Annotated in this window: 53 protein-coding genes and 1 tRNA gene (1 of these 54 cut by a window edge); 25 read left to right on the top strand and 29 right to left on the bottom strand. The window is 63.6% G+C overall.

Features of this window, described 5'->3' with window-relative positions; translation table 11 throughout:
- The 3 genes from KBB36_RS06570 to KBB36_RS06560 all read right to left on the bottom strand — a co-directional run.
- On the bottom strand, nt 1-835 hold an 835-nt coding region (locus KBB36_RS06570; protein WP_290978168.1), incomplete at its 3' end, for an NAD(P) transhydrogenase subunit alpha.
- A gap of 76 nt (nt 836-911) precedes the next feature.
- Entirely contained in the window at nt 912-1,061 is a 150-nt protein-coding gene (locus tag KBB36_RS06565) for an aa3-type cytochrome c oxidase subunit IV (protein ID WP_290978167.1), read from the bottom strand.
- A gap of 120 nt (nt 1,062-1,181) precedes the next feature.
- Nucleotides 1,182-1,775 carry a putative metalloprotease CJM1_0395 family protein gene (locus tag KBB36_RS06560; RefSeq protein WP_290978166.1) on the bottom strand — a complete coding sequence of 198 codons (594 nt, stop codon included), beginning with the start codon at nt 1,773-1,775 and terminating at the stop codon, nt 1,182-1,184.
- Between the two features lie 187 nt (nt 1,776-1,962).
- Between KBB36_RS06560 and KBB36_RS06555 the strand changes: the two genes are divergently transcribed.
- Nucleotides 1,963-2,817 (top strand): alpha/beta hydrolase, encoded by an 855-nt coding sequence (locus KBB36_RS06555; RefSeq protein ID WP_290978165.1) that lies wholly within the window; start codon nt 1,963-1,965, stop codon nt 2,815-2,817.
- Here the strand turns inward: KBB36_RS06555 and KBB36_RS06550 are convergent.
- Together KBB36_RS06550 and KBB36_RS06545 are read right to left on the bottom strand one after the other, a co-directional pair.
- Nucleotides 2,806-4,143, bottom strand: coding sequence for an AarF/ABC1/UbiB kinase family protein (locus KBB36_RS06550; protein ID WP_290978164.1), 1,338 nt, complete (start codon nt 4,141-4,143; stop codon nt 2,806-2,808). The genes KBB36_RS06555 and KBB36_RS06550 overlap by 12 nt on opposite strands.
- 5 nt (nt 4,144-4,148) lie before the next feature.
- The gene (locus tag KBB36_RS06545) at nt 4,149-5,936 is read right to left on the bottom strand and encodes a M3 family oligoendopeptidase (RefSeq protein WP_290978163.1); all 1,788 of its coding nucleotides are present in this window, start codon (nt 5,934-5,936) and stop codon (nt 4,149-4,151) included.
- Between the two features lie 124 nt (nt 5,937-6,060).
- Between KBB36_RS06545 and KBB36_RS06540 the strand changes: the two genes are divergently transcribed.
- Together KBB36_RS06540 and KBB36_RS06535 are read left to right on the top strand one after the other, a co-directional pair.
- Nucleotides 6,061-6,324: a type II toxin-antitoxin system RelE/ParE family toxin gene (locus KBB36_RS06540; protein WP_290978162.1), complete on the top strand. Its 264-nt coding sequence runs from the start codon at nt 6,061-6,063 to the stop codon at nt 6,322-6,324.
- Nucleotides 6,321-6,665, top strand: coding sequence for a helix-turn-helix transcriptional regulator (locus tag KBB36_RS06535; protein ID WP_290978161.1), 345 nt, complete (start codon nt 6,321-6,323; stop codon nt 6,663-6,665). Before KBB36_RS06540 ends, KBB36_RS06535 begins: the two co-directional genes overlap by 4 nt.
- Before the next feature lie 18 nt (nt 6,666-6,683).
- Here the strand turns inward: KBB36_RS06535 and KBB36_RS06530 are convergent, their stop codons facing one another.
- Genes KBB36_RS06530 through KBB36_RS06500 form a run of 7 tightly spaced genes read right to left on the bottom strand, consistent with a single transcriptional unit; the run spans nt 6,684 to nt 13,437 of the window.
- Nucleotides 6,684-7,538, bottom strand: coding sequence for an alpha/beta hydrolase (locus KBB36_RS06530; RefSeq protein WP_290978160.1), 855 nt, complete (start codon nt 7,536-7,538; stop codon nt 6,684-6,686).
- A 3-nt stretch (nt 7,539-7,541) separates the two neighbouring features.
- Entirely contained in the window at nt 7,542-8,534 is a 993-nt protein-coding gene (locus KBB36_RS06525) for a 2-dehydropantoate 2-reductase (protein WP_290978159.1), read from the bottom strand.
- Complete coding sequence (glpD, locus tag KBB36_RS06520; protein WP_290978158.1) at nt 8,531-10,057, bottom strand: glycerol-3-phosphate dehydrogenase; 1,527 nt, start codon at nt 10,055-10,057, stop codon at nt 8,531-8,533. The genes KBB36_RS06525 and glpD overlap by 4 nt, the downstream gene beginning before the upstream one ends.
- Nucleotides 10,058-10,099: 42 nt before the next feature.
- Nucleotides 10,100-10,582 (bottom strand): hypothetical protein, encoded by a 483-nt coding sequence (locus tag KBB36_RS06515; protein WP_290978157.1) that lies wholly within the window; start codon nt 10,580-10,582, stop codon nt 10,100-10,102.
- Between the two features lie 37 nt (nt 10,583-10,619).
- A complete protein-coding gene (locus KBB36_RS06510) occupies nt 10,620-12,497 on the bottom strand; it encodes an adenylate/guanylate cyclase domain-containing protein (RefSeq protein WP_290978156.1) in 1,878 nt (625 codons plus the stop codon).
- Nucleotides 12,498-12,511: 14 nt separating this feature from the next.
- A complete protein-coding gene (gene phaR / locus KBB36_RS06505) occupies nt 12,512-13,159 on the bottom strand; it encodes a polyhydroxyalkanoate synthesis repressor PhaR (RefSeq protein WP_290978155.1) in 648 nt (215 codons plus the stop codon).
- 17 nt (nt 13,160-13,176) lie between these two features.
- Nucleotides 13,177-13,437 (bottom strand): hypothetical protein, encoded by a 261-nt coding sequence (locus KBB36_RS06500; protein ID WP_290978154.1) that lies wholly within the window; start codon nt 13,435-13,437, stop codon nt 13,177-13,179.
- Between KBB36_RS06500 and KBB36_RS06495 the strand changes: the two genes are divergently transcribed.
- The 3 genes from KBB36_RS06495 to phbB all read left to right on the top strand — a co-directional run bounded on the left by KBB36_RS06495 (nt 13,436) and on the right by phbB (nt 16,819).
- Entirely contained in the window at nt 13,436-14,731 is a 1,296-nt protein-coding gene (locus KBB36_RS06495) for an alpha/beta fold hydrolase (RefSeq protein WP_290978153.1), read from the top strand. The genes KBB36_RS06500 and KBB36_RS06495 overlap by 2 nt on opposite strands.
- A 112-nt stretch (nt 14,732-14,843) precedes the next feature.
- Nucleotides 14,844-16,019, top strand: a complete 1,176-nt coding sequence (locus tag KBB36_RS06490; RefSeq protein ID WP_290978152.1) for an acetyl-CoA C-acetyltransferase — start codon at nt 14,844-14,846, stop codon at nt 16,017-16,019.
- A 77-nt stretch (nt 16,020-16,096) separates the two neighbouring features.
- Nucleotides 16,097-16,819: an acetoacetyl-CoA reductase gene (phbB, locus tag KBB36_RS06485; RefSeq protein WP_290978151.1), complete on the top strand. Its 723-nt coding sequence runs from the start codon at nt 16,097-16,099 to the stop codon at nt 16,817-16,819.
- Nucleotides 16,820-16,878: 59 nt separating this feature from the next.
- On the opposite strand, the gene KBB36_RS06480 is transcribed toward phbB, so the two are convergent.
- The 4 genes from KBB36_RS06480 to KBB36_RS06465 form a co-directional block, all read right to left on the bottom strand.
- A complete protein-coding gene (locus tag KBB36_RS06480) occupies nt 16,879-17,847 on the bottom strand; it encodes a PAS domain S-box protein (RefSeq protein WP_290978150.1) in 969 nt (322 codons plus the stop codon).
- A 42-nt stretch (nt 17,848-17,889) separates the two neighbouring features.
- Entirely contained in the window at nt 17,890-19,680 is a 1,791-nt protein-coding gene (locus KBB36_RS06475; protein WP_290978149.1) for a lytic transglycosylase domain-containing protein, read from the bottom strand.
- A 120-nt stretch (nt 19,681-19,800) separates the two neighbouring features.
- A complete protein-coding gene (locus KBB36_RS06470; protein ID WP_290978148.1) occupies nt 19,801-21,021 on the bottom strand; it encodes an MFS transporter in 1,221 nt (406 codons plus the stop codon).
- A complete protein-coding gene (locus KBB36_RS06465) occupies nt 21,018-21,902 on the bottom strand; it encodes a uracil-DNA glycosylase (RefSeq protein WP_290978147.1) in 885 nt (294 codons plus the stop codon). The genes KBB36_RS06470 and KBB36_RS06465 overlap by 4 nt, the downstream gene beginning before the upstream one ends.
- Before the next feature lie 118 nt (nt 21,903-22,020).
- Here KBB36_RS06465 and KBB36_RS06460 point away from each other — a divergent pair, with 118 nt between their 5' ends.
- The 3 genes from KBB36_RS06460 to KBB36_RS06450 all read left to right on the top strand — a co-directional run bounded on the left by KBB36_RS06460 (nt 22,021) and on the right by KBB36_RS06450 (nt 26,498).
- Nucleotides 22,021-23,682 carry an electron transfer flavoprotein-ubiquinone oxidoreductase gene (locus tag KBB36_RS06460; protein ID WP_290978146.1) on the top strand — a complete coding sequence of 554 codons (1,662 nt, stop codon included), beginning with the start codon at nt 22,021-22,023 and terminating at the stop codon, nt 23,680-23,682.
- A gap of 10 nt (nt 23,683-23,692) precedes the next feature.
- Nucleotides 23,693-25,492, top strand: a complete 1,800-nt coding sequence (locus KBB36_RS06455) for a tetratricopeptide repeat protein (RefSeq protein ID WP_290978145.1) — start codon at nt 23,693-23,695, stop codon at nt 25,490-25,492.
- A gap of 127 nt (nt 25,493-25,619) precedes the next feature.
- Complete coding sequence (locus KBB36_RS06450; RefSeq protein WP_290978144.1) at nt 25,620-26,498, top strand: 4-(cytidine 5'-diphospho)-2-C-methyl-D-erythritol kinase; 879 nt, start codon at nt 25,620-25,622, stop codon at nt 26,496-26,498.
- A gap of 16 nt (nt 26,499-26,514) precedes the next feature.
- Here KBB36_RS06450 and KBB36_RS06445 read toward each other — a convergent pair whose 3' ends face one another.
- Both KBB36_RS06445 and KBB36_RS06440 read right to left on the bottom strand, forming a co-directional pair.
- Nucleotides 26,515-26,814 carry a hypothetical protein gene (locus KBB36_RS06445; protein WP_290978143.1) on the bottom strand — a complete coding sequence of 100 codons (300 nt, stop codon included), beginning with the start codon at nt 26,812-26,814 and terminating at the stop codon, nt 26,515-26,517.
- Nucleotides 26,815-26,868: 54 nt separating this feature from the next.
- On the bottom strand, nt 26,869-27,069 hold the full coding sequence (locus tag KBB36_RS06440) for a PAS domain-containing protein (RefSeq protein ID WP_290978142.1): 201 nt from the start codon (nt 27,067-27,069) through the stop codon (nt 26,869-26,871).
- Between the two features lie 172 nt (nt 27,070-27,241).
- Between KBB36_RS06440 and KBB36_RS06435 the strand changes: the two genes are divergently transcribed.
- A tRNA-Gln gene (locus KBB36_RS06435) sits at nt 27,242-27,315 on the top strand.
- A 17-nt stretch (nt 27,316-27,332) separates the two neighbouring features.
- Here KBB36_RS06435 and KBB36_RS06430 read toward each other — a convergent pair.
- Nucleotides 27,333-27,800, bottom strand: coding sequence for a hypothetical protein (locus tag KBB36_RS06430; protein WP_290978141.1), 468 nt, complete (start codon nt 27,798-27,800; stop codon nt 27,333-27,335).
- A gap of 106 nt (nt 27,801-27,906) precedes the next feature.
- Between KBB36_RS06430 and moaB the strand changes: the two genes are divergently transcribed.
- From moaB to KBB36_RS06415, 3 genes are read left to right on the top strand one after another with little or no spacing between them, the layout of a single operon-like run.
- Nucleotides 27,907-28,473 (top strand): molybdenum cofactor biosynthesis protein B, encoded by a 567-nt coding sequence (moaB, locus tag KBB36_RS06425; protein ID WP_290978140.1) that lies wholly within the window; start codon nt 27,907-27,909, stop codon nt 28,471-28,473.
- 32 nt (nt 28,474-28,505) lie between these two features.
- Nucleotides 28,506-29,615, top strand: coding sequence for a PA0069 family radical SAM protein (locus KBB36_RS06420; protein ID WP_290978139.1), 1,110 nt, complete (start codon nt 28,506-28,508; stop codon nt 29,613-29,615).
- Nucleotides 29,615-29,971: an MmcQ/YjbR family DNA-binding protein gene (locus tag KBB36_RS06415; protein WP_290978138.1), complete on the top strand. Its 357-nt coding sequence runs from the start codon at nt 29,615-29,617 to the stop codon at nt 29,969-29,971. Before KBB36_RS06420 ends, KBB36_RS06415 begins: the two co-directional genes overlap by 1 nt.
- Here KBB36_RS06415 and KBB36_RS06410 read toward each other — a convergent pair.
- A complete protein-coding gene (locus KBB36_RS06410; RefSeq protein WP_290978137.1) occupies nt 29,962-31,164 on the bottom strand; it encodes an acetyl-CoA acetyltransferase in 1,203 nt (400 codons plus the stop codon). The two genes, KBB36_RS06415 and KBB36_RS06410, sit on opposite strands and share 10 nt — an antisense overlap.
- A gap of 2 nt (nt 31,165-31,166) precedes the next feature.
- On the bottom strand, nt 31,167-32,630 hold the full coding sequence (locus KBB36_RS06405; RefSeq protein ID WP_290978136.1) for an OB-fold domain-containing protein: 1,464 nt from the start codon (nt 32,628-32,630) through the stop codon (nt 31,167-31,169).
- A gap of 118 nt (nt 32,631-32,748) precedes the next feature.
- On the opposite strand from KBB36_RS06405, the gene KBB36_RS06400 reads away from it, so the two are divergent.
- Together KBB36_RS06400 and KBB36_RS06395 are read left to right on the top strand one after the other, a co-directional pair.
- Nucleotides 32,749-33,624: a MaoC/PaaZ C-terminal domain-containing protein gene (locus KBB36_RS06400; RefSeq protein ID WP_290978135.1), complete on the top strand. Its 876-nt coding sequence runs from the start codon at nt 32,749-32,751 to the stop codon at nt 33,622-33,624.
- A 55-nt stretch (nt 33,625-33,679) separates the two neighbouring features.
- Nucleotides 33,680-33,904, top strand: a complete 225-nt coding sequence (locus tag KBB36_RS06395) for a hypothetical protein (protein ID WP_290978134.1) — start codon at nt 33,680-33,682, stop codon at nt 33,902-33,904.
- A 271-nt stretch (nt 33,905-34,175) separates the two neighbouring features.
- On the opposite strand, the gene KBB36_RS06390 is transcribed toward KBB36_RS06395, so the two are convergent.
- Both KBB36_RS06390 and KBB36_RS06385 read right to left on the bottom strand, forming a co-directional pair.
- On the bottom strand, nt 34,176-35,378 hold the full coding sequence (locus KBB36_RS06390) for an acetyl-CoA C-acyltransferase (protein ID WP_290978133.1): 1,203 nt from the start codon (nt 35,376-35,378) through the stop codon (nt 34,176-34,178).
- Nucleotides 35,379-35,396: 18 nt separating this feature from the next.
- A complete protein-coding gene (locus tag KBB36_RS06385; protein ID WP_290978132.1) occupies nt 35,397-36,170 on the bottom strand; it encodes an SDR family NAD(P)-dependent oxidoreductase in 774 nt (257 codons plus the stop codon).
- 136 nt (nt 36,171-36,306) lie between these two features.
- Between KBB36_RS06385 and pimA the strand changes: the two genes are divergently transcribed.
- From pimA to KBB36_RS06360, 5 genes are read left to right on the top strand one after another with little or no spacing between them, the layout of a single operon-like run.
- Nucleotides 36,307-37,989 (top strand): dicarboxylate--CoA ligase PimA, encoded by a 1,683-nt coding sequence (pimA, locus tag KBB36_RS06380; protein WP_290978131.1) that lies wholly within the window; start codon nt 36,307-36,309, stop codon nt 37,987-37,989.
- An 11-nt stretch (nt 37,990-38,000) separates the two neighbouring features.
- Complete coding sequence (gene pimC, locus KBB36_RS06375; protein ID WP_290978130.1) at nt 38,001-39,200, top strand: pimeloyl-CoA dehydrogenase large subunit; 1,200 nt, start codon at nt 38,001-38,003, stop codon at nt 39,198-39,200.
- A 3-nt stretch (nt 39,201-39,203) separates the two neighbouring features.
- On the top strand, nt 39,204-40,358 hold the full coding sequence (locus KBB36_RS06370; RefSeq protein WP_290978129.1) for an acyl-CoA dehydrogenase family protein: 1,155 nt from the start codon (nt 39,204-39,206) through the stop codon (nt 40,356-40,358).
- Nucleotides 40,355-41,119: an SDR family NAD(P)-dependent oxidoreductase gene (locus KBB36_RS06365; RefSeq protein WP_290978128.1), complete on the top strand. Its 765-nt coding sequence runs from the start codon at nt 40,355-40,357 to the stop codon at nt 41,117-41,119. The genes KBB36_RS06370 and KBB36_RS06365 overlap by 4 nt, the downstream gene beginning before the upstream one ends.
- Before the next feature lie 4 nt (nt 41,120-41,123).
- Nucleotides 41,124-41,945 (top strand): IclR family transcriptional regulator, encoded by an 822-nt coding sequence (locus tag KBB36_RS06360; RefSeq protein ID WP_290978127.1) that lies wholly within the window; start codon nt 41,124-41,126, stop codon nt 41,943-41,945.
- A gap of 7 nt (nt 41,946-41,952) precedes the next feature.
- Here the strand turns inward: KBB36_RS06360 and KBB36_RS06355 are convergent, their stop codons facing one another.
- The 4 genes from KBB36_RS06355 to KBB36_RS06340 are packed head-to-tail and all read right to left on the bottom strand — an operon-like array spanning nt 41,953 to nt 45,058.
- Nucleotides 41,953-42,165 (bottom strand): hypothetical protein, encoded by a 213-nt coding sequence (locus tag KBB36_RS06355; RefSeq protein ID WP_290978126.1) that lies wholly within the window; start codon nt 42,163-42,165, stop codon nt 41,953-41,955.
- Nucleotides 42,166-42,225: 60 nt separating this feature from the next.
- On the bottom strand, nt 42,226-43,656 hold the full coding sequence (locus KBB36_RS06350) for a DUF294 nucleotidyltransferase-like domain-containing protein (RefSeq protein WP_290978125.1): 1,431 nt from the start codon (nt 43,654-43,656) through the stop codon (nt 42,226-42,228).
- A 4-nt stretch (nt 43,657-43,660) separates the two neighbouring features.
- Nucleotides 43,661-44,404 (bottom strand): 3'-5' exonuclease, encoded by a 744-nt coding sequence (locus KBB36_RS06345; RefSeq protein WP_290978124.1) that lies wholly within the window; start codon nt 44,402-44,404, stop codon nt 43,661-43,663.
- 12 nt (nt 44,405-44,416) lie between these two features.
- Nucleotides 44,417-45,058: a hypothetical protein gene (locus tag KBB36_RS06340; RefSeq protein ID WP_290978123.1), complete on the bottom strand. Its 642-nt coding sequence runs from the start codon at nt 45,056-45,058 to the stop codon at nt 44,417-44,419.
- Nucleotides 45,059-45,325: 267 nt separating this feature from the next.
- On the opposite strand from KBB36_RS06340, the gene KBB36_RS06335 reads away from it, so the two are divergent.
- From KBB36_RS06335 to KBB36_RS06315, 5 genes are all read left to right on the top strand, one after another.
- Entirely contained in the window at nt 45,326-45,592 is a 267-nt protein-coding gene (locus tag KBB36_RS06335; protein WP_290978122.1) for a DUF4212 domain-containing protein, read from the top strand.
- 13 nt (nt 45,593-45,605) lie between these two features.
- Entirely contained in the window at nt 45,606-47,447 is a 1,842-nt protein-coding gene (locus KBB36_RS06330) for a sodium:solute symporter family protein (RefSeq protein WP_290978121.1), read from the top strand.
- An 80-nt stretch (nt 47,448-47,527) separates the two neighbouring features.
- A complete protein-coding gene (locus KBB36_RS06325; protein ID WP_290978120.1) occupies nt 47,528-47,842 on the top strand; it encodes a YggT family protein in 315 nt (104 codons plus the stop codon).
- Nucleotides 47,843-47,845: 3 nt separating this feature from the next.
- Complete coding sequence (locus tag KBB36_RS06320) at nt 47,846-48,148, top strand: hypothetical protein (protein ID WP_290978119.1); 303 nt, start codon at nt 47,846-47,848, stop codon at nt 48,146-48,148.
- Nucleotides 48,149-48,158: 10 nt separating this feature from the next.
- Complete coding sequence (locus KBB36_RS06315) at nt 48,159-48,557, top strand: hypothetical protein (protein ID WP_290978118.1); 399 nt, start codon at nt 48,159-48,161, stop codon at nt 48,555-48,557.
- Here KBB36_RS06315 and tsaA read toward each other — a convergent pair.
- Together tsaA and KBB36_RS06305 are read right to left on the bottom strand one after the other, a co-directional pair.
- Nucleotides 48,554-49,027, bottom strand: coding sequence for a tRNA (N6-threonylcarbamoyladenosine(37)-N6)-methyltransferase TrmO (gene tsaA / locus KBB36_RS06310; RefSeq protein ID WP_290978116.1), 474 nt, complete (start codon nt 49,025-49,027; stop codon nt 48,554-48,556). The genes KBB36_RS06315 and tsaA overlap by 4 nt on opposite strands.
- A gap of 2 nt (nt 49,028-49,029) precedes the next feature.
- Nucleotides 49,030-49,331 carry the 3' portion of a helix-turn-helix domain-containing protein gene (locus KBB36_RS06305; RefSeq protein WP_290978114.1) on the bottom strand. Its footprint extends 121 nt past the window's final position, so only the last 302 of its 423 coding nucleotides appear in the window; its start codon lies off the right edge, out of view; its stop codon occupies nt 49,030-49,032.

Raw genomic sequence — 49,331 nt, 5'->3', positions numbered from 1 at the left:
CCTCGGTCACCAGCACCGGGGCCGGGCGGCCCGGGATCAGCGCCGTGGTGATGATGATATCCTGCTTCTTCACCGTCTCGGCGATCAGGGCGGCCTGCTTGGCCTTGTATTCCGCCGACATTTCCTTGGCATAGCCGCCGGCGGTCTGGCTGGCGCGGGCTTCCTCGTCATCCACCCAGACAAACTTGCCGCCCAGGGATTCGACCTGCTCCTTGGTGGCCGGGCGCACATCGGTGGCGCTGACCACGGCGCCGAGCCGCTTGGCGGTGGCGATGGCCTGCAAGCCGGCAACGCCCACACCCATGACAAACACGCGCGCCGGCGCGATGGTGCCGGCCGAGGTCATCATCATCGGGAAGGCGCGGCCGAATACGGCGGCGGCATCCAGCACCGCCTTGTAGCCGGCCAGGTTGGATTGCGATGACAGCACGTCCATGCTCTGGGCGCGGGTGATGCGCGGCATCAGTTCCATGGCATAGGCATCGATGCCGGCGGCGGCATAGGCCTTCACCTGCTCGCGCTGCTGCAAGGGTTGCAGCATGGCCACCAGCACGGCGCCCTTTTTCAGCAGGGCCAGTTCGTCATTGCCCTCGGCGGCGGTCATCGGCCGCTGCACCTTCAGCACCATGTCGGCATCGGCCAGCGCCGCGCGGGCATCGGGCGCAATGCTGGCGCCGGCATCGGCAAACAGGCTGTCGGGGATATCGGCACCGGCACCGGCGCCGGTTTCCACCACCACTTCGGCGCCCAGGGCGACAAATTTCTTCACCGTTTCCGGCGAAGCGGCGGCACGCCGTTCACCCGGACGGCGTTCCTTCGGAATCGCTATCTTCATAGCCTTTGGCTCCCCCTCAGACCTGTTCACGCAATACTAAAAGCCGGCGCCGCTGCGCCGGTCAGCACGCCCTAAATCAATCGACCAGGAACTTGGCCATCAATGCCAGGGTGATGGCCAGCAGAATGCACGACCAGGTGGTCAGTTTGATGAAGCCGCTATAGGTCGACTTGTGCTGGCTGATATCCATGCTGCCCATCTTGTGTTCGCCCGACGACGTACCCATTGCCTGTTCCTCTTTGGCTTCGGTTTGATATGGCTTCGACCATGGTCGAATTCGGCCGCGATACTACGCTTTTCCCCGCGCCCCATACAACCCTTCGCTCATGCAGCAGAACGGCTCGAATCAGGCCGTCAGCCCGGCGCCGCCTGCCGAATTCAACGCCGAGAGAATGTTGTTTCCGGCCTGATAGGCGCGGCTGGCCTGCTCCTGCTCGGCGCGTTTCTCGGCCCGGATCTGCGCCAGGGCCTCCAGCCGCAGGGCTTGCGCCGCGGCGGCCACGGCCCGGTCGGCGCCCGAGGGATCGGCTGGGGCCAAAGCCGCCGCCGTCACCTGGGCGGCCTTCTGCAAGGTCGCCTCGGGGTCATTCTCGGCGCTGATATCGATGCTCACCTCGCCGCTGGTGGCATACATCTGGCCATCCGGGCCGCGTGTGTAGCCATAGCTCGGTGCGCCGGCATATTGCCCGCCCACGGCGGCATGGGCGCGCTCATGCGCCCGCACCTTGGCATCAATCGCTTTCAGCTTGGCCACCTGCGCCTTTTCCTCCTCGCTCAGATCGGCCGGCGCCTTGGCGGCGGCATTGCTGCCGGCTGGCGTATCCTGCTGCTGCGCCGCCAGCCCGGCTTGCTGCGCCGCCAGCAAGGTGTTGCCGGCGGCCAGGGGGCGCGCGGAAAAGCCGCTGGCGGGCTGGATGTCGGCAGGCGGGGTGGGGGGCAAAACAGCCGCTTCCGCCACTGCTCCAGAGCCTGGGCCATTGCCTGGGCTGGTAGCAGTATAACGGGGCGCCAGCACGGTCGGCTGGTATGCGGATACGGCGCCGATCATGGCGCCATTCTCGCGCCGAATCGGCAGTGGCTCAACCGGCTTTGTTGCTTTTCCCGGCCAGGGGTTTTATCCCCAAGCCATGACACAAGCATATCTCACCGGCAGCCTGCGGCGCGGGCCATTTGACCTATCCTACCAGGTGGAAGGCGATGGCCCCGCCGCCCTTGTGATCGGCAGCGCGCGTTATTATCCGCGCATTTTCTCCAGCGCCCTGCGCCGCAAGCTGTGCCTGGCTTTCATCGATCATCGCGGCTTCGGCCAGGCGCTCGGCGCCTATGGGCCGGCCGATGCCGGGCTGGATCAGGTGTTGGCGGATACCGAGGCGTTGCGCCAGCAGCTTGGCCTTGGCCGCTGCATTATCATCGGCCATTCCGGCCATGGTTATATGGCGCTGGAATATGCCAAGCGTTTCCCGGAAGCCGCCAGCCATGTTGTCATGATCGCCACCGGGCCAAGCCACAGCCCGGCCGATGCGGCTCTGGCCGAACGCCACTGGCAGGAAGCGGTCTGCCCCGAACGCAAGGCGCGTTTCGCCGCTGACATGGCTGGTCTGCCGGCTTTGCTGGCCGCAGCGCCGGAACGCCGCTTCATCAGCTTCTGCCTCGCCATGGCGGCGCGCTCCTGGTTCGATCCGGGCTTTGATGCCGCGCCGCTCTGGGCCGATGTCAGTGTCAACATGCCGGTGATCGATCAGCTCTGGGGTCAGGCCTTCCGCGATCTCGATATCAGCGCCGGCCTGGATCAGCTCACCATCCCGGTGCTGCTGGCGCTCGGCCGCTGCGATTATCTGGTGGCGCCGGCCGAAGCCTGGGCGCCACACCGCGCCGCCTTCCGCGATCTCACGGTTCGTATCTTCGACCAATCCAGCCACACGCCGCCGCTGGAACAGCCGGCGGCCTTCGACGCCGAATTACTGCGCTGGCTAGGAGTCTAACCCCGCCGCCTTGAGCGCTGCCGCCTGGCGCTGCTCCAGCGCCTGGGTGTCGAAGCCGGCGATCAGGTCGTGAAACAGGCGGTGCCAGTTGATCGCCGCCTTGAGATGCAGGAACACGCCGCCCAGGCCGATAGCGGCGCGGTCCATGAAAACAAATTCGCGCGGCGGGGTGACACCGCCGAGCTTTTTCAATTCGGCATGCACTTTCTCGGCCACTTCGCGGCCATAAACGCCGCTCTGCTCCATTTCCTGGATGCGGCGTGGGCGGTCTTCCAGCAGCGGCGCATAGACAAATTCCGCCCAGAGATTGAGCGTGTCGATCACGTCGTTGCTCAGGCCGGTGAAGCCCCAGGTCTCATAGGCATGCACCGCCAGGGCGCGGTCCTGGGTGGCAATGGCGCGGTAGAGATCGATCACGCCGCCGACAAAGCGCGACGGGAAAATGCGCACGCAGCCAAAATCCAGCAGGTTGATGCCGAGATCGTCGCGCACGGTGTAATTGCCCAAATGCGGATCGCCATGGATCACGCCGCTGCGGTAGAATGGCACATACCAGGCGCGGAACAGGTTATAGGCAATCTTGTCGCGCTGTTCCTGCGGCGCGTCCTTGTAGGTCAGCAGCGGCGCGCCATCGAGCCAGTTCATGGTCAGGAGCCGCTTGGTGCTGAGGCCCGCCACCACCTGCGGCACATGCACATCCGGCTCGTCACGCAGCATGGCGCCATAGAGCCGCATGTGGCGCGCCTCGCGCTCGTAATCCAGTTCCTCGCGCAGCCGGTCGGCAATCTCGGCATGGATATGGCGCGTGTCGATGGCCGGATCGATGCGGCCATAGATGGCGAAGATCAGCTTGAGCTGCTTGAGATCGGCCTCCACCGCCGAGGCCATGTCGGGATATTGCAGCTTCACCGCCAGCTTTTCGCCAGCCAGGCCTTCGGCGCGATGCACCTGGCCGAGCGAGGCGGCGGCTGCGGCGGCAAGGTCAAAGCGGCTGAATTGCCGGGCCCAGTCCGGCCCCAATTCGCTGGCCATGCGGCGTTTCACAAAGGCCGGCCCCATCGCCGGCGCATTGGCCTGAAGCTGGGTCAGCTCCTGCACATATTCCTTGGGCAGCGCATCGGGGATGGTGGACATGATCTGCGCCACCTTCATCAGCGGGCCTTTCAGCCCGCCCAAAGCCTGGCGCAGATCGGCGGCATGTTTTGAGCGGTCGAGCTTGACGCCCAGCATACGCTCGGCGCCGAGCCGGGCAGCCAGGCCGCCCACCGAGGCGCCGACCCGGGCATAACGCCGGGCGCGGCCAAGCGCGCTGTCTTCCTCAGCCATGCCGGTCAGCCAATTGCTTCAAGCTCGTCGATGAAGCCGCCGATCACGCCCAGGCCCTTCGACCAGAAGGCCGGATCGGAAGCATCGAGGCCAAACGGCGCCAGCAATTCCTTGTGCCGCTTGGTGCCGCCGGCCTTAAGCATGGCGAAGTATTTGTCCTGGAAACCCTTCTCGGCATCCTGGTAGCGGGCATAGAGCGCATTCACCAGGCAATCGCCAAAGGCATAGGCATAGACATAGAAGGGCGAATGCACAAAATGCGGGATATAGCACCAGAAGCTGCTGTAATCGGCATCGAATTTCAGCGCCGGCCCCAGGCTTTCGCGCTGCACGCCAAGCCAGATATCGCCCAGCGCATCGGGGGTCAGCTCGCCCTCGCGCCGCGCCGCATGCACACGCTGCTCAAATTTGAAAAACGCGGTCTGCCGCACCACGGTGTTGAGCATGTCCTCCACCTTGGAGGCCAGCATCATCTTGCGCTGCTTCGGCTTGGCCTGCGCCAGCAGGGCGCGGAAGGTGAGCTGCTCGCCAAACACGCTGGCGGTTTCGGCCAGGGTCAGGGGCGTATCGGCCATCAGCGCGCCCTGTTCGGCCGCCAGCACCTGATGCACGCCATGGCCCAGTTCATGCGCCAGGGTCATCACGTCGCGGGTGCGGCCGAGATAGTTCAGCAGCAGATAGGGATGCGCGCTCGGCACGGTGGGATGGGCGAAGGCGCCGGCCGCCTTGCCCGGCCGCGACGGCGCATCGATCCAGTTATTGTCGAAAAAGCGCTTGCCGAGATCGGCCAGCTTGGGCGAGAAGCGGCCATAGGCGCCGAGCACGATGTCGCGCGCTTCCTCCCACGGGATCAGGCGGTCCTTGTCCTCGGGCAGCGGCGCGTTGCGGTCCCACCAGTCAAGCTGGCGCTTGCCCATCCATTTTGCCTTCAGCGCATAATAGCGATGCGAAAGCTGCGGATAGCTCTGCGTCACCGCATCCACCAGCGCATTCACCACTTCCGGCTCAACGCAATTGGAGAGATGCCGCGCCGATTCCGGCTGCGGATACTGGCGCCAGCGATCCTCGATCTCCTTGTCCTTCACCAGCGTGTTGGTGATCAGGGCAAACAGCCGGATATTCTGCTTGAACACCTTGGCCAATGCCTTGGCCGCCGCGCGGCGCTTGGCCGGATCGGTATCAGACAGCAGATGCAGGGTCTGCTCGGCGGTCAGTTCTTCCGCGCCGAGTTTGAAGCGCAGGCCAGCCATGGTTTCGTCAAACAGGCGGTTCCAGGCGGCAGCCCCGGTCACGCTCTTTTCATGCAGCAACTGCTCCAGGTCGTCGGCCAGCTGATGCGGCCGGTAGAGCCGCAGGTCGCGCAGCCAGGGCCGGTAATGCGCCAGCTTCTTCGACGCGGCAAATTTCGCCTCCAGCGCGGCATCCTCCAGCTTGTTCAGTTCCAGGCCGACAAATAGCAGCCGCGTGGTGATGGCATTCAGCTTTTCCTGCATGTCCTGGTAGAAGCGCGCCACCTGCGCATCGTCCATGTTGCCGGCATAGCTCAGCGAGGCATAGGCATAAAGCCGGCCGATGGTGTCTTGCAGCTTCTCATAGCTCTTGATTGCGGCGGCAAGGTCATCGCCGCTCATGCCGGCGATGCGGCCCTTGGCGGATTTTTCCAGCGCCTCGGCAGCCTTGGCGGCGGCGGCAAGATCGGCTTGCAGGGGCTTGGAATCACGCCCCGGATAGAGGTCGTTCAAGTCCCAGTTGGGCAATTTACCCAGCTTCTTCGCCTGTGCCGCCGATACCATGGTTCGCTCCATCACTTCGAATAGTTCTAATATGGGCAAGATAACGCCCGAGGCCAGGGGCGGCATGGTAAAGGTGTAAAAAAATGCCTTTGTAGCATATGTAGCTTTATGCTACATATCGGCTATGCAACTCCGCTTCACCAAAGCTGCGGCTCGGCAATTGCGGAAATTGCCGCTGCAAGCTGTGGAGCGTATTGAGAGCAAGCTGCTGGCATATGCCGCCGATCCGGCGGTTTTCGCTAACCAGGTGGTGGCGATGCAGGGCGAGGACAATCGCTATCGTCTGCGGGTTGGCGAGTATCGCGTGATTTTTGATCAGGATGGCGTCGTGATCGAGATTGTGGCAGTTGGACATCGGCGTGACATTTACCGGAAGACAGACAGATGAACGCAGAAATTCAATGGATCCGCACCCCCAAAGGCGAGGAATTGGTGATTTTGACCAAGGCCGCCTATCAGCGGCTTTTGCGCGATGCGGGCGAGTCTGTTGCGGAGGAAACCATTCCTGCCGATATGGCTTTTCGGATGGCCAAGGGCGAAAATCCCGTGCTGGTGTGGCGCGAATACCGCAAGCTCACGGCTGAGGCGCTGGCGAAAAAAGCCGGCCTGTCTCGGGCCTATGTGACGCAGATCGAAACCGGGGCGCGCAAGGGCTCGGCGCGCAGCCTGCAAGCCCTGGCCCGGGCGCTGAAGGTGGAGATCGAAGACTTGCTGCCGCGCCAGGATTAGGCCAAGGATACCGGCCGCTCAGCCTTTCAGCAAGGCCAGGATCGCGCCGCCCAAAGGCTGCTTCACATCCTCGACAGCGTAAAGCACGCTGAAGTGATGCGCCCCGGCAATCTGCATCAGATGCGCCTGGTTGCCGGCATCGCGGCAGGCGCGGTGGAAATCATCGCTCTGGTCGCGCCAGGCCTGCGGCTCGGCACCGCCCACGGCAATCAGGGTCTGGCAACCGGGCAGCCTGGGCGCCTGATGCAGCAGGGAATTACGCTGCGCGGTGGCGCCATCCAGGCCGATCTCCTGGTTCACGCCGATATGCAGCACCGGCTCCAGATCATAGATGCCGGAAACCAGCGCCAGGCCGGTCGCCTGCGGGCGCGGGCCAAGCTGCGCCGGCCAGGGCAGGGCATAGGCGGCGGCGGCCAGATGCGCACCGGCGGAATGGCCAAACACCACCATGCGGCTGGCATCGCCATTGTAGCGTGCGGCATGGGCGGCGATATGCGCCAGCGCCGCCTGGGTTTGCGCCACGATGGTATCCAGTGTCACCTTCGGCGCCAGATCGTAATTGATATTCACCACAGCGCAGCCAGCGGCGTGATAGGCCGGGGCCAGAAAGCTGTGCAGGCTTTTATCCAGCCCGCGCCAATAGCCGCCATGCACAATCACAAAGATCGGTGCGCCGGGCTGTGTTGCCGGATAGGCATCATAGGTTTGCAGCGGGCCGTCGCCATAGCGGATGTCGTAATAGCCCAGCAGGGCGGCGCGGGCAGCTTCCGACCGCTGCCGGTAGGCAACAAAATGCTGTTCAAAATCCGGCGCGGCGATGCGCGGGTTGTACTGCGCTTCCAGCGCTTGCTGGCTCAGGCCGCGCCATTCCATGCGTCACTTCCTCTGTAATAAGGTGGCTGCGCGCCGGCGCACCAGCGCCAGCATCAGATCGATGGTGGGGGTGGGATTGCCGGTCAGGCGGCCCAGTTCGGCAATCACGCCGGTGATCTGTTCGATCTCCATCGGCCGGCCGGCTTCCAGGTCTTGCAGCATCGACGGCTTGTGCATGCCGATCTGCGCCGATTCCTCGATGCGGGTATCCACATCCACCGGGAAATTGATGCCCAGCGCATGGCCCACCGCCTGGGCTTCCAGCATCATGCTGCGCGCCAATGCGCGGGTGCCGGCATCGCCGGCCATCTCGGCCAGGGTGGAATGGGTCAGCACGGCAATCGGGCTGAAGCTGAGATTGCCCCAAAGTTTGTGCCAGATATCCTGGCGGATATTGGGCCGCAGCGGTGCTTGCACGCCGGCAGCGCGCAAGGCGGCGGCCAATTTTTCGATGCGGCCGGTATTGCTGCCATCCGGCTCGCCCAGGCTGACGCTGTTGCCGTTGCCGCGCCGGATCAGGCCGGGCTGCGGCACACTGGCCGGCAGCCATAACACGCCGCCGATGGCGCGCTCCGGCGGCAGATCGCGCCAGATATTGCCCTGCGGGTCGCAGCTTGCCAGGCGGTGTCCGGCCAGTGGCCCGGCATGGCCATGGAAATACCAGTAGGGGATGCCGTTCATCGCCGTCACCCAGGCGGTTTCAGGGCCGATCAGCGGCTTCAGGCGCGGCGCCAGTTCGGGCAGCGCCGGCGCCTTCACGGTGATGAACAGCATGTCCTGCGGCCCCAATGCCGCCGGATCGTCGCTGGCGCGCGGCCGCACGGTGAAGCTGGCTTCCTTGCTTTCGATACGCAGTCCATCCGCCTGGATCGCCGCCAGATGCGCGCCGCGCGCCAGCAGGCTCACGTCCAGATCGGCGCCGCCGGCCTGGGCCTGGGCCAGCATGCCGCCGATATAACCGCCGATGGCGCCGGCGCCGATAATGGCAATTTTCATGGCTGCTGCATTCCGTCTGCCTGGCCCGTCTGGTTAGGCCGATGCGTCTGCATCCAGGTCTGCAAGCGCTCGCGCTGCGCCGCGCTCATGTTGAGGCCGCATTTGGTGCGGCGCCATAGCACGTCATCGGCATCCACCGCCCATTCGCGCCGCATCAGCCAATCCACTTCGGCGGCATAAAGTCCGGCGCCGAAAAATTCCCCCAGATCGGCTGTGCTGGTGGCCTGGCCTAGAATGGCATCGCAATGGCCGCCATGGCGCCGCGCCAGCTGGCGCAGCCAGGCGGCATCGAAGCCGGGATGGCGGCGCGTCAGATCAGCCAGGAAAGCCTCAAAATCACCGATCTCGCCGCCCGGCAGGGCCTTGCCGGCGGTCCAGGCGCCGCGCATCTGCGGATAAAACGGCTTCAGCTTGTCTACAGCATGTTCCGACAGGCGGCGGTAGGTGGTCAGCTTACCGCCATAGACCGAGAGCAACGGCGCCACGTCGCTTTCCAGGTCGAGCACATAATCGCGGGTGATCGCGGAAGGATCATTTTCGCCATCATCGTAAAGCGGTCGCACGCCGGCATAGCTCCACACGATATCCGCGCGCTCAACCGGCTTGGCGAAATACTCGCTGGCGGCTTCCAGCAGATAGCTGGTTTCGGCTTCGCTGATTGCCGGCGGGCCATCCAGCTTGTCGAGTGCCACATCGGTGGTGCCGATCAGCGTGTAATCATGCTCATAGGGAATAGCAAACAGCACGCGGCCATCGGCATTCTGGAAAATGTAGCAGTGTTCACCCTCAAACAGCTTGCGGGTGACGATATGGCTGCCCTTGATCAGCCGCACGCTGTTTTTCGGCTGGCGGCCGAAGCCGCTTACCAGCAGGTCACGCACCCAGGGGCCGGCAGCATTGACGATGCCGCGTGCCTTAACGTCGCGGCTGGCGCCGCTGTGCTGATCCACCAGCGTGGCATGCCAGAAGCCGTTTTCGCGCCGCGCCGCAGTCACGGCGGTGCGCACATGGATCTCGGCGCCCAGTTCGCGCGCGCTCATGGCGTTCAGCACCACCAGGCGGGCATCGTCCACCCAGCCATCGGAATATTCAAAGCCGCGCTTGAAATGCGGCTTCAGCGGTGCGCCGCGCGGGTCGCCCGTCAGCGCCAGGCCGATCGAGCCGGGCAGGCTGACCCGGCTGGCAAGGTGATCATAGAGGAACAGGCCGATGCGGATCATCCAGGCCGGGCGCAGGCCGGGATGGTGCGGCAGCACAAAGCGCAAAGGCCAGATGATATGTGGCGCCAGGCGCAGCAATACTTCTCGCTCGCCCAGGGCTTCGCGCACCAGGCGGAATTCATATTGCTCCAGGTAGCGCAGGCCACCATGGATCAGTTTGGTGGCGGCTTGCGAGGTGGCGCCGGCAAGGTCGCCGCGCTCGGCAAGGATAACGCTGAGGCCACGGCCGGCGGCGTCCCGGGCGATGCCGGTGCCGTTCACGCCGCCGCCGATGACCAACAGGTCGGCAGGCTGCTGCTGCATGGGGAGAAAAACCACTCGGATTCAGTAAAACGCGAGGCTGACTTATACGGTCAGGCTCAACCGCTGCGCAAGGTCGATATCCAGAATGCCGCGCCCGCTGCGCGCCTTGTAGGCCAGGCTGGCGGCATTGCGGGTTTCGCGATCCGGCGCGGTTTCCTCGGTTTGGGCCAGATTCTGGGCATGAAAGGTGTTCAGCCCCTTGGCCTCGCGCCAGGCGCGGCGGCGCTCCAGATGGGTTGGTATCTCGATCCCGGCCGGCACCTCGCCGGGTTTGCCGCTATCGGTGCGGCGCCGCGCCAGCATTGCGCTGGCATCGGCGGCCGCCTCGCGGGTCTGCATTTGCGCCGGGGCCTGGTTTTGTGGCTGGGCATCGCCGGCAAGCTGGCTGGCGGCAAAATCCAGCTTCGGCCCGGCAGCGCGGCGTTCGCCGCCCTGGCGCTCATTTACCCGCGCATACCGACCGTTATCGGTTGCCTCGGGGCGCACCGGGGGAGGGGTGATGATGATGCCAGGAATGCCGCTCACGGGGGAGAGTCATGACTCAAGATCGCTTAACAGCCGGTTAAGACCGGATCAGGCGCAGAGTGGCGTTAAGCTGCACCACTTCCACCGGCTCAACCCGGCCCTTGACGTGGAAATGCCCGGTTGGCGCCGGTGTTGGATCCAGGCCGATCTGCGGCGCCGCCAGGGCCACGGTGATGCCGCTGGCCAGCACTTCGTAATCATCGGTATCGGTCATGTAGTCGCGTCCAAGCTGCTCCAGGCGCTGGGCGATATTCACCGTATCGCCCACCACGGTGTAGTTCATGCGGCTCGGTGCGCCGATATTGCCCACCACCACCGGGCCTGAATGCAGGCCGATGCGGATACGCAAAACCGGCAGGTCCAGCATGCGGCGCCGCGCATTGTCGGCTGCCAACGCGCGACACATGGCGGCGACGGCGCGCAATGCATGGCCGGCATGGTCCTCGTCGCGTTTGATCGCGCCCCACACCGCCATCACCGAATCGCCAATGAATTTGTCGATCACGCCGCCTTCGGCCTCGATATGGCCGGCCAGCAGGGCAAAATGCTGGTTCAGCATATCGGCCACTTCGGGCGCAGTGAGGGTTTCCGAGATCGAGGTGAAGCCGACAATATCGGTGAACAGCACGGTCACATCGCGCTGTTTCGACATGTTCACCGCATCCTCGCCCTCGCGCAGCAGGCGGCTGACCAGTTTGCGCGGCACATAATTGCCGAACCAGCTCAGCGCGGCGGTGGCGGCATTCACCGCCTGGGCGGCATCGTCCAATTCGCGCAGGCGCAGGCGGTCGAGCGGCGGGCCGTCAAATTCCAGCCGTTGCAGCCGGCCGGCCGCAGCCGCCAGCTGGCGGATCGGCTGGCCGATGACACGGCCCAGCCGCCAGGCGATCAGCAAGGCCAGCAGCAGGCCGATGGCGCCGATAGCGGCAGCAAATTGCAGCCGTTCCACTTCGGTCTCGATATCGTCAAACGGGAAATAGCGCCCAACCAGCCAGGGCCGTTCGCCATAGCCTTCCAGCCGCTGGTAGAGGAAAATCCAGCGCCGCCCCTCGGCTTCCACCACATGGCTGCCGCCATCGCGGCCAACGGCGCGGGCCAATTGGCTGTCGCGCCGGCCCGACCAGATTTTGGTCAGCACCGGATCGTGGATTTCCTCCAGGAAGGGCAGCGGCTTTTCCGCCGAGAGATAATATTCGTGGCTCGACAGGGTGGGGTGCGCCAGCACGTAATTATCATCATAGAGGATGAAATTCATGCTGTGGCCATCGATGCTGTCGGCTTCCAGCACACGCGACAGTGAACCGAGCGAAACCAGCGCCGCCATGCCGCCAACAAAGCGGTCGCCGATGGTGAGCGGGGCGCGCAGGTTGATCAGCGGCTGGCGCAAAGCCGGCTCCCAGATCAGGTCGCCCCATTGCAGCACACGCAGGCTCTGGCCGCGGCTTTGCAACTCGCGTATCAGATCGGCGGCGGCGCGCAGCCGGCCCTGGGCATTGGGATAATTGGTCAGGCTGTCATACAGCACATACACGCTGCCGGCGGTGCGCACCGCCCGCGTGGCGCTCAAATCCTGCCGCACCACGCCCACAGCATCGATCTGCGGCACACCGTCCAGAATCGCCGACAGGTAATCGCCCAGCCGCTGGGTGTCGTCGAGGCTGACGCGGCCGGCCTCGATACGATCCCGCAAACCCTCCAGATGCTGGCGCACCGGCTCCAGTTTCGAGCGGATGCGGTCGGTCACCTGATCGATCAGGCGCTGGTTGCGGTCGCGCAGCAATTCCACCGTGTTGATGCGGCCCGACAGCATGGCAGTGCCATAGGCCAGGCCGGCCAGCAGCATCAGCAGGCCAAAGCCAAGCACCAGCGCCTGGGCGATGCTCAGGCGCCATCCTGGTAATAGGATTCGGGGCATTTAGCCGGTACGCCTCACGGCTTGAGGCGGGCCAGCGCCTCAACCTGGCGCCGCAATTCTTCAAGCTGGCGCTGCAAAGCGTCGGTATCGGCCGGTGTCGGCCCGCTTGGCTGCGCGCTGCTGCTGGCGGGCGGCGCGGTCGGTGTCATGCCCGGCATGCCTGGCGGCGGCTCGGGCAGGGTACCGAAGGGATTGAACATAGTCATGGCGCGCTGGAACATCGAGATATTCTGCCGGCCCATTTCTTCCAGGCTGCGAAACGGAAACATTTCGCCGAAGGCTTCGGCCATGTATTGCCGCATATGTTCCTGATTGCGCTGGAAGGAGGCCATCGAGACATCAAGATAGCTCGGCACCAGCGATTGCAGGCTGTCGCCATAGAATGAAATCAGCCGGCGCAGGAAGCCGATCGGCAGCAGATTCTGCCCGGTCTTGCTCTCTTCCTCAAAGATGATCTGGGTCAGCACCGAGCGGGTGATGTCCTCGCCGGTCTTGGCATCCTCAACCACAAAATCCTGGCCGTCCTTCACCATCTGGCAGAGGTTTTCCAGCGTCACATAAGATGAAGTCGCCGTGTTGTAGAGCCGGCGATTGGCGTATTTCTTGATCTTGATAGCCGGGCCGGTGCCGGAGGCACCATTCTGATTCTCGCTGGTCGCCACGTTGCGTTGCTCCGCTTTTATCCGCCCTGGAACTCATATATCACTCGCAATCGCTGTGCAGTGCAAGGGTTACGATGCAATGCGGAAAAGCTGGCGCAGGCGGGCTGGTCGGATATACTCTCTGCATGGATGACAAAGCCGATGCCAATGCGCTTGCCAAACGTTTCCTTGATCTGTGGCAGGAACAGGCCAGCCTCATCGCCACCGACCCTAAACTGGCCGAACTTTCCGGCTCGTGGATGGCGATGTGGCATAAGCTGGGCCAGGTAGGTCCGCATGCCGGTGCCGCCGCAGCCACAGCAGGAAGCGCAGCCGGAACCACACCCGGAACCGCAGCCGGAATGGCGGCCGGGGCCGCGCCCGCTGCCGCTGCATCTGGCCACGGCCAATCTGATCTTGCTGACCTCGCTCGCCGCCTGGCCGAGTGCGAAACACGGCTTGCCGCCCTGGAATCCCGCGCAAAACCCGCTGCACGACGCACTGCGCGCAAGCCTCGCAAACCTGCCGCCTGAGGCTTTCTCCACCGCACTTGTCGAGGAAGCCGCTGCCCGCCTGAGCCGTTTTGCGCTCGGCATTGGCGCCTATCGCGATCACCCCTATCGCCGCGATGTCGCCGCCGAGCCTGCGCCGCTCTGGCAGGAAGGCAGCACAAGGCTGCTGGATTATGCGCCGGATAGTTCTCGGCCGGTGCTGCTGCTGGCGCCTTCGCTGGTCAACCGACATTACGTGCTTGATCTGGCCCCGGGCCAGAGCCTGGTGCGTTATCTGGCGCAGCGTGGCCTGCGGCCTTTGCTGCTGGATTGGGGCGCACCCGGCGAAGCGGAATTGGCGTTTGATCTTACAGCTTATATTGCACGGCTGGGCCGCGCCCTGGGCGTGGCGCGCCAGGCCAATGGCGGCAGGCCGCTGCCGCTTTTGGGCTATTGCATGGGCGGCAACCTGGCGCTGGCGGCGGCGTTGCGCGGCCAGGCCGATGTGTCGGCCCTGGCGTTGCTGGCCACGCCATGGGATTTCCATGCCGGCGGCATGCATCAGGCTGAACTGGTACGCCATCTGGCGCCGCAACTGGTGCCGCCGTTGCCGCAGCCCGGCGCTGCGCCGGAACCGATGGCGGTGGATGTGCTGCAAGGCTTCTTCTGGGCGCTCGATCCGCTCACGGCGCTGAAAAAATTCACCTCCTTCACCAGCATCGCGCCGGATAGCGCAGCGGCGCAGCGTTTTGTGGCGATGGAAGACTGGCTGAACGATGGCATCCCGCTGGCCAATGCCGTGGCGCGCGAATGCCTGCAAGGCTGGTATGGCGCCAATAGCCCGGTGCGCGGCGAGTGGCTGGTGGGCGGCCAGGCCGTGTTGCCCGGGTTATGGCGTAAGCCGGCCCTGGTGGTGCTGCCGGAACGCGACAAGCTGGTGCCCAAGCCGGGCGCCGAGGCGCTGTTCCATGCCCTGCCAGGGGCCTGGCGCCATGATGCGCCCAGCGGCCATATCGGCATGGTGGTTGGGCCTCGCGCCGAGGCCGGGCTATGGCAGCCGCTGGCGGAATGGCTGGAGGGGCCGGGTGGGCTTGCACCCTAAAGTCTAACGCCTGCAAACGAACTGGCACCGGCCAGACCCTTGCCGCGCGATGCCGTCCCCCGGTATCGTTCGCACAAGCAACACAACCCAAAGACGGATCAGGAGGATTCCCATGACCGATATCGTCATCGCAGCCGCCGCGCGCACGCCGGTCGGCTCTTTCAACGGCACGCTCAGCGGGGTGCCGGCGCATTATCTGGGCCAGGTGGCGATTGATGGCGCGCTGAAGCGGGCCGGCGTGGCTCCGGCCGATGTGTCGGAAGTGATCATGGGCCAGATCCTCACCGCCGCGCAGGGCCAGAACCCGGCGCGCCAGGCGTCGATCAATGCCGGCCTGCCCAATGAAGTGCCGGCCTGGAATGTGAACATGCTGTGCGGCTCGGGCCTGCGCGCCGTGGCGCTGGGTTTCCAGGCGATCAAGAATGGCGACAGCAAGGTGGTGGTGGCTGGTGGCCAGGAGAGCATGAGCCAGGCGCCGCATGCCGCCTATCTCCGCGCCGGCCACAAGATGGGCGACCTGGGTTTCATCGACACCATGATCCGTGATGGCCTGTGGGATGCCTTCAATGGCTACCATATGGGCCAGACCGCCGAGAATGTGGCGATGCAGTTCCAGATCACCCGCGAGCAGCAGGATGAATTTGCGGTCAAGAGCCAGAACAAGGCCGAGGCGGCGCAGAAAGCCGGCAAGTTCAAGGACGAGATCGTGCCGGTGACGATCAAGGGCCGCAAGGGCGACACCATCGTGGATCAGGACGAATATATCCGCCACGGTGCCACCATCGAGGCGATGAAGGGGCTGCGCCCGGCTTTTGCCAAGGATGGCTCGGTGACCGCAGCCAATGCCTCGGGCATCAACGACGGCGCCGCGGCCGTGGTGCTGATGAGCGCCGAGGAAGCGGCGCAGCGCGGCATCAAGCCGCTGGCCCGCATCGTCAGTTGGGCGCAGTCGGGCGTTGATCCGAAGATCATGGGCACCGGGCCGATTCCGGCCAGCCGCGCCGCGCTGGCAAAGGCCGGCTGGAGCACCAGCGATCTTGATCTGGTGGAAGCCAACGAGGCTTTTGCCGCCCAGGCCTGCGCCGTCAACAAGGAATTGGGCTGGGATACCGACAAGGTGAATGTGAATGGCGGCGCCATCGCCATCGGCCACCCGATTGGCGCCTCGGGCGCCCGGGTGCTGGTGACCCTGCTGTATGAGATGCAGCGACGCGATGCCAAGAAGGGGCTGGCAACCCTGTGCATCGGTGGCGGCATGGGCATCGCCATGTGCGTGGCCCGCGATTAAAAAACACCCGACGGCGCCGGCCACAACCGGCGCCGTTTTCTTATCTGCGACACATAAAAAAACCGAGGAGGCTCATCATGTCGCGCGTAGCAATCGTCACCGGCGGAACCCGAGGCATCGGCGGCGCCATTTCCAAGCTGCTGCATCAATCCGGCTACAAGGTTGCGGCGAATTATGCCGGCAACGAAGAGAAGGCGCGTGCCTTCGAGGCCGAGACCGGGATCAAGGCCTATAAGTGGAGCGTGGCCGACTATAACGCCTGTGTTGAAGGCGTGAAGAAGGTGGAGCGTGAGCTTGGCCCGGTGGATATCGTCGTCAACAATGCCGGCATCACCCGCGACGGCACCATGCACCGCATGACCCCGCCGCAATGGCAGGAAGTGATCGACACCAATCTGGGCGGCTGCTTCAACATGTGCCGCGCCACTATCGACGGCATGCGCGAGCGCGGCTTTGGCCGCATCGTCAATATCGGCTCGATCAACGGCCAGGCCGGCCAGTATGGCCAGGTCAATTATGCCGCCGCCAAATCGGGCATCCATGGCTTCACCAAGGCATTGGCCCAGGAAGGTGCAGCGCGCGGCATCACCGTGAACGCCATCGCACCGGGTTATATCGACACTGAAATGGTGGCGGCGGTGCCGGCCAATGTGCTGGAAAAGATCGTTGCCAAAATCCCGGTTGGCCGCCTCGGCCGCGCCGAGGAAATTGCCCGTGGCGTGTTGTTCCTGGTGGCCGACGAGGGCGGCTTTGTCACCGGCTCGACGCTCAGCATCAATGGCGGCCAGCATATGTATTGAGCCGGGTGCTGCATTGCCGGAGAAACAGAAGCCCGCCAGCGATGGCGGGCTTTTTTGTGTCAGGCCGCCTGCACCCAGATATAATATTGCGCCTCGGCTGCCGACCAGTTGGCCGACCAGCGCACCGGGTATTCCCGGCCGTCAACATGGCGGATGGCGGCGGGCTGCATCTTGTCGGCTTGCATTGCCTGGCCCTGGCTGGCGGTCTGCAATTGCTCGACAACGGCCGATTGCTGTTCGGCGGCAAACAGGCTGGCAAAGGGGCGGCCCAGCATCTGCTCGCGATCCAGGCCCCAGAGCTGGCGGCAATTCGGTGTCACTTCGGTAAGCCGGCCGGCGGCATCCACCAGCAGCGGCACGTCGGGTGAGAGTTCGATCAGGCGGCGGCTGCGCGCCTCGCTTTCGGTCAGCCGTTCGGCCAGCGCGGTGATGCGGCTATTGGCTTCGATCAGGGCTGCCGCTGCGGCATTTTCGGCAGCGAAACGCTCGCGGAACGAGGCCACGCCGCCCACCAGCAGCACGGCGGAAAGCTGTGCCACGGTCCAGCTGAACAGGGCGCCGGTGAGCGGATCATCCGGGCTGCCACGCAGCAGGCCATAGGCCACAAGGAGAGCCGTGACCAGCGCGGCCAGCAGCCAGGTCAGCCACAGCCCATTGCGGCGCGTGTTGATGATGAAGCTGAACAGATAGAGCGGCACCAGCCAGCCGAGATAGACCAGGATATTGTCCGGGCTGGCAGCGAAAAACAGCGCGTTGGCGATATTGCCGACAACATAGAGCGCCAGCCACAAAGTGAGCGCCGGGGCGATGCCGGCCAGCCATTCGTCGCCGCGCCAGGCAAGCAGGCCAAGCAGCACAAAGCCGGTCAGCAGCATGGGCGGGATGCTGTACCATTCAAAGGGCGAGAGCAGGCCGGCCGGCCCGGCCACGCCAAGGCCATAGAGGCTGCCCAGGGTCATCAACACACACACGCCGATCATGCTGCGCCGCGCCAATTGGCGCTGGGCAGTTTCGGCAGTGGCTGGCATGCTGTTCTGTTTTGCGGCCATGGTGCCGCTTTCGGCCTGGGGTTAGGGTTTCTTCTCTGCCGTGCGCAGATCGTCGCCCGGCAGATCTCCGGCGCTATCATAGGCGCGATAGAGCGGCCAGTCACCCGTGACGGTGGCCGCCAGGCTATCCTGCGGCTGGCCGATGCGAGCGCGGTAAATCCAGTGATTGGTCAGCACACGCTGCACAAATAATCTGGTTTCACCAAGTGGTATGGTTTCGATGAACAGCAGCGGGTCGGCTTCGCGGCCCTCGCGCAGCCAGCGTTGCAGATTGCCCGGGCCGGCATTATAGGCTGCGGCCAGATAGAACAGGTTGCCCCGGATCATCGGCATTTCCAGCAGATGCTGCAAATAGCGCTGGCCCAGTTCGATATTGTATTCCGGCGCCAGCAAGCGATGGCGGCTTTTCTTATGGCGCAGCGAATTGTCGCCCGCCATATAGCCGGCGGTGCGTGGCATCAGCTGCATCAGGCCGGCAGCACCGGCGCTGGAAGAGGCGCGCGGGTTGAAGGCGCTTTCCTGGCGCATGAAGGCAAAGATCAGGGCGCGGTCAACCGCGAAGCCGCCTTCCGGCTCCCAGGGCGGCAGCGGATACATCGCATTGTCGTAGGCGTCGCCCTTCACGCTGCGCCAGGCCAGGCCGATGCGCATGGCCGAAGCCGGGGTTTGCAGCCGGCCGGCCAGGCCGAGCAAGGCAAAGGCAAGCGGATCGCTGGCTTGCGAAAACAGCCGGGCGATTTCACGGTCGGCACGCACCGCCTCGCCAACTTCCGACAGCGCAAGGGCGCGGCGCACCGAGGGCAATTGCTGCAATTTGGCGCTATCAGTCGGCTCCAGCGGCGCCGGCGCCCAGGAGAACGGCATTTCCTGGCCAAGTTGGCTCAGCGCCAGCAGGCCATAGAAGGTGCGTTCCTGGGTGGCCGCCACATGCAGCAGGCGGAAGGCTTCCGCCGGCTGACGCAGCCGCAGCATGACACGGGCGCCCCACCAAGCCCCGGCAGCCTTGTCCCAGTTCGAGGCGGTTTGTGAAAAAGCCAGGTTTTCAAAATGATGCGCGGCATTGTCGAGCCGGCCCAGGCGCCAGGCGGCGATGCCGGCCACCCAATCAGCTTCCGGCACGCGGCTGCGCGAACGTTGCGCCGCCGGCCCGGCCAGGGCCAGGGCCTTTTCGTCTTCGCCATCCAGGAACCAGCTCCAGGCAACGCGGCGGCGCCAATCGTCGAATTCCGAGGCTGAAAGCCTGGAACGGATTTCCGGCTTGTTGATCAGCGCTTCGGCCAGCGCCACCTTGTCCTTACGCAGCAATTGCCCCAGTTCGGCCTCAGCCTTGGCGATCAGTTTAACCGCGGCGGGGTCGCGCTCCTTGGGCAGCGGGCGAGAGCGGGTGGTAGCCACACTGCCGGGATCGTTGGGGAATTCGCCGGTATGCACGCCGGTGGGGCTGGGCGGCGCCTTGTCCTTGCGCGCTTTTTTCTTCAGCGCCAGACGATACACTTCCTCGGCGCCGGGATGATCGCGGTAATCGCGCATCCACTGGCTCAGTTCGGCATAGGAGGCATTATAGCCGTTGGGATGTGTGTAGCGCTGATGCAGCGCATGGCCGTGCAGCAGCGGTTGCTTCACCTGCTTCAAAAGCTTGTCGGCTTCCTGGAAGCGCAGCTCGGCCTGGGCTTCAAAAATCCGCCCGTAAAGCTCGGTATCCTGCGCTGACAGGATGACAGGCAAATCCGAAGGCTGCGCCTGACTGGCAGGCGCAACGGCGAGCTGGAATGCGATAGCAAGCAAAACGGCGCCTAGGCTCCGGCGCAGCATGCCGCGCAAGCCTTCCCCCGTCTGCTGCGGCCGCCGGATCGTTTCGGGTCGGGCAAGGCTTGGCATGACCCAGACCGGATACCGCAATACACGCTAGTGGGCAAGCATATATTGAGCAACTTATGCGGGTGATGCCAAATGCCGGGGTAATAGCCAGACAATCAGCGCGCCCAGGCCGCAGGTGGCGGCGCTGACAAAGATCGGCACGCTGTAGCTGCCGGTGCGGTCGAAGGCGAAGCCGGCCAGGGTGGGGCCGAGCAGGGTGGAGAAGGCCACGCTGGTATAGAGCGCGCCGATCAGGGCGCTGGCGGCGCGGGCGCCGAACAGGTCCACCGTGATTGCCGGGGCCAGAGCGACGAAGCCGCCATAACACAACCCGAAACCGAGGGCGAAACCGCCCAGGGCAATAAAACCCTGGGCAAACGGCCAATAGGCCAGCATCAGGCCGGAACCCAGCATGGCGGCGGCAAAGGCCGGGCCGCGCCCCAGCCGGTCGGCCACGCCGCCAAGCAGGAAACGCCCGGCCATCGAGCCGATGCCGATCAATCCCACCAGCCACACCCCCTGTTCGCGCCCCAAACCCTGATCCTGGGCGAAGGCGGCCAGATGCACAAAGGGCACAAACGTGCCGATGCAGTTCAGCGCACAGGCCAGATACAGCAGCCAGAAAACCCGATGCCGCAAAGCCTGGCGCAGGGTGAAGCCGCTAAGCGCGGTGCTGCCTGCCGCTGTTTTGCTCGACGCCGTGGCGCCATCGGGCCGCAGCCCCATCGCCGCCGGATCGGCACGCAAGGCCAGCACAGCCAGCAGGCCAAGCAGGCCGAAGCCGATGCCAAGCCAGAAATAGGTCTGCCGCCAGGACAGGCTGTCGATCAGCCAGGCGGCAAAGGGCGGCATCACCACGGTGCCCAGGCCGATGCCCATCACCGCCAGGCCGGAAGCCTGGCCACGTTTCTGGATGAACCAATGCTGCACCGTGCCGATGGCCGGCACATAAGAAAAGCCGATGCCCACGCCCATGCCGATGCTGTAGGCCAGCAGCACCGTGCCCAGGCTGTTGGCGAAGCTGGCGGCGATCATGCCACCGGCAACACAGGCCAGGCCAAAGCCGATCACCGGGCGCGGCCCGAGCCGGTCGGCCAGTGGGCCGCTGACTGCGCCCAGGACAAAATACAGAAACGCGGCCAGCGAGAAGACCAGCGACACGGTGGCGCGGTCGGCGCCGAATTCGCTGCGCAGCGGCTCGAAAAACGCCGGAAAGGTATAGGCGGCGCCGAAGCCGGTGAACATCACCGCAAAAGCGGCGGCCACCACGATCCAGCCATAAAAGAGGCGGCTCACGCGCCCAGTTCTTCCAGTTTCAGCGCCAGGCTGAGCATGTCGCGCCAGGCTTCGCGCTTCAGGCCGGGCTGGCGCAGCAGATAGGCCGGGTGCAGCATCGGCAGGGCCGGGATTTCCAGCCCGTCGCGGGTATAAACCAGCCATTTGCCGCGCAGCTTGGTGATGCCCTGGCTGGTGCCGAGCAGGGTGGCGGCGGCATGGCGCCCGACCAGGCCGATGACGCGCGGCCGCACCAGGGCGATATGGCGCTCAACAAACGGCCGGCAGGCGATGATTTCCTCCGGCGAAGGATCGCGGTTGCCCGGTGGGCGCCAGAAGATCACGTTGGAGATATAGGCATTCTGCTCGTCGCGGCCGATGGCGGCCAGCATGCGGTCCAGCAACTGGCCACTCTGGCCGACAAAGGGGAAACCCTGGGCATCCTCGTCGCGGCCCGGCGCTTCGCCGATCAGCATCAGCGGCGCCGCCGGGTTGCCGCGCGCAAAGACCGTGTTGGTGGCCGTGGCCTTGAGCGCGCAGCCCTCAAAGGCGGCAACGGCGGCCCTGAGCTGCGCCACATCGTCGCAGGCGCGTGCGGCACGGCTGGCGGCGGTTTCGGCGGCCTGGGCCGAAAGCAAAGCCGGCGAGGCTGGTTGACGCAGCGGCGGCGGTGCGTTGGCAGCCGAACCGGGCGGCAGGCGCTGTGGCGGATTTTGCGCGGCTGGCCGTGTTGCCGGCGCGGCGGGCGCCGCCATGCTGGGGCGGGCTGGCGGTGCTTCGGTGCGATCAACCGGCATATCGCCGATACATTCATCCGCCCCGGCCTCGACATAGAACCGCAGGAGCGCCCCGGCACTCAATATTTCATCGGGGCTTTCCCGGCCTAATTCGTTGGCATACATAGCTTATGTCCGCGCCCGGCGCCGTTGGCTTGCCGGCCATAGTCTGGTAAGCAGGGGCCTATAGTCAAGCAATGCAGCGGCGCCAGCAGCGCCAGATAGACCAGCGATAGGTGCGGGGATGGAACGCGAAACGATGGAATATGATGTGGTGGTGGTGGGCGCCGGCCCGTCCGGCTTGTCCGCCGCCATCCGCCTGAAGCAGCTTGCCGCCGAGCAGGATCATGACATTTCGGTCTGCGTGATCGAAAAAGGTTCCGAAGTCGGCGCGCATATTCTCTCCGGCGCTGTGGTCGACCCGATCGGCCTCAACGAACTGATTCCGGATTGGAAGGAAAAGGGCGCACCGCTCAATACGCCGGTGACCGAGGATCGTTTCCTCATCCTCACCGAAGCGAACCATATCCACGTGCCGAATTTCATGCTGCCGCCGCTGATGAATAATCACGGCAACTACATCGTCTCGTTGGGCAATGTGTGCCGCTGGCTGGCAACTCAGGCGGAAGAACTGGGCGTGGAAATCTTCCCCGGCTTCGCTGCTGCCGAAGTGCTGTATGGCGACAAGGGCGAAGTGGTGGGCGTGGCCACCGGCGATATGGGCATTGGCCGCGATGGCGAGCACAAGGGCAGCTATACGCCGGGCGTGGAACTGCGCGCCAAATACACCCTGATCGCCGAAGGTGTGCGCGGCTCGCTGGCCAAGATGCTGATGCAGAAATTCAATCTGCGCGATGGTGTCGACCCGCAGAAATTCGGCATCGGCATCAAGGAGCTGTGGCAGGTTGATCCGGCCAAGCACAAACCCGGCCTGGTGGTGCATACCCAGGGCTGGCCGCTGGATAATGCCACTGCCGGCGGCAGCTTCATGTATCACCTGGAAGATAATCAGGTGGCCGTGGGCTTTGTGGTCAACCTGAATTACGAGAATCCCTATCTTTCGCCGTTTGACGAATTCCAGCGTTTCAAGACGCATCCCTCCGTGCGGGAGTTTTTTGAGGGCGGCAAGCGGATCGCCTATGGCGCTCGCGCCATCAACGAAGGTGGCCTGCAATCGATCCCGAAGTTGACCTTCCCGGGCGGCGCGCTGATCGGCTGTTCGGCCGGCTTCGTCAATGTGCCGCGCATCAAGGGCAGCCATAATGCGGTGAAGAGCGGCATGCTGGCGGCCGAGGCGGCGTTTGAAGCATTGAAGAATGGCAGCCAGGGCGGCGACGAACTGGCGGCCTATCCGGAAGCCGTGCGCGAAAGCTGGATCTGGAAAGACCTGTGGAAGGTGCGCAATGTCAAGCCGGCGCTGAAATACGGCATGTGGCTCGGCACTGCCATCGGCGGCCTGCATATGTGGCTCAACGATATCGGCCTCGGCTTTCTGGTGGGCTGGACCACGCGCCATGGCAAGGCCGATCACGAAACGCTGAAGCCGGCCAAGGAATGCAAGCCGATCAATTATCCGAAACCGGATGGCAAGATCAGCTTCGACAAGCTGTCGTCGGTTTTCCTGTCCAGCACCAATCACGAGGAAGATCAGCCGATCCATTTGCGGCTGGCCGATCCGAGCATCCCGATTGCGCGCAATCTCCCGGTCTATGATGAGCCGGCGCAGCGCTATTGCCCGGCGGGCGTGTATGAGGTGTTGCGGGAGGCGGATGGCAGCAATCCGCGTTTCCAGATCAACGCGCAAAATTGTGTTCACTGCAAGACTTGCGACATCAAAGATCCGGCCCAGAATATCAATTGGACCGTGCCGGAAGGTGGCGGCGGTCCGAACTATCCCAATATGTGAGGCAGCATTCATGCATCCGGCCAACATCCAGGCTCCATTCCGCGCCGCTCATGCCGCCCTGATCGGCAAGGGCGGTGGCTTGGCCAGGGTGCTGGTTACGGCGGCGCTGGCGCCCCTGCTGCTGGCCGGCTGCACGATGCGCACATCGGCCCCGGTGCCGGCGCCGGCAGCAGAGCCGCATGTGGTGCATGCGCCTACGGCCACGCTCGACTCGCCCTATGGTCATTTCCTGGCCGCGCGTCATGCCCGGCTGAGTTTTGATCACGCCTCGGCCGCAAATTTTTATCTGCGCGCGCTGAATGAAGAACCGCGCAGCGGCATGCTCACCCAGGGCGCCTTCCTCTCGCTGCTGGCAGATGGCCGTGTGCCGCAGGCACTGGAACTGGCCGGCATCCTGCGGGATGGCAATCCCGGCGATCATGTGGCCCGCATCGCGGTTGCCACCGGGGCGATGCTGCGGCGGGATTACGATGCCGCTTTGCAGCTGGTGGCCGAAGGGCCGACCAGCGGCATTCACTCCGCCTTCAATCCGCTGATTGCTGCCTGGGCCTATGCCGGCAAGGGCGAGGCTGACCGCGCCCTGGAAGCGCTGGGCAAGCTCGACCGCAACCCGCTTTTTGGCGGTGTGCACGATCATCTTAAGCCGCTGCTGCTGGAAGCGCTGGGCCGTGACAGCGCGGCCGACGCGGAATATCGCGCGGCAATGGCCAAGGGCGAGCGCGTTGGCATCCGGCAGGTGGATGCCTATAGCCGCTTCCTGCAACGCCGCGGCCGGGTTGACGAGGCGCGGGCCCTGGTGGCACAGCATCAGAAGCAGAATCCGGAAAACAGCACGTTGCAAATGGCCGCCTTGCGGCTGAAGCAGGCCAATGCCAGCGGCGTGGCGCCGCTGGTTGGCAATGCCAATGAAGGTTTTGCCGAAAGCCTGCTGGCTGCCGCCACCGCCTTTGGCCGCAATGATGGCGGCGAATTGACCGAACTGCATCTCCAGCTTGCGCTGGCTTTGCGGCCCGATCTGGATGATGCGCGGGTTTCGCTGGCCGATATCTATGAGAGCCGCAAGCAATGGGAGCGCGCCATCAAGGCCTATGGTGAGGTGCGGCCCGATGGTGCTTTCGCCGATACCGCCAAGCTGCGTATCGCCTGGTGTGTCAATGAAAGCGGCGACCATGACGAAGCCGTGCGGCTGCTGCGCCGCATGGCGCGCGAACGCAAGGATGATGCGCGGCCGCTCCTGACCCTGGCCGACCTGTATCGCCAGATGGAGAAATGGACCGACGCGGTGCGCGAATACAACGCTGCAATCGAGCGTCTGCCAGCGCTGGAAAACCGCCACTGGATTGTGCTGTTCGGCCGCGGCATCGCGCTGGAACGCTCGAAGCAGTGGGACAAGGCCGAAGTTGACATGCTGAAAGCGCTGGAATTCCAGCCCGATCAGCCGATGGTGCTGAATTATCTCGGCTATACCTGGGTTGACATGAACCGCAATGTTGACCGTGCCACCGACATGATCAAGCGCGCCGTGGCGTTGCGGCCGAATGATGGCGCCATCGTCGATTCACTTGGCTGGGCCTATTACCGTCTCGGTCGTTACGAGGAAGCTGTGACGCAGCTTGAACGCGCGGTGGAATTGAAGGGCGGCGATGCGGTGATCACCGATCATCTGGGCGATGCCTATTGGAAGGTTGGCCGCCGCGCCGAGGCGCAGTTCCAGTGGCGCCGCGCCCTCGGCCTCAAGCCGGAAGCCGAGCTTGAGCAGAAGGTACGGCAGAAGCTCGAAGTGGGCCTCGATCCGGTGGCACAGAAGTGAATGGGCGGCATTACGCTCAGGCCCGGCCATTTGCTCCGTCGTCTTGCGCGGGCTTGACCCGCGCATCTCGTTACCCTCGATGGGCAGACCCCCGGGTCAAGCCCGGGGGTGACGACGGGGTTTTGTGATGGCTGGCAGCAATCGCGCCGAGCGGCTCGCGCCGGCCAAGATCAACCTTTTCCTGCATGTCACGCATAAGCGGCCCAATGGCTACCACGAGCTGGAAAGCCTGGTGGTGTTTGCGCGCGATCCGGCGGCGTCTGATACGCTGGCCGTTGCCCCGGATACGCAGTTAGCCCTCGATATCGACGGACCATTTGGCGACGGCCTGGCGGCTGAGCCTGACAATCTGGTGCTGCGTGCCGCCCGCTTGCTGGCTGCCGACCGACCGCTGGGCGCCCGGCTGAGCTTGCGCAAGAATCTGCCGTTGGCTTCCGGCATTGGCGGCGGCTCGGCTGATGCGGCGGCGGCCCTGCGGCTGCTGAACCAGTTTTGGCAGCTTGGGCATGATGACGATGCCTTGGCGCGGCTTGGCCTGGCGCTCGGCGCCGATCTGCCGGTCTGCCTGCTGGGGCAGCCGGCGCAGATGCGCGGCATCGGCGAAATCCTGCTGCCGCTGGCAAGCAGCCTGGGGCCTTTGCCGCCGGCCTGGCTGGTGCTGGTCAATCCCGGCGTTGCTTTGCCGACCCGCGATGTGTTTGCCGCGCTGAACGGCGCCACCAGCCCGGCTGATCCGTGGCCGCGCTGCCCGGGCAGTGCAGCCGATCTGGCCATTCTGCTGCGCCAGCGTCGCAACGATCTGGAAGCACCGGCGCGTTTCCTGGCCCCGGCAATCGATCCGGTTCTGGCGGCGCTCAAGGCGCAGAGCGGCTGCCTGCTGGCGCGGCTATCCGGCTCGGGCGCCACCTGCTTCGGCCTGTTTGCCGAGGCCAGGCTGGCCGAGCATGCGGCGCGTGCCTTGGGCCGCGCGCATCCTGGCTGGTGGGTGGCGGCAACGGCAATCTGAGCCGAAGCAAAATATTTCAGAGCGGCGTGAAAGTGATCGTCACTTTTTCCACATTGGGGTGCGAAGCCGCGGCCTGTTGCGGAAAGTGATATACCGTGGCGCCAAGCAGGAAGCGCACCACGCCCCGATCATCGGCCAACGGCATGGCAATGCGTTCGCCTTCGCCGCTGCCGCCCATCCGCTCAAATACCAGGCCGATATTATGCATCACGCTGCCATCGCGGCAGACCTGGCGGTAGCGCTCGCGCACCACGGTGGCAATCTCAGGCGGAAACACTTCGGCCAGCTTGGCGCCCTGGCGTGTGGTTTGCAGCATGGTGCGGATTTCCTCACCCGCCAGGCGGATATAAAAATCGTCATCCGCCGCAACTTATTCATACAGGAACACATTGCTGAGCAATTTGGGGAAATCCATCGGTGCGATGCGGCTGCGCAGCGGCACCCGGGCGCCATCGCGCCGTGCCAGATAATAAGCCAGCAGGTCGCGCAGCAGGCCATCCTTCACATGGGCAAAGGCGGCCATATCGGGCAGGGGGAGCGGGCTGGCGGGGATACTGGTGGGGCTGGTCACGGTGTGCGGCAATCTCTCGATGATTGTCGCAAATCCTAGTTGCAGCCCTGGCCAAAGGCAAACACCACGTCGCAACGCAAAAGCCGCCCGAAAGGCTGGAAAAGCCGGGGCGATCCGACTATCTTCCGGCCCGCCCGCAGCCAACCAGGCGCTCGTCTGGCCGGCATGCTGCTGGGGTGTAGCCAAGCGGTAAGGCAACGGTTTTTGGTACCGTCATCCCTGGTTCGAATCCAGGCACCCCAGCCAATCCTTCTCTTCCAAGCTTAATTCACGATGCGCCAGGCGCCGTCGGGCATCAGGCAGGCGGTGCCGTAGCTGGCTTGCGGCGCGCCATTCACCACCACGGTGGCCTGGTATTCGCGGCAATATTGGCCATTTTGCGCCTGGTAGACCGGCGAGGCCGGCACGGCGGAAATGTTTGGCCCGCCATAGGGCGCGGGGGCATAATAAACCGGCGGCGGCGGCACATAATAGCGTGTGCGCGGCGGTTCAATCAGCACCACACGCGGGCGATAGGCCGGCGGGCCCCAATAGCCGCCGCGGTAATCCCTGCCATGGGAATGGCGCGGGCCATAGGCATGGCCGCGCTGGCGATAGCCGTTATCGTACCATGGCCGAGAATGCCAGGGCCCACTCGAATAGCCGAAAGAGAAACTGTCGGCCTTGGCCACCTGCGGCGCCAGGGCGATCAGCAGGGCGGCCAAACCAGCTTCGGCCAGATGCTTGTACATGGCATGTCTCCTTGGATAAGCCATGCTGGCAGACTGCCGCTTGATCGTGGCTGAATGAAGGCGCAGGCTGGCTCTGTAACCATATTTCAAGCGCGACGGGCGAAGCATGAACCAGACAACGACTCCCAATTCCGCCAGTGGCGAGCGCCGTTTTATCCCCTGCCGCATCGCCGTGCTCACGGTATCCGACACCCGCTCGGCGGCAGAGGACAAGTCCGGCCAGACCCTGGTGGACCGGCTGACCGAGGCTGGCCATGAACTGGCGGCCCGCGCCCTGGTGAAAGATGAGATTGCCGATATCCAGGCCCAGCTTGTGGCCTGGATCGACGATCCCGCCATCGATGTGGTGCTATCCACCGGCGGTACCGGGGTTACCGGCCGCGATGTGACGCCGGAGGCTTTTGAGGCAATCTATGAGAAGGCAATCCCGGGTTTCGGCGAACTATTCCGCATGCTCAGTTTCCAGAAGATCGGCACGTCCACCATCCAGTCGCGTGCCACGGCGGGGGTGACGCGCGGCACCTATCTGTTTGCTTTGCCGGGTTCGCCGGGGGCTTGCCGCGATGCCTGGGATTTAATTCTCAAGGATCAGCTCGATTATCGCCACAAGCCATGCAATTTTGTTGAATTGTTCCCGCGTTTGCGAGAACATGAGCGGCGCAAACCAAGCTAATTTCCGGCCTGTAGCCGGAACGGAAGTGTCCGGTGAAAAAGATCATCCCCCGCGCCATCAGCACTGAAGCCGACCAGGCCCGCCCGGATGCGCGGCGCGGGCGCGGTGCGCTCAGCGATGTGGCCAGCCGCTACGATACGCTGCGGCGCCAGCGCGAGGATGATGGCTGGGGCGTGTGGGATGAGCCTGAGCCGCTCAAGACCGTGCTGCATGCCGATACCTCGCGCAGCATCATCGCCTGGAACAAGTCGCCGGATATTCCGTTTGATCGCTCGATCAATCCCTATCGCGGCTGCGAGCATGGCTGCGTCTACTGTTTCGCCCGGCCCAGCCATGCCTATCTCGGCTTCTCGCCGGGGCTGGATTTTGAAACCCAGATCATGGTGAAGCGCGATGCGGCGGCGTTGCTGCAAAAGGAACTGGCGGCGCGCGGCTATCAGCCGGCAGTGATGAATATGGGCACCAACACGGATCCGTATCAGCCGGTGGAGCGCGAGGAGCGCATCACCCGCAGTGTGGTGGAAGTGTTGCGCGATACCTGCCATCCACTCGGCATTGTCACCAAGAATTTCTTGGTCACGCGCGATATCGATCTGTTCAGCGCCATGGCGCGCGATGGGCTGGTGAAGATTTTCCTCTCCGTCACCACGCTGGACCGGCAATTGGCGCGCCGCATGGAGCCGCGTGCCTCAACCCCGCCGAAGCGGCTGGAAGCGATCCAGCAACTGGCCGAGGCCGGCGTGCCGGTGGGCGTGATGGTGGCGCCGATTATCCCGATGGTCAACGACATGGAGATCGAGCGCATCCTGGAGGCCGCCTATGCCGCCGGTGCGCGCGAGGCCGGCTATGTGCTGCTGCGCCTGCCGCTGGAATTAAAGGAAATCTGGCGCGAATGGCTGGCCGAACATTATCCCGACCGCGCCGCCCGGGTGATGAAGCTGATCCAGCAAGCACGCGGCGGCCGCGATTATGTGCCGGAATTCGGCAATCGCATGCGCGGCGAGGGGCCTTATGCCGATCTGATCGCCCAGCGTTTTGGGCTGGCCAGCCGGAAACTTGGTTTCAATGAGAAGCGCCTGCGGCTACGCACCGATCTGTTCAAGCCACCAAGCCGCGACGGCCGCCAGGGGAGTTTGTTCTGATGCCCGCCCAATCACCCGCCGAACAATTGCGCACTCTCTGCCTGGCCCTGCCGGAAGCCATTGAGCAGGAAACCTGGGAGCGGCCGACCTATCGTGTGCGCGCCAAAATCTTCGCCATCGAGGTGGCCCAGGCCGGACGCCCGGCCTTCTGGTGCAAGGCACAGCCGGGCAGCCAGCAAATCCTGATTGGCGCCGATGCGGCGCGTTTCTTCGTGCCGCCCTATTTCGGCCCTAAAGGCTGGGTCGGCATGTGGATCGACCGCAAGCCGGATTGGCGCGAAGTGGCCGAACTGGTGCGGCGCAGCTATCGCCTGGTGGCGCCGAAAAAGCTGGTGGCTAAACTCGATCAATCATAACGCCCGATGATCGAGACCGAGCAGACATTCTGGTGCGGGAAGCCGCCCAGATTGTGGGTCAGGCCGAGGCGCGGCGGTGTTGCGCGCTGGCGTTCGCCGGCGCGGCCCTGCATTTGCAGATACATCTCGTAGATCATGCGCAGGCCGGAGGCGCCGATGGGATGGCCGAAACATTTCAGCCCACCATCGATCTGGCACGGAATGGCGCCATCGGCATCATAGAAGCCATCCAGCACATCATGGATGGCGCGGCCTTCGGCGGATATGTGCAGGTCTTCCATCGTCACCAGTTCGGTGAGCGAGAAACAATCATGCACTTCGATCAGGCTGATTTCATCGCGCGGGCGTTCGATGCCGGCTTCCTGATAGGCCCGCTTGGCGGCGATGCGTGTGGTGGCAAAATAGCTGCCATCCCAGGAATTATGCTGTGCCTCCAGGCCGTTTGAAACGGAGAGCTGGATCGCCTTGACCGTGATCAGGTCGCGCTTGCCAAGCGACCGGGCAATTTCCGGCGTGGTGACAATGGCGCAGGCGGCGCCATCCGACACGCCGCAGCAATCATAAAGCCCAAGCGGCTCGGCGATGATCGGCGCATTCAGCACGGTGTCGATGGTGATCCGGTTGCGCAAATGCGCTTTCGGATTACGCGCGCCGTTATCGTGGCTCTTGACCGAGATATGCGCCATGGCGCGCTTCAAATCCTCAGGCGTAGAGCCATGCTTGGCGCGATAGGCGGTGGCAAGCTGGGCGAAGCTGCCGGGTGCGGAAAGATTGGGCCAGGTCTGGTTGTTGAGCGTGCCGCGCCCGCGCTGCGGCAGGCCGCCATAGCCGGTATCCTTCAGCTTCTCCACGCCCAGCGCCAGTGCGATATCCGCTGCACCCGAAGCCACGGCATAAACCGCGCCGCGAAATGCCTCGGTGCCGGAGGCGCAGAAATTCTCCACCCGCGTCACCGGAATGAAAGGCAGCCGCAACCCCACCGCCAGCGGCACGGCGGATTTGCCGACATGCTGTTCCTCGATGGCGGTGCCGAGCCAGGCAGCATCAAGCTGTTTGGTCTCGATGCCGGCATCGGCCAGGGCTTCGGCATAAGCCTCCACCATCAGGTCCTGCGCTTCCATGTCCCAGCGCTCGCCGAATTTTGAGCAGCCCATGCCCAGGATGGCCACCTTGTCGCGGATACCTTTTGGCATGTTCAATTCCCTTCGGTGCTGGCGGCCGGTGCCGCCTTCCAGAAATAACGGCGGAAGCCGCGCTGCTGGTCGATATCCTTGATGCGGAACATCATCCGCATCGGCTGGCCGACGCTCAGCGCCTCGGCATCGATATCGGTGAAATCCATCATCCATCGTCCGCCTTCGTCAAACTGGATCATGCCATAGCAGGCCGGCGGATCGGGCGAATAGGTCAGGCGGTCGGCGGTGTAGGAATTGATCCGGCCGATCTTGTCGGCGAAAGCATGCGGTTCCTGGCTATCGATGGCGCCGCAATTGGGATTGACGCAGACCCGGCTGAGCGGAAATTGCCGCGTGCCGCATTTGCCGCATTGCCCGCCCATGAAGCTGGTCAGCGCCGCGCGGTTGCGCCACAGCGAGGACAGCGCGGTCTGCTTGTCGGCCTCGGCGCGCATGCCGCGCTCCAGCGCAATGACGTCGTTGAAGGCGAGGAATTTTGCATAGTTGGTTTCAGCCCGGCGCCGCGCCAGATGGCCTTTAACCCCCAGCCGCGGTGTGGTTTGCGCAATTTCGGGGGTCACTTCAAACAGCAGCGCATCGGCGCCCTGGCCAAAGCCCACCACCAGAACCAAGTCGCCGGGCCGTGCATCTTCCAGCGCCGCCGCCAGCAGCAGCAATGGATGCGCCACGCCGGTTTCGCCGCACACGCTATGCAGATTGTCGCGCAAGGCAGTCTCGCTGATGCCGGCCGCCTTGGCCATGGCATTGCCCAGGCGTGGCAACGTGGCCGGCATGCAGAAATGCGTTACCGCGCTGGCCGGTTTGCCGGCGCGTTCCAGGCAGCGGGTTATCACCGGCGGCACAATCTGGGCATAGCCGGCATCACGGATCCAGCGTTCCTCCCAGCCGTAATCACCCTCTGAATCAGCAGTGCGGTAATGATCAACAAAATCGGCGCTGCGTGTGGCACTGGCAAGCAATGTTGCCAGCGGCGCGCCATGGCCCAGCAGCAGGGCGGCTGCACCATCGCCGGCCGCCATCTCCAGCGGGCTGGCCGCCTTGGCTTCGCGCTTGTCTGCCGCCAGCAGCAGGATGTTGTCCTGGCTCTGCAAGGCTTGCAGCAGCGCGGTGGTGGCGGCGCGCTGGCTGCCGGCCACATCCTGGGCGCCGATTTCCTCGGGCAGTGACAGGGCCTCGCCCACCAGTCCGGCATTCAAGCGATCCAGGAACGGAAAACTGGTGGAGGCAAAACGCAGGCCGCGCAGCTTGCCGGCAGCATGGCCCAGCAGCGCATCGCGGCCTGCTTCCACCGCCATGGTGATCGGGTCTTCATCCCAATTGCAGATGGCGCGTTCGCCCTTGCCCTGCGCTTTCAACGCCGGATTGAACCAGGCATTGGCCTCGGCGATGGCTTTGCGCGCCAGGCGCAGGCGCGGAATATAGGCACCAAAACTGAGAATGCCGTAACGCAAATCGCCTGCCATTATTTCCTCCATTTTTGCAATGCTGGCAGCGGGGTTTGGCTTAGTCAAGCCGATGCGCGAATTGACCCCACGGCAGCCATGCGCCAGATTTGGCAAAAGCAAAAACGGGAGCGGCGCCATGGCAATCGATTATCACAAACTGAAGCATTGGCAGTTTCCCGATCTGGAGCATCGCTACACCAGCAAGGACACGATCCTCTATGCGCTGGGTCTTGGCTGCGGCAGCGATCCGATGGATATGGATGATCTGCGTTATGTCTATGAGGATGGCCTGCAGGCTTTGCCCAGCATGGCGGTGGTGCTGGGTTATCCCGGCTTCTGGCTGAAAGACCCCAATACCGGCGTGGATTGGCGCAAAGTGCTGCACGGCGAACAGGGGCTGGTGATCCACAAGCCGTTGCCGGCCAGCGGCACAGTGATCGGCAAAAGCCGCGTGGTGGAAATTGTTGATAAGGGCCCGGGCAAGGGTGCGCTGCTGTTTTCCGAACGCGATGTGATCGACAAGGCCAGCGGCGATCTGCTCTGCACGCTCAGCGCCACAACATTCATTCGCGGCGAAGGCGGCTTTGGCGGCCCGGCAACCTTGCTGGGCCAGCCATTACCCGAGCCACATAAATTGCCCGAGCGTGCGCCGGATGCCACCCTGGCTTTGCCGACCTTGCCGCAAGCGGCGCTGATCTATCGCCTGTCGGGTGATGATAATCCATTGCATGCCGACCCGCGCGTGGCGGCGGCGGCCGGTTTTGCCCGCCCGATCCTGCATGGCCTGTGCAGTTTCGGCGTGGCGGTGCGGGCCTTGCTGCGGCTGTGCTGTAACAACGATCCGGCGCGGCTGCGCGCTGTGCAGGGCCGCTTCAGCGCGCCGGTTTTTCCCGGCGAGACGATCAGCACGGAAATCTGGCGAGAGGGCGATGGTATCAGCTTCCGCGCCCGTGTTGTCGAACGCGACGCCGTGGTGCTGAATAATGGCCGCGCGGAGATTGTGTCAGACTGAGTGATTGGGCTGCCTTGGTTTTGTTGATCGGAAATAATCTCACAACGAGGAAACAATGAAACACGTTGCTATTCTGGTGTTTTCTTTGATGGTTTCAGCCTGTTCCCCCACAATGATAGGCAATGAAAAATCAGTCGTGATCAACACTGGACTGTCACTTTCCCCAGACAAAGATGCCTTTGAAGCTGCCAACAATTACTGCGCAGCGAGGGGCGGCAATGCCACGCTTTTGAGCAAGAACAGCAATGATGGAGATTATATTTTTCGTTGCGGCAACTGATTGCAGAGTTTTGTGCTGAAACCCTTTGTGTATTAAGGGAAATAAGAAGCTGCTACGAACCACGGCTGTCCGGTTTAATCCGACGGCGCTGCTAGCGTCCCCCAGAAAGTCGTCATGCCCGCGAAAGCGGGCATCCCGTTTTTTTTGCAAAATATGTTTGAATTCCTGGGAAAATGGGATGCCCGGGTCAAGCCCGCGCATGACGAAAAGGAGAAGGCAGCCCAATGCTTGGGGCTGCCCTCAAATTATTCAGCAATCAGCCCGGTTCGACTCAGAAAATCTCGAACAGGCCGGCGGCGCCCATGCCGCCACCGATGCACATGGTGACCACGCCGTATTTGGCGCCACGGCGTTTGCCTTCGATCAGCACATGGCCGGTCATGCGGGCGCCTGACATGCCATAGGGATGGCCGATCGAGATCGCGCCACCGCTGACATTGAGGCGGTCATTCGGGATGCCGAGCCGGTCGCGGCTGTACAGCACCTGGCAGGCGAAAGCCTCGTTCAATTCCCAGATGCCGATATCGTCCACGCTCAGGCCATGCTGCTTGAGCAGCTTGGGCACAGCGAAAACCGGGCCGATGCCCATCTCATCCGGATCGCAGCCGGCCACCGCCATGCCGCGATAGGCGCCCAGCGGTGTGAGGCCGCGCTTCTCGGCTTCCTTGGCTTCCATCAGCACGGCAGCCGAGGCGCCATCGGAAAGCTGCGAGGCATTGCCGGCGGTGATGAACTTGCCCACGGCGATGCGCTGGCCATCCTTGAACACCGGCTGGAGTTTGGTCAGATCAGCCAGCGTGGTCTGCGGCCGGTTGCCTTCATCCTGCTCCAGCGTGATGCTGCGCTCGGAAGTGGCGCCGGTGGCCTTGTCGGCTACCAGCATGGTGGCGGTGATCGGTGCGATTTCCGCCTTGAAGCGGCCTTCGGCCTGGGCCTGGGCGGTGCGCTGCTGCGATTGCAGCGAATATTCGTCCTGCGCCTCGCGGCTCACGCCATAACGCTCGGCCACGATCTCGGCGGTTTCCAGCATGGTCATGTAAAGCTGCGGCAGGCGCTCCACCAGGGCCGGATCGCGGGTGCGGAAACGGTTGGCATGCTCATTCTGCACCAGCGAGATCGATTCCAGGCCGCCGCCCACGGTAACAGTGTGGCCATCCACAATGATCTGCTTGGCGGCGGTGGCAATCGCCATCAGGCCGGAAGCGCATTGCCGATCCAGGCTCATGCCGGCCACCGTCACCGGCAGGCCGGCGCTCATCGCCGCCTGGCGCGCCACGTTCATCGCCGTGGAACCCTGCTGCATGGCGGCGCCGATCACCACATCATCCACTTCCGCCGGATCGATGCCGGCGCGGGCCACGGCAGCGGCGATGGCATGGCCGCCGAGGGCCTGGGCCTGGGTGTTGTTGAAGGCGCCGCGATAGGCTTTGCCAATCGGCGTGCGGGCGGTGGAAACGATAACGGCTTCACGCATGAGACTGTGTTCCTTCGTTTATCTACGTTGCGTCTTGAAAGGTAGCGTACTGGACAGGCCGCCATCCACTGCCAGCGCCTGGCCATTCACATAGCTGGCCTCGTCGCTGGCCAGGAATAGCGCGGCTGCGGCAATTTCCTCGGGCTGGCCGGCGCGCTCGGTGGGATTAAGCTGGCCGATACGGCTTTCAGCGCCGCGCGCTCGGGCGGCATCAAACAGCGGCTGGGTCATGCCGGTTTCAATCAGGCCGGGGCAAACGGCATTGATCCGCACGCCGCTGCCGGTCAGCGCATTGGCTGCGGTCTGCACCAGGCTGATCACGCCGGCCTTGCTGGCGGAATAGGGCGAGCCGGCAGCGTTGGCGCGCAGGCCGGCCACTGAAGCGGTGCAGACGATGCTGCCCTTGCCCTGGCGCTGCATGATCGGGGCGCCATGGCGGATCGCCAGGAACGGGCCGATCAGGTTGATGCGCAGGATCTCCTGCCATTGCGCCACCGTCTGCTCAAACAGCGGCACCAGGCCGCCGCTGATGCCGGCATTGGCAAAGATGATGTCGAGCCGGCCGAAGTTGGCTTCGGCGTGTGCGATGAAAGCCTGTACATCGGCCTCGTCGCCGGCATCGGCGGGGAAGGCTGCGGCGCCAACTTCATCCGCCACCGCCTGCACCGCCTCGGCGCTGCGATCCACCAACAGCAGCCTTGCGCCCTCGGCGGCAAACAGGCGGGCAGCCGCGCGGCCGATGCCGCTGCCGGCGCCAGTAATGATCGCGGCTTTGCCGCTTAAACGTCCCATCCGGGCTTCCCCCTCAAGTCTTTTCATTGACAAGCATACAGGCTGTGCTTAGGTTTTCCAGTAAATATCGGAACAATATTCCATCATGCGGAATATAACGCAGAAAAATCCGCCGATATGCTGGGAGGACTGGTCCATGGCAACAGAAACGGGCGCGGCAACGCGGCCCTTCATCTGGGAGAAATCCTATCCGCCCGGCATGCGCTGGGACTTGCCGATTCCAAGCCGCTCTCTCGGTGATGTGCTGCGTCAGGCGGTGCGTGATTATGCCAGCCGGCCCTTCCTGGAATATCGCGACCATAGTATCGACTTTGCCGCATTCGGCCGCCGCGCCGAGGGCTTTGCCGCTGCTTTGCTGCGTGCCGGGCTGGGGCCGGGCAGCACGATTGCGCTCTATTTGCCCAACACGCCCTATCATCCGATTGCCTTTCTGGGCGCGGCCCTGGCGGGCGTGCGGGTGACGCATCTCAGCCCGCTGGATGCCGAGCGTGAACTGGCGCATAAGCTGAGCGATAGCGGCGCCAGCCTGCTGCTGACAGTGGATTATCCGGGCCTGCTGGGCATGGCGCTGAAGCTGCAAGCCGCCGGCGCGGTGGAACGCCTGGTGGTGGCCAGCGAAGCCGCCTGGGGTCTGCCGGCGGCAGCATTGATGTCGCTGCCGCAACAACCCGGCCTGGTCGGTTTTGATGCTTTCGTTGCCGAAGCACCATTGCCCGTTGCCTGGCCGGAGGTGAAGCCGGAAGCTGTGGCCTTGCTGCAATATACCGGCGGCACCACCGGGCGGGCCAAGGGCGCCATGCTCACCCATGCCAATCTCACGGCGGCGCTGGCGATTTATGATGAATGGTATAACGGCCAGGGCGAGCAGGTGTCGCAGCGCCAGCGTGTCATCGGCGTGCTGCCGCTGTTTCACATCTATGCGCTGACCACGATCCTGCTGCGCCAGCTCTCGGCCGGCGGTGAAATCCTGCTGCGGCCGCGCTTCGATGTGGAAACCACCTTGCATGATATCGAGGTGAAACGCGCCACGGCGTTTCCCGGCGTGCCGACAATGTGGATTGCCCTGGCTAATTTCCCCGGCATCGAGACGCGCGATTTTTCCTCGCTGGAACATTGCGGCTCGGGCGGTGCGCCTTTGCCGGTGGAAGTGGCGGCGCGGTTCGAGAAACTCACCGGCCAGCGTTTGGGCGGCGGCTGGGGCATGACCGAAACCTCGCCGGCTGGCACCGCGCATCTCAAGCATGGCCCGCATAAGCCCGGCTCGGTGGGGCTGCCTTTGCCCGGCATTGAAATGGATGTGGTGGCGCTCGACGATCCACGCCGCCGCCTGGGGCCGAATCAGAGCGGTGAATTGCGCATCAAGGGGCCGAATGTCACGCCCGGCTACTGGAACCGGCCGGAGGAAACCGCGGCCTCTTTCGTCGATGGCTATTTCCTCACCGGCGATATCGGGCACATGGATGCCGATGGCTATTTCTATCTGGTGGATCGCAAGAAGGACATGATCATTTCGGGTGGCTTCAACGTCTATCCGCAATTGATCGAGCAGGCGATTTACGAACATCCCGCAGTGGCGGAAGTGCTGGTGATTGGTGTGCCGGATGGGTATCGCGGCGAGGCCGCCAAGGCCTTCATCACCTTGCGCCCGGGCCAGGCCGAATTTTCGCTGGATGAGCTGAAGCAGTTTCTGGCTGACAAGATCGGGCGCCATGAAATGCCGGCGGCGCTGGAATTCCGCGACGCGCTGCCGCGCACCCCGGTGGGCAAACTATCGAAAAAAGAATTGCGCGACGAAGAACGCGCCAAGACACAAGGGTAAGGAGAGACAGAATGGATTTGCGTTTCACCCCTGAGGAAATCGCCTTCCGCGATGAAGTGCGTGCCTTTTTCAAGCAGGCTCTGCCTGACAGTATCCAGCGCAAATTGTCGGAAGGCCGCAGCCCATCCAAAGAGGATATGGTCACCTGGACCCGTATCCTCAATCAGAAGGGCTGGGCGGTGCCGCATTGGCCCAAGGAATGGGGTGGCACCGGCTGGAGCCCGGTGCAGCAATATATCTTCGGCGACGAATTGCAGCAGGCGCCGGCGCCGCAGATGCTGCCCTTCGGTGTCAGCATGGTTGGGCCGGTGATAATCGAATTCGGCAATGAGGCGCAGAAAAAGCGCTTCCTGCCACGCATCGCCAATCTGGATGACTGGTGGTGCCAGGGCTTTTCCGAGCCGGGTGCCGGTTCCGACCTGGCTTCGCTGAAAACCACGGCGCGGCGTGAGGGCGATTTTTATATCGTCAACGGCCAGAAGACCTGGACCACCTTGGGCCAGCATGCTGACTGGATTTTCTGCCTTTGCCGCACCGATGCCACGGTGAAGAAGCAGGTTGGCATTTCCTTCCTGCTGATCGACATGAAAACCCCGGGCATCACGGTTCGGCCGATCCAGTTGATCGATGGCGGCAGCGAAGTGAATGAAGTGTTCTTCGACGATGTGCGCGTGCCGGCCGAGAATCTGGTGGGCCAGGAGGGGCGCGGCTGGGATTACGCCAAATTCCTGCTGGGCAATGAACGCACCGGAATTGCCCGGATCGGCATGACCAAGGAGCGTATCCGCCGCATCCGCCAGCTTGCCGCCGAGGAGCGCGATGCCGGCCGGCCGCTGATCGAAAATCGTCGCTTCATGGAAAAGCTGACCCAGCTGGAAGTGGAGCTGAAGGCGCTGGAGATCACGCAGTTGCGCGTTGTCGCCAACGAGGCCAAGCGCGCCAAGGGCAAGCCCGATCCGGCTTCCTCAATCCTCAAAATCAAGGGCTCGGAATTGCAGCAGGTTGCCACTGAATTGCTACTCGAAGCGGTTGGGCCTTATGCGCTGCCGTTTGAAGAGGGCGCACTTGAAGGCCGCAACCTGCCACCCATCGGGCCGGAACTGGCCGGGCCGGTGGCACCGGGTTACTTCAATTATCGCAAGGTCTCGATCTACGGCGGTTCGAACGAGATTCAGAAAAACATCATCGCCAAAGCAATTCTGGGGCTGTGAATCATGGATTTTGATCTCAACGACGAACAGCGCATGCTCAAGGATTCCGTCGACCGCCTGATGGCTGGCGAATATGGCTTTGAGCAGCGCAAGGCCTATGCCCGCAATGAAGGTGGTTTCAGCCGCGAGATGTGGCGGCAATTCGCCGAATTGGGTTTCCTCGGCCTGCCCTTTGCCGAAGCCGATGGCGGCTTTGGCGGCGGCCCGGTGGAAACCATGATCCTGATGGAAGCCTTTGGCAGCAGTCTGGTGCTGGAGCCTTACCTGGCTTCCATCGTGCTGGGTGGCGGGCTGCTGCGCCATGGCGGCAGCGCGGCGCAGCGCGAAGCCATCCTGCCCGGCCTGATTGGCGGCGAGCTTTTGCTGGCCTTCGCCCATACCGAACGCCATGCGCGTTATGATCTGGCTTCCGTGGCCACTACGGCGCGGGCGGAAGCTGGCGGCTTTGTATTGAACGGCGCCAAGGGCGTGGTGCTGCATGGCGACAGTGCCGACAAGCTGATTATTTCAGCGCGGCTTGCGGGCGCTGAGCGCGACCGCGATGGCATCGGCCTGTTCATCGTGGATGCCGATGCACCGGGCCTGAGCCGGCGCGGCTATCCGACCCAGGATGGCCAACGGGCCGCCGAGGTGGAACTGAATAATGTGCGTATCGGCGCCGAGCGGCAATTGCTGGGCGGGATTGAGCTGATCGAGCAGGTGGTGGATGAAGCCATTGCCGCCCTGGCCGCCGAAGCGGTGGGCGCGATGGCGAAGCTGCATGACCTGACCATCGATTATCTCAAGACGCGCCAGCAATTCGGCACAGCGATTGGTAATTTCCAGGTGTTGCAGCATCGTGGCGCGGAAATGTTTGTGGCGCTGGAACAGGCGCGCTCGATGGCGATGCTGGCCTGCATGATGGTGCAGGAAGCTGATGCCGATGAGCGCCACCGCAACATGCAGGCAGCCAAGATCCAGATCGGCCGTTCCGGGCGCTTTGTTGGCCAGCAGGCGGTGCAGTTGCATGGCGGCATCGGCCTGACCATGGAATATGCCGCCGGGCATTACTTCAAGCGCCTGACCATGATCGACACGCTGTTTGGCGATGCCGATCATCATATCGGCATGCTGGCCGCTGCCGGCGGCCTGTTGCAGCGCCAGGAGGATGCGGCATGAGCCATCCATTTGATCTCAGCGGCAAGGTGGCGGTGATCACTGGCTCCAGCAAGGGCATCGGTCGCGCTGCGGCGCATGCCCTGGCGGCGGTTGGCGCCAAGGTGGTGATCTCGGCGCGCAAGGCCGAGCCCTGCGAGGTTGTGGCAGAGGAAATCCGCGCCAAGGGCGGCGAGGCTTTGGTGCTGCCGTGCAATATCTCGCGCAAGCCGGAAGTGGAGGCGTTGATTGCCGAAACCGAACGCGCCTGGGGCCAGGTGGATATCCTGGTCTGCAACGCGGCGATCAACCCGGTTTACGGCCCGCTCGGCAATCTGGGCGATGAAGCCTTTGACAAGATCATGCATGCCAATGTGAAAAGCAGCATCTGGCTGGCTAATCTGGTGCTGCCCGGCATGGCGAAGCGCGGCGGCGGCGCCATGGTGATCGTATCATCCATCGCCGGCATTCGCGGCACGCCGGTGATCGGCGGCTATGGCATTTCCAAGGCAGCGGATTTTGCCCTGGCGCGGAATCTGGCAGTGGAATGGGGGGCGCAGAATATCCGCGTCAACTGCGTGGCGCCGGGCTTGGTGAAAACCGATTTTGCTCGTGCCTTGTGGGAAGATGAAGCCAATCTGAAACAGCGCACCAGCACCACGCCGCTGCGCCGCATCGGCGAGCCGGAGGAAATCGGCGGCATCGTTGCCTTTCTGGCCTCGCCTGCCGCCAGCTTCATCACCGGCCAGGTGATCGTGGCTGATGGCGGCGTCACCATCGGCTGAGCGCATGCGCAAACGCGAAGCCGCCCTGCTGCCGATTGCCGGGCATGGCGAGGCTGCCGGGGCCGACAACGATCCCAATATGGTGACGGCGCTGGCGCGTGGCCTGGATGTGCTGCGCGCCTTCCGCCGCAACGATGCCCAGCTTGGCAATCTGGATCTGGCGCAGCGCACCGGGCTGCCCAAGGCCACGGTATCGCGGCTGACCTACACATTGAGCCGCCTGGGCTATCTGGTCTATCTGCCCGAAGCCGGCAAATACCGGCTGGGTGCCGGCGTGCTGGGTCTAGGCTTTTCCTATCTGGGCGCCACCGGCATCCGCGACATGGCGCGCCCGCTGATGCAGGAACTGGCCGATTATGCCGGTGTCACCGTGGCTCTGGGTCAGCGCGATGGGCTGTCGATGGTGTATGTCGAAGTCTGCCGTTCCAGCGGCGTGGTTCATCTCACCATGGATATCGGCGCCCGCATCCGCATCGGCACCTCGGCGATGGGGCGCGCCTATATTGCCGCGTTGGCGCCGGCCGAACGCGCGCCGCTGTTGCAGGATATCGCCGCGCGCGAGCCGCAAAGCTGGCCCAGTGTTGAACTGGGCATCAATCAGGCGCGGCGCGATCTGGCGGAATACGGCTTCACCATGTCGATGGGCGAATGGCAGCCAGATGTGAATGCCGTCGGCGTGCCGGTGGATGGCGGCGGCGGCGCGCTCAGTTTCGCGCTCAATTGCGGCGGCCCGGCCTATCTGCTGCCGCGCAAAAAACTGCTGGAGGATATTGGCCCGCGCCTGGCCGCCATCGGCGCCAGGCTGCGTGGCATGCTCGGCGGCTGACGCTCCATCACGGCCGCATGAATTCGTAATCGCGGTCTTCCAGATTTTCGATGGCGAATTGCAATTCCGAACGCACATTGTCGAGCGGTCGATGCTGTTTGAGGATACGCACGGCTTCGGCCAGCAGATTGCTGGCGATGGTTTCCGGCGCCATGCCGGCGGCCTGGGCTTCGGCCAAGGCGGCTTCGACATGCTTGTTGACCAGTTGATAGGCGCTCATCGCTGCATCCTTCTTTTGCTGCGCGCCATTCTGCCGCTTCAGCTATCAGTGCGCCTTGATCTAAGTCAGCACGTTGCGCACCATGTCGGGCAGCATTTCCAGATGCCGCAGCGCCGCTTTCAGCCTGGCGCGGTCGGCCTTGCTGATGGCAGCCACCGGCAAGCGGCTGCCAGGCTTGCGGCCAGCGGCAAGATCGGCCAGTTGCTGGCGCAGCAGCAGGCCGAGGATCAGTTCATGCGCCTTGAGCAGGCCTTCCAGATCTTCGGTGCTGATATGGCCCAACTCGGCGGCGCCGCGCAGCCGCGCCTGGGTGGCGGTGGCGGGCAGGCCGAGCTTTAGCGCCATGCAGCGGGCGGCGCTGACCAGCGGCAGCAGGCCGCCCAGCTTGAGATCAACCAAGCCTTCCTTTTCCACCAGGCGGCCAAACAGGCCGATGGCGGGATGAATCTGTGCCGCCTGTTCGGCCAGCAGGCGCAGGAAAAGCGGCGAAGCGCGGGCGGCAGCCAGGGCTTCACTGCGTAATTGCTCGCCCAGCCGGCGTTCGCCATGAATCGGCTGCAAGTCAAAGAAGATATCCACGTTGAGCAGGGCTTCCGCAGAATGCCGCCGCACCCATTCCACCACGCGGGCGCGCCACTGCCCCTGGGCACCGCGCCAGGCCGTGTTCATCGCCATCACGCCGCCCTTGCAATAGGGAATGCCGGCGGTATCCAGCAAGTCGGAAATACGCTTGCCGGCGCGGGCATACCAGCCGTCATCCTCGCTGCTGCCAGCCTGGATGATGGCATTGTCCTGATCCGGCACCAGCAGGCTTTCACCGCGCCCGCCCGAGCCCAGCATCAGCAAACACCAGGGCGCCGGGGCGGGATCGTTCTCGGCCTGCAATTGCGCTTCCACCAGACTGGCGGCGCGGGTGGTGATATCGGCATAGATGCCGCTGATCACGGCGGCGATTTCGCTGGGGCTGAGTTTTTCTTCCAGCAGGGCGCGGCATAGATCGGGCAGGGCGGCGCGCACCGCGCCCAGGCTGGCAGCATCGCTGGCGCCCTCTATGCCGTCGCTGACACTCTGCGCCTCGGCGGCGCGCTGGCGCAGCAAGGCGCGTGCCGAAACCATGCCGACATAATCGCCGCGCCCGTCGGTGACTGCCAGATAGCGCAGATTGAGCCGCCGCATACGGCCGATGGCGCGGAACAGCAAGGCATCTTCCGGCAGGCTGATGATGCCGCGTGTCATCGCCTGGCCCACCGGCAGGTCGGCAGCAGCCGCGCCAAGCCGGGCCAGTGCCCGGGTCAGGTCACGTTCGGTCAGGATGCCGACCGGGCGTTCATACTCGCTCACCAGCAGGGCGCCGATATTCTGTGCGGCCATCAATTGCGCCGCATCAGCCAGGCTGCAGCTAAGATCAAGGCTGGTGGCCGGGCGGCGCATCAAACTGCCGATGCGTTTGCGATAGGGGCCGGGATCAAGCAGGTGCGGGCTGTCTGACATGGCGCTATTCCGGCAGCAGCAGATCTAGCGCCCAGCCGGCCTGGCGCTGGTTGAACACCAGATCGCGCGGCCGGCACATCAATTCACGCGCCGCCCCCAAGGTGCCGACGCCCTGGGCGGCAAGATGTGGCCGCAAGGCACACCACAAGGCCGCTGCGGTTTCGCAATCGCCCAGGGCTTCATGGCGGTGCTGGATATGCACATCCAGCCGTGCGGCGATGCCTTCCAGCGTATAGCTCTGTTCACGCGGAAATAGTGCGGCATAAAGCAGGCCGATATCCAGTGCGGCTGGCGGGCGGCGAAATGGCAGCCTGGCCCGCTCGGCCTCGGCTCGGAGCAAGGCCAGGTCAAAGCCGATATTGTGGCCCAGCAATACACGATGCTGCCAGAAGCGGATCACCATACCGCCGATCAGGGCAAAGGGCGGTGCGGCGGCCACGGCGGCATTGTCGATGCCGTGTATGCGCGTGGCGCTGGCCGGGATCGGGCGGCCGGGATGCACCCGCAGGTCAAGCTGCAAGGCTTCGGCGGCATCCTGGCGCCAATGCAGGCCGCCGATGCTGACGATGCGATCCTTCAGCGGATTGAGTCCGGTGGTCTCGGTATCCAGCACCGCCAGCGGCAGGTCATGCAGCGCCAGGGTGGCGGGCAGGCCGGGTTCGCTTTCCGCCAGGCGCCGCCGCCGACCCATGCCAAGCCGGCGCCAGGCGGCGATCATGCGGCGGGGCAGGGGCAGCGTGCGGGCCATGCCGCGCCAGGCTCAGTTGCTGCGGCGGGCAGCCAGGGCAGCGGCCAGGTCTGCCAACTGGAAGCGTTTGCCCATGCTGGTGCGCAAAGCCACCATGTTGAAGCCAAGATCGCCGGCAATCACTTCCAGATCATTGCGCTTTAGCTTGGTATGAATTGGCGCCAGTTCATGGATGGTGCTGGCCGTGGCGCGGATAACCTGTTCGGGCGGCTGCGGCGCTGCCTGGCTGCTAAGCGCAAAACGCTGGTCGAATTCGGCGATGCGATCAGCCCAGCCCTGCGGTCGATGCGCCGGCACGGCTTCATTGAGGATGTCGGCATAAAGCAGCCGCAGGCCTTCGGCCACGGCGGCGCGCTGGCCGGCATCACCGGGGCGCAAGCAGCCCTCAGCCACGATCAGCGTGTCTGCCAGAGTGAGCGAATAGGCTTCCCAGCGGCAAATCTCCAGCAATTCGCGGAAGATTGTTTCCTTCATCAGTTTCTCGAAGGCAAGCAGGGTTTTCACCCGGCAATAGCCGATCACCGATTTCTGCGCCAGATAGGCGGCTTCGCCGGCCACAAACTGGCGCAGGCCGGGCAGGTCGCTCACCTTGGGAGGAAAAAAGAAATCCATGCCGCGCTGCAACAAGCCGCGCTCGGACAATGCCATTTCCATGCTGCCTCCCATTTATATCCACCCTATTTAGCGCCCGGCTCGGCCGGCTGCACCGCATTTTTGCATGACGCTCTGACAATTTACTAAAGATTTACAGCCAAAGGCAAAACCGGCACGGCAACGAATTTCGACTATGGTCTAATGAACGAAAATTTACACCCTCGCTATAGTCTCAGACACGTAGGGGAGGAATCGAGGGGTTTGCATTGCCTCTCCGTGCGGATGCTCGAACACACAAACGAATTAAAAGGGGCAGGAGCGCCAAACATGACTCAACTTTCACCGGAAAAGGCCCAGGCCTATTGGTCCCGCACGTCGGGGCTGATGTGGACCATGCTCGCCATCTGGTTTGTCGCTGGCTTCGGCGTGCATTTCTTTGCGCCGCAGCTCAACGGCATCCGGATCATCGGTTTCCCGCTCGGCTTTTACATGGCCGCGCAAGGCTCGCTGATCATCTTCGTCGTCTCGCTGTTCTGGTTTGCTGGCAAGCAGAACGAGATTGACGAAGAGTTCGGCGTGGCTGAAGACGAATAAGGGGGGCGCAGCCATGGCTGACAATTCGCAAGGCGGCGGTTTTATCAACAACCTCGGCAAGATCTACGCCATCTATACCGGCGGTTTCGCCGGGTTCGTGATCTTCCTCGCCATTCTTGAACAGATGGGCGTCTCCAATCAGGTGATCGGCTATCTGTTCGTGTTCATGACCATCGGCGTTTACGCGCTGATCGGCGTGATCTCACGCACTTCTGAAATGGGCGAATACTACGTCGCCGGTCGCCGCGTGCCGGCGCTCTATAACGGCATGGCCACTGGTTCCGACTGGATGAGTGCCGCGTCGTTCATCGGCATGGCCGGTTCGCTCTACCTGCTTGGCTATGATGGCTTGGCCTTCGTGCTCGGCTGGACCGGCGGCTACCTGCTGGTGTCGATCCTGCTGGCGCCCTATCTGCGCAAGTTCGGCCAGTATACCGTGCCTGACTTCCTCGGCGCTCGTTATGGCGGCAATCTGGCCCGCTTCGCGGGTGTGATCGTGCTGATCTCTGCGTCCTTCACTTATGTGACGGCGCAGATTTTCGGCGTTGGCATCATCGCCTCGCGTTTCCTCGGCATCTCGTTCGAGGTTGCGGTGTTCGTTGGTCTTGCCGGCATTCTGGTCTGCTCGATGCTGGGCGGTATGCGCGCGGTTACCTGGACCCAGGTGGCGCAGTATATCATCCTCATCATCGCCTACCTGATCCCGGTGGTCATCCTGTCGATGAAGGTGACCGGCGTGCCGATCCCGCAGTTGATGTATGGTCAGGCGCTGGAGAAGATCGAGGTGCTGGAAAAGACGCTCGGCGTGGTCAAGGGCCACACGGCGGTATTTTCCGATGCCAAAGGCGTGATGAATTTCACCGATGCGATGAACTTCTTCGCACTGATCTTCTGTCTCATGGTTGGCACGGCTGCTCTGCCGCACATCCTGATGCGCTACTTCACCACGCCCAGCGTGCGTGATGCCCGCAAGTCGGTGGCGTGGAGCCTGTTCTTCATCTTCCTGCTTTATTTCACGGCGCCGTCCTATGCCGCGTTTGCCAAGCTGGAAGTGTATCAGAACGTGATCGGTCAGCAGATCTCGGCTTTGCCCTCCTGGGTGCAGTCGTGGGGTGCCATCGGCCTGGTCGGCGCCTGCGATGCCGCCAATGCCGATACGATCTACGCGCTGTGCAAAGGCGTGAAGGGCAATGCTGACGGCATCTTGCAGCTCAGTGAGTTCCGTATCGCGGCCGACGCCATCGTGCTGGCCACGCCGGAAATCGCCGGTCTGCCCTATGTCATCGCCGGCCTGGTGGCCGCTGGTGGTCTGGCGGCGGCGCTTTCCACCGCCGACGGCCTGCTTCTGGCCATCGCCAATGCGCTCAGCCACGATATCTACTACCGCATGATCGATCCGGAAGCGCCGACCCAGCGCCGCCTGATCATCAGCCGCGTGTTGCTGATCGTTGTGGCCATCGCCTCGGCCTATGTGGCGGCGCAGAAGCCTTCCACCATCCTGGCGATGGTGGCCTGGGCCTTCTCGATTGCCGCTTCGGGCCTGTTCCCGGCGCTGGTGATGGGGATCTGGTGGAAGCGCACCAGCAATGCCGGTGCGGTTGCCGGTATGCTGGCGGGCTATGGCGTCTGCGTGTACTACCTCGTCACCACGCAGTTCTATGGCGCTCCGCTCTGGTTTGGTGTGAAGAACATCTCTTGCGGGTTGTTCGGCATTCCGGCCGCCTTCATCACCACCTACGTGGTCAGCCTGTTCACGGCTGCGCCCTCGAAGGAGATGCAGGACTTCATCGACTCGATCCGTATCCCGGCGGGTGAAGTGAAGCTGGCTGATGCGCGCGATGCCGTTAGCCACTAAGCGCTAACGCTTGCTTGTAACGGGCGGCGGGGATCATATGATGGTCCCCGCCGCTTTTTTTGTCCGAGTGTGGAAACCGTATGTCTGAAAAGCCTGATTTCTTCTGGGATTTCCTGCCCTTCTGGATCGTCGCCTATGGCCTCGCCACTATTGGCTGGACCTGTGTCGGCCGCTTCCTGATGAGCGGCTTCCTGCCGCCCGACAGCACCAACTACATCTATCGCTGGTTTGTGCGGCTGACCGAATGGCCGGTGCGGCTGGTGGGGTTTTTCACGCCGGCCTTTGTGCTGCCGCGCCTGTTGCCGGTGGTCACCGCCTTCTGGGCTTTTCTGCTGCGCTATATCGCCTATGTGCTGTTTGCGCGCTATGGCATGGCGCCGGGCTTGGGAGGCTGAGCCATGTTCAATCCGCAAACCATCTTCATCGCCATGCTTGGGGTCACGCTGGTCAATGGCTTTGTCTCGCCGATTGTGCCGCTGGTTTTTGTGTGGTCGCCGGTCTGGCTGCCGGAATTCGCCCCGCAAACCCCCATCGTCATCCTGTATGGCACTTCGCTGATCGTGTCGGTTTCCACCCTGATCCTGTCTGGTGTGCCGGCGGCTTTGTTCGAGCGGCTCACCGGGCGGCGCGAAAGCGATATGGCCTCGATGCTGGTCTGGCTCGGCGCCGCCTTTCTGCTCACATTGCCCGGATTGATCTGACAGGAGCGCCATGGCGGAGGATTTTGAAGCCACCGCCCTGCGTATCCGCCGCCTGGCCTTCCTTTCGGTTGGGCGCGGCTGCTTTTTCGCTGCGCTGGCGATCTGGTGCTGCATGATCGGCCTGATCTTCGAGCCGGTGCTGGCGCTGAAATGCGGCGCCATCCTCACTTTGCTCACGGCCACTGTGCTGCTGCTCAAGGCGCAGACGGTGACAAGGCGGTCCTACAAGCAGACCGAACTCTGGATCCTGCTGGATCGTCAGGTGGATTTGCTGCCAGCCCATGCCCAGCGCCTGATTGCCGGCACCTTGCAGGAAATCTATCTGCGCTACGCGCTATTTGCCGGCCTGATCGCCATCCTGTTCTGGCTGCTGGCGCTGCTTTTTGGCCTGGCCGTCAAAAATGGTTAAGGCGCGGCTGGGGTTGTAGTCTGGGCAGCGAAGCGGCAATGGTCCGGCTTGATATCCAGCAGCGGCGTGCCGTCCAGGCAATCCAGGCCACGCACCAGCAGGCTGTTGCCCTCGCGCCGCTCCAGCACCACACGCGACAGGCCGATCGGATTGGGCCTGAGCGGCGAGCGTAGCGAGAAGGTGCCATGCGCCTGGCCGTTGCGGCCCGGGCTTTGCTGCACCAGATCGCGCCGCGAACGGTCAAGCCAGTAGAGAATTTCCAGCTGCGCAAAGGCTTCCACGCCGTCCAGCGCCGGCAGCCAGGGCGCAAAAACCTCCACGCGGCAAAGCGGCCCATCCGGCTTGCCCTGGCGCGGGCAGAGGTCGCGCGTGGCCCAGGGTGTATGGATGCGGCCAATGAAATGCAGCCCGGCATCACTGGCCGCCGGCAGTTCCACCGCGATTTCAGCCGGGCGCAAAGTGGTGTCCATGGTCATGCCGCCTGGCTTTCTGCAATCAGCCGTATCGTGGCGTCGAAATCCTTCTGTGCCATCCTCAGGATGGTCAGCGCGGCGCCTTGCGGCTTGGGCCGGTTTGGCTGTTCCCAATTCTGCACACTATCCAGTGTGAAGCCCAACAGGCCGGCAAATTCGGCCTGGCTGTAGCCCAGGCTTTCGCGCAGTTGCTTCACGTCCACATGGCTCGGCTTCAGCACATGCAAGGCAACGCGGGCTGCACATAATTTAGCGCGGAATTGCTCCAGGTCGTCGATCCGGGGCGCCGTGAAATAGGCCG

It is taken from the genome of Ferrovibrio sp. (genome assembly GCF_017994015.1).
Taxonomy (GTDB): domain Bacteria; phylum Pseudomonadota; class Alphaproteobacteria; order Ferrovibrionales; family Ferrovibrionaceae; genus Ferrovibrio.
This window is presented reverse-complemented; position numbering and strand designations above follow the sequence as displayed.

Coding starts and splice junctions, on each gene's coding strand:
- KBB36_RS06565 (WP_290978167.1), bottom strand. CDS start 1,061: ATGGGTACGTCGTCGGGCGAACACAAGATGGGCAGCATGGATATCAGC.
- KBB36_RS06555 (WP_290978165.1), top strand. CDS start 1,963: ATGACACAAGCATATCTCACCGGCAGCCTGCGGCGCGGGCCATTTGAC.
- KBB36_RS06550 (WP_290978164.1), bottom strand. CDS start 4,143: ATGGCTGAGGAAGACAGCGCGCTTGGCCGCGCCCGGCGTTATGCCCGG.
- KBB36_RS06545 (WP_290978163.1), bottom strand. CDS start 5,936: ATGGTATCGGCGGCACAGGCGAAGAAGCTGGGTAAATTGCCCAACTGG.
- KBB36_RS06540 (WP_290978162.1), top strand. CDS start 6,061: ATGCAACTCCGCTTCACCAAAGCTGCGGCTCGGCAATTGCGGAAATTG.
- KBB36_RS06535 (WP_290978161.1), top strand. CDS start 6,321: ATGAACGCAGAAATTCAATGGATCCGCACCCCCAAAGGCGAGGAATTG.
- KBB36_RS06530 (WP_290978160.1), bottom strand. CDS start 7,538: ATGGAATGGCGCGGCCTGAGCCAGCAAGCGCTGGAAGCGCAGTACAAC.
- KBB36_RS06525 (WP_290978159.1), bottom strand. CDS start 8,534: ATGAAAATTGCCATTATCGGCGCCGGCGCCATCGGCGGTTATATCGGC.
- glpD (WP_290978158.1), bottom strand. CDS start 10,057: ATGCAGCAGCAGCCTGCCGACCTGTTGGTCATCGGCGGCGGCGTGAAC.
- KBB36_RS06510 (WP_290978156.1), bottom strand. CDS start 12,497: ATGCCCCGAATCCTATTACCAGGATGGCGCCTGAGCATCGCCCAGGCG.
- KBB36_RS06495 (WP_290978153.1), top strand. CDS start 13,436: ATGCCGGTGCCGCCGCAGCCACAGCAGGAAGCGCAGCCGGAACCACAC.
- KBB36_RS06500 (WP_290978154.1), bottom strand. CDS start 13,437: ATGCGGACCTACCTGGCCCAGCTTATGCCACATCGCCATCCACGAGCC.
- KBB36_RS06490 (WP_290978152.1), top strand. CDS start 14,844: ATGACCGATATCGTCATCGCAGCCGCCGCGCGCACGCCGGTCGGCTCT.
- phbB (WP_290978151.1), top strand. CDS start 16,097: ATGTCGCGCGTAGCAATCGTCACCGGCGGAACCCGAGGCATCGGCGGC.
- KBB36_RS06480 (WP_290978150.1), bottom strand. CDS start 17,847: ATGCCAGCCACTGCCGAAACTGCCCAGCGCCAATTGGCGCGGCGCAGC.
- KBB36_RS06475 (WP_290978149.1), bottom strand. CDS start 19,680: ATGCTGCGCCGGAGCCTAGGCGCCGTTTTGCTTGCTATCGCATTCCAG.
- KBB36_RS06465 (WP_290978147.1), bottom strand. CDS start 21,902: ATGTATGCCAACGAATTAGGCCGGGAAAGCCCCGATGAAATATTGAGT.
- KBB36_RS06460 (WP_290978146.1), top strand. CDS start 22,021: ATGGAACGCGAAACGATGGAATATGATGTGGTGGTGGTGGGCGCCGGC.
- KBB36_RS06455 (WP_290978145.1), top strand. CDS start 23,693: ATGCATCCGGCCAACATCCAGGCTCCATTCCGCGCCGCTCATGCCGCC.
- KBB36_RS06450 (WP_290978144.1), top strand. CDS start 25,620: ATGGCTGGCAGCAATCGCGCCGAGCGGCTCGCGCCGGCCAAGATCAAC.
- KBB36_RS06445 (WP_290978143.1), bottom strand. CDS start 26,814: ATGCTGCAAACCACACGCCAGGGCGCCAAGCTGGCCGAAGTGTTTCCG.
- KBB36_RS06430 (WP_290978141.1), bottom strand. CDS start 27,800: ATGTACAAGCATCTGGCCGAAGCTGGTTTGGCCGCCCTGCTGATCGCC.
- moaB (WP_290978140.1), top strand. CDS start 27,907: ATGAACCAGACAACGACTCCCAATTCCGCCAGTGGCGAGCGCCGTTTT.
- KBB36_RS06415 (WP_290978138.1), top strand. CDS start 29,615: ATGCCCGCCCAATCACCCGCCGAACAATTGCGCACTCTCTGCCTGGCC.
- KBB36_RS06410 (WP_290978137.1), bottom strand. CDS start 31,164: ATGCCAAAAGGTATCCGCGACAAGGTGGCCATCCTGGGCATGGGCTGC.
- KBB36_RS06405 (WP_290978136.1), bottom strand. CDS start 32,630: ATGGCAGGCGATTTGCGTTACGGCATTCTCAGTTTTGGTGCCTATATT.
- KBB36_RS06400 (WP_290978135.1), top strand. CDS start 32,749: ATGGCAATCGATTATCACAAACTGAAGCATTGGCAGTTTCCCGATCTG.
- KBB36_RS06395 (WP_290978134.1), top strand. CDS start 33,680: ATGAAACACGTTGCTATTCTGGTGTTTTCTTTGATGGTTTCAGCCTGT.
- KBB36_RS06390 (WP_290978133.1), bottom strand. CDS start 35,378: ATGCGTGAAGCCGTTATCGTTTCCACCGCCCGCACGCCGATTGGCAAA.
- KBB36_RS06385 (WP_290978132.1), bottom strand. CDS start 36,170: ATGGGACGTTTAAGCGGCAAAGCCGCGATCATTACTGGCGCCGGCAGC.
- pimA (WP_290978131.1), top strand. CDS start 36,307: ATGGCAACAGAAACGGGCGCGGCAACGCGGCCCTTCATCTGGGAGAAA.
- pimC (WP_290978130.1), top strand. CDS start 38,001: ATGGATTTGCGTTTCACCCCTGAGGAAATCGCCTTCCGCGATGAAGTG.
- KBB36_RS06370 (WP_290978129.1), top strand. CDS start 39,204: ATGGATTTTGATCTCAACGACGAACAGCGCATGCTCAAGGATTCCGTC.
- KBB36_RS06365 (WP_290978128.1), top strand. CDS start 40,355: ATGAGCCATCCATTTGATCTCAGCGGCAAGGTGGCGGTGATCACTGGC.
- KBB36_RS06360 (WP_290978127.1), top strand. CDS start 41,124: ATGCGCAAACGCGAAGCCGCCCTGCTGCCGATTGCCGGGCATGGCGAG.
- KBB36_RS06355 (WP_290978126.1), bottom strand. CDS start 42,165: ATGAGCGCCTATCAACTGGTCAACAAGCATGTCGAAGCCGCCTTGGCC.
- KBB36_RS06350 (WP_290978125.1), bottom strand. CDS start 43,656: ATGTCAGACAGCCCGCACCTGCTTGATCCCGGCCCCTATCGCAAACGC.
- KBB36_RS06345 (WP_290978124.1), bottom strand. CDS start 44,404: ATGGCCCGCACGCTGCCCCTGCCCCGCCGCATGATCGCCGCCTGGCGC.
- KBB36_RS06340 (WP_290978123.1), bottom strand. CDS start 45,058: ATGGAAATGGCATTGTCCGAGCGCGGCTTGTTGCAGCGCGGCATGGAT.
- KBB36_RS06335 (WP_290978122.1), top strand. CDS start 45,326: ATGACTCAACTTTCACCGGAAAAGGCCCAGGCCTATTGGTCCCGCACG.
- KBB36_RS06330 (WP_290978121.1), top strand. CDS start 45,606: ATGGCTGACAATTCGCAAGGCGGCGGTTTTATCAACAACCTCGGCAAG.
- KBB36_RS06325 (WP_290978120.1), top strand. CDS start 47,528: ATGTCTGAAAAGCCTGATTTCTTCTGGGATTTCCTGCCCTTCTGGATC.
- KBB36_RS06320 (WP_290978119.1), top strand. CDS start 47,846: ATGTTCAATCCGCAAACCATCTTCATCGCCATGCTTGGGGTCACGCTG.
- KBB36_RS06315 (WP_290978118.1), top strand. CDS start 48,159: ATGGCGGAGGATTTTGAAGCCACCGCCCTGCGTATCCGCCGCCTGGCC.
- tsaA (WP_290978116.1), bottom strand. CDS start 49,027: ATGGACACCACTTTGCGCCCGGCTGAAATCGCGGTGGAACTGCCGGCG.